The 56,377-nt window shown below is 72.4% G+C and carries 49 protein-coding genes, 1 tRNA gene and 1 pseudogene (1 of these 51 only partly in view); 25 read left to right on the top strand and 26 right to left on the bottom strand.

Annotated features, from left to right (window positions below):
- Positions 1–189 precede the first annotated feature (189 nt).
- The 4 genes from JAO84_RS31765 to JAO84_RS31750 form a co-directional block, all read right to left on the bottom strand.
- Positions 190–603: a CBS domain-containing protein gene (locus JAO84_RS31765; protein ID WP_370415919.1), complete on the bottom strand. Its 414-nt coding sequence runs from the start codon at positions 601–603 to the stop codon at positions 190–192.
- A 240-nt stretch (positions 604–843) separates the two neighbouring features.
- Positions 844–3,246, bottom strand: coding sequence for a phosphoenolpyruvate synthase (gene ppsA, locus JAO84_RS31760; RefSeq protein ID WP_370415918.1), 2,403 nt, complete (start codon positions 3,244–3,246; stop codon positions 844–846).
- Positions 3,247–3,374: 128 nt separating this feature from the next.
- Entirely contained in the window at positions 3,375–4,385 is a 1,011-nt protein-coding gene (locus JAO84_RS31755; protein WP_370415917.1) for a universal stress protein, read from the bottom strand.
- Positions 4,382–5,287 (bottom strand): universal stress protein, encoded by a 906-nt coding sequence (locus JAO84_RS31750; RefSeq protein ID WP_370415916.1) that lies wholly within the window; start codon positions 5,285–5,287, stop codon positions 4,382–4,384. The genes JAO84_RS31755 and JAO84_RS31750 overlap by 4 nt, the downstream gene beginning before the upstream one ends.
- Positions 5,288–5,510: 223 nt before the next feature.
- Between JAO84_RS31750 and JAO84_RS31745 the strand changes: the two genes are divergently transcribed.
- Entirely contained in the window at positions 5,511–6,368 is an 858-nt protein-coding gene (locus JAO84_RS31745; protein ID WP_370415915.1) for a universal stress protein, read from the top strand.
- Positions 6,369–6,428: 60 nt separating this feature from the next.
- Here JAO84_RS31745 and JAO84_RS31740 read toward each other — a convergent pair whose 3' ends face one another.
- The 4 genes from JAO84_RS31740 to JAO84_RS31725 all read right to left on the bottom strand — a co-directional run bounded on the left by JAO84_RS31740 (position 6,429) and on the right by JAO84_RS31725 (position 11,857).
- Positions 6,429–9,152 (bottom strand): heavy metal translocating P-type ATPase, encoded by a 2,724-nt coding sequence (locus JAO84_RS31740; protein ID WP_370415914.1) that lies wholly within the window; start codon positions 9,150–9,152, stop codon positions 6,429–6,431.
- Between the two features lie 363 nt (positions 9,153–9,515).
- On the bottom strand, positions 9,516–10,241 hold the full coding sequence (locus tag JAO84_RS31735) for a hypothetical protein (RefSeq protein ID WP_370415913.1): 726 nt from the start codon (positions 10,239–10,241) through the stop codon (positions 9,516–9,518).
- A 27-nt stretch (positions 10,242–10,268) separates the two neighbouring features.
- Positions 10,269–10,958: a helix-turn-helix domain-containing protein gene (locus JAO84_RS31730; protein ID WP_370415912.1), complete on the bottom strand. Its 690-nt coding sequence runs from the start codon at positions 10,956–10,958 to the stop codon at positions 10,269–10,271.
- A complete protein-coding gene (locus tag JAO84_RS31725) occupies positions 10,958–11,857 on the bottom strand; it encodes a universal stress protein (RefSeq protein ID WP_370416924.1) in 900 nt (299 codons plus the stop codon). Before JAO84_RS31725 ends, JAO84_RS31730 begins: the two co-directional genes overlap by 1 nt.
- A 408-nt stretch (positions 11,858–12,265) precedes the next feature.
- Between JAO84_RS31725 and JAO84_RS31720 the strand changes: the two genes are divergently transcribed.
- The gene (locus JAO84_RS31720; protein ID WP_370415911.1) at positions 12,266–12,865 is read left to right on the top strand and encodes a CBS domain-containing protein; all 600 of its coding nucleotides are present in this window, start codon (positions 12,266–12,268) and stop codon (positions 12,863–12,865) included.
- Positions 12,866–12,890: 25 nt separating this feature from the next.
- Here the strand turns inward: JAO84_RS31720 and JAO84_RS31715 are convergent.
- A pseudogene (locus JAO84_RS31715) lies at positions 12,891–13,070 on the bottom strand (DUF1918 domain-containing protein); the annotation flags it as partial.
- Positions 13,071–13,318: 248 nt separating this feature from the next.
- On the opposite strand from JAO84_RS31715, the gene JAO84_RS31710 reads away from it, so the two are divergent.
- Genes JAO84_RS31710 through JAO84_RS31675 form a run of 8 tightly spaced genes read left to right on the top strand, consistent with a single transcriptional unit; the run spans position 13,319 to position 20,365 of the window.
- Positions 13,319–13,996: a CBS domain-containing protein gene (locus tag JAO84_RS31710; protein ID WP_370415910.1), complete on the top strand. Its 678-nt coding sequence runs from the start codon at positions 13,319–13,321 to the stop codon at positions 13,994–13,996.
- Positions 13,993–15,792 carry an acetate--CoA ligase gene (gene acsA, locus JAO84_RS31705; RefSeq protein WP_370415909.1) on the top strand — a complete coding sequence of 600 codons (1,800 nt, stop codon included), beginning with the start codon at positions 13,993–13,995 and terminating at the stop codon, positions 15,790–15,792. The genes JAO84_RS31710 and acsA overlap by 4 nt, the downstream gene beginning before the upstream one ends.
- Positions 15,792–16,856, top strand: a complete 1,065-nt coding sequence (pdhA, locus tag JAO84_RS31700) for a pyruvate dehydrogenase (acetyl-transferring) E1 component subunit alpha (RefSeq protein ID WP_370415908.1) — start codon at positions 15,792–15,794, stop codon at positions 16,854–16,856. The genes acsA and pdhA overlap by 1 nt, the downstream gene beginning before the upstream one ends.
- Complete coding sequence (locus JAO84_RS31695; protein ID WP_370415907.1) at positions 16,853–17,863, top strand: alpha-ketoacid dehydrogenase subunit beta; 1,011 nt, start codon at positions 16,853–16,855, stop codon at positions 17,861–17,863. The genes pdhA and JAO84_RS31695 overlap by 4 nt, the downstream gene beginning before the upstream one ends.
- 1 nt (position 17,864) lies before the next feature.
- Positions 17,865–19,205 carry a 2-oxo acid dehydrogenase subunit E2 gene (locus tag JAO84_RS31690; protein WP_370415906.1) on the top strand — a complete coding sequence of 447 codons (1,341 nt, stop codon included), beginning with the start codon at positions 17,865–17,867 and terminating at the stop codon, positions 19,203–19,205.
- Positions 19,202–19,471: a phosphopantetheine-binding protein gene (locus tag JAO84_RS31685; RefSeq protein WP_370415905.1), complete on the top strand. Its 270-nt coding sequence runs from the start codon at positions 19,202–19,204 to the stop codon at positions 19,469–19,471. The genes JAO84_RS31690 and JAO84_RS31685 overlap by 4 nt, the downstream gene beginning before the upstream one ends.
- The gene (locus JAO84_RS31680; protein ID WP_370415904.1) at positions 19,471–20,151 is read left to right on the top strand and encodes a CBS domain-containing protein; all 681 of its coding nucleotides are present in this window, start codon (positions 19,471–19,473) and stop codon (positions 20,149–20,151) included. Before JAO84_RS31685 ends, JAO84_RS31680 begins: the two co-directional genes overlap by 1 nt.
- Complete coding sequence (locus JAO84_RS31675; protein WP_370415903.1) at positions 20,138–20,365, top strand: hypothetical protein; 228 nt, start codon at positions 20,138–20,140, stop codon at positions 20,363–20,365. The genes JAO84_RS31680 and JAO84_RS31675 overlap by 14 nt, the downstream gene beginning before the upstream one ends.
- Here the strand turns inward: JAO84_RS31675 and fdhF are convergent.
- Genes fdhF through JAO84_RS31660 form a run of 3 tightly spaced genes read right to left on the bottom strand, consistent with a single transcriptional unit; the run spans position 20,336 to position 25,064 of the window.
- Complete coding sequence (gene fdhF / locus JAO84_RS31670) at positions 20,336–23,071, bottom strand: formate dehydrogenase subunit alpha (protein ID WP_370415902.1); 2,736 nt, start codon at positions 23,069–23,071, stop codon at positions 20,336–20,338. The genes JAO84_RS31675 and fdhF overlap by 30 nt on opposite strands.
- On the bottom strand, positions 23,068–24,762 hold the full coding sequence (locus JAO84_RS31665; RefSeq protein ID WP_370415901.1) for an NAD(P)H-dependent oxidoreductase subunit E: 1,695 nt from the start codon (positions 24,760–24,762) through the stop codon (positions 23,068–23,070). Before JAO84_RS31665 ends, fdhF begins: the two co-directional genes overlap by 4 nt.
- A gap of 44 nt (positions 24,763–24,806) precedes the next feature.
- Positions 24,807–25,064: an SHOCT domain-containing protein gene (locus JAO84_RS31660; protein WP_370416923.1), complete on the bottom strand. Its 258-nt coding sequence runs from the start codon at positions 25,062–25,064 to the stop codon at positions 24,807–24,809.
- Positions 25,065–25,356: 292 nt separating this feature from the next.
- On the opposite strand from JAO84_RS31660, the gene JAO84_RS31655 reads away from it, so the two are divergent.
- The 3 genes from JAO84_RS31655 to JAO84_RS31645 all read left to right on the top strand — a co-directional run bounded on the left by JAO84_RS31655 (position 25,357) and on the right by JAO84_RS31645 (position 30,291).
- The gene (locus tag JAO84_RS31655; protein WP_370415900.1) at positions 25,357–26,517 is read left to right on the top strand and encodes a nitrate/nitrite transporter; all 1,161 of its coding nucleotides are present in this window, start codon (positions 25,357–25,359) and stop codon (positions 26,515–26,517) included.
- Between the two features lie 88 nt (positions 26,518–26,605).
- Positions 26,606–27,352 carry an ABC transporter ATP-binding protein gene (locus JAO84_RS31650; RefSeq protein ID WP_370415899.1) on the top strand — a complete coding sequence of 249 codons (747 nt, stop codon included), beginning with the start codon at positions 26,606–26,608 and terminating at the stop codon, positions 27,350–27,352.
- Positions 27,353–27,354: 2 nt separating this feature from the next.
- A complete protein-coding gene (locus tag JAO84_RS31645) occupies positions 27,355–30,291 on the top strand; it encodes an ABC transporter permease (protein ID WP_370415898.1) in 2,937 nt (978 codons plus the stop codon).
- A gap of 86 nt (positions 30,292–30,377) precedes the next feature.
- On the opposite strand, the gene JAO84_RS31640 is transcribed toward JAO84_RS31645, so the two are convergent.
- The 4 genes from JAO84_RS31640 to JAO84_RS31625 form a co-directional block, all read right to left on the bottom strand.
- A complete protein-coding gene (locus JAO84_RS31640; protein ID WP_132916188.1) occupies positions 30,378–30,896 on the bottom strand; it encodes a flavodoxin domain-containing protein in 519 nt (172 codons plus the stop codon).
- Positions 30,897–30,902: 6 nt separating this feature from the next.
- Entirely contained in the window at positions 30,903–31,235 is a 333-nt protein-coding gene (locus JAO84_RS31635) for a GYD domain-containing protein (protein WP_370415897.1), read from the bottom strand.
- Positions 31,236–31,356: 121 nt separating this feature from the next.
- Positions 31,357–32,859: a sensor histidine kinase gene (locus tag JAO84_RS31630; RefSeq protein ID WP_370415896.1), complete on the bottom strand. Its 1,503-nt coding sequence runs from the start codon at positions 32,857–32,859 to the stop codon at positions 31,357–31,359.
- A complete protein-coding gene (locus tag JAO84_RS31625; RefSeq protein WP_370415895.1) occupies positions 32,856–33,593 on the bottom strand; it encodes a response regulator transcription factor in 738 nt (245 codons plus the stop codon). Before JAO84_RS31625 ends, JAO84_RS31630 begins: the two co-directional genes overlap by 4 nt.
- A gap of 230 nt (positions 33,594–33,823) precedes the next feature.
- On the opposite strand from JAO84_RS31625, the gene JAO84_RS31620 reads away from it, so the two are divergent.
- From JAO84_RS31620 to JAO84_RS31605, 4 genes are all read left to right on the top strand, one after another.
- The gene (locus JAO84_RS31620; RefSeq protein ID WP_370415894.1) at positions 33,824–35,194 is read left to right on the top strand and encodes a ferric reductase-like transmembrane domain-containing protein; all 1,371 of its coding nucleotides are present in this window, start codon (positions 33,824–33,826) and stop codon (positions 35,192–35,194) included.
- 55 nt (positions 35,195–35,249) lie between these two features.
- The gene (locus JAO84_RS31615; protein WP_370415893.1) at positions 35,250–35,672 is read left to right on the top strand and encodes an FMN-binding protein; all 423 of its coding nucleotides are present in this window, start codon (positions 35,250–35,252) and stop codon (positions 35,670–35,672) included.
- Positions 35,665–36,447: an FAD:protein FMN transferase gene (locus JAO84_RS31610; protein WP_370415892.1), complete on the top strand. Its 783-nt coding sequence runs from the start codon at positions 35,665–35,667 to the stop codon at positions 36,445–36,447. The genes JAO84_RS31615 and JAO84_RS31610 overlap by 8 nt, the downstream gene beginning before the upstream one ends.
- Positions 36,448–37,659: 1,212 nt before the next feature.
- Positions 37,660–38,850, top strand: a complete 1,191-nt coding sequence (locus JAO84_RS31605) for a tyrosine-type recombinase/integrase (RefSeq protein WP_370415891.1) — start codon at positions 37,660–37,662, stop codon at positions 38,848–38,850.
- Positions 38,851–38,882: 32 nt separating this feature from the next.
- Here the strand turns inward: JAO84_RS31605 and JAO84_RS31600 are convergent.
- A tRNA-Pro gene (locus JAO84_RS31600) sits at positions 38,883–38,956 on the bottom strand.
- 161 nt (positions 38,957–39,117) lie between these two features.
- Between JAO84_RS31600 and JAO84_RS31595 the strand changes: the two genes are divergently transcribed.
- The 3 genes from JAO84_RS31595 (at position 39,118) to JAO84_RS31585 (ending at position 42,514) form a co-directional block, all read left to right on the top strand.
- Entirely contained in the window at positions 39,118–39,843 is a 726-nt protein-coding gene (locus JAO84_RS31595) for a transketolase (RefSeq protein ID WP_370415890.1), read from the top strand.
- Positions 39,844–39,896: 53 nt separating this feature from the next.
- A complete protein-coding gene (locus tag JAO84_RS31590) occupies positions 39,897–40,793 on the top strand; it encodes a transketolase family protein (protein WP_370415889.1) in 897 nt (298 codons plus the stop codon).
- Positions 40,794–41,305: 512 nt separating this feature from the next.
- Positions 41,306–42,514, top strand: a complete 1,209-nt coding sequence (locus tag JAO84_RS31585) for an acyl-CoA dehydrogenase family protein (RefSeq protein WP_370415888.1) — start codon at positions 41,306–41,308, stop codon at positions 42,512–42,514.
- A gap of 167 nt (positions 42,515–42,681) precedes the next feature.
- On the opposite strand, the gene JAO84_RS31580 is transcribed toward JAO84_RS31585, so the two are convergent.
- The 8 genes from JAO84_RS31580 to JAO84_RS31545 form a co-directional block, all read right to left on the bottom strand.
- Positions 42,682–43,254, bottom strand: a complete 573-nt coding sequence (locus JAO84_RS31580) for a GAF domain-containing protein (protein ID WP_370415887.1) — start codon at positions 43,252–43,254, stop codon at positions 42,682–42,684.
- Positions 43,251–43,910, bottom strand: a complete 660-nt coding sequence (locus JAO84_RS31575) for an ATP/GTP-binding protein (protein ID WP_370415886.1) — start codon at positions 43,908–43,910, stop codon at positions 43,251–43,253. Before JAO84_RS31575 ends, JAO84_RS31580 begins: the two co-directional genes overlap by 4 nt.
- On the bottom strand, positions 43,888–44,259 hold the full coding sequence (locus JAO84_RS31570; protein WP_265863298.1) for a DUF742 domain-containing protein: 372 nt from the start codon (positions 44,257–44,259) through the stop codon (positions 43,888–43,890). Before JAO84_RS31570 ends, JAO84_RS31575 begins: the two co-directional genes overlap by 23 nt.
- Positions 44,260–44,261: 2 nt before the next feature.
- Positions 44,262–44,696 (bottom strand): roadblock/LC7 domain-containing protein, encoded by a 435-nt coding sequence (locus tag JAO84_RS31565; RefSeq protein ID WP_265863088.1) that lies wholly within the window; start codon positions 44,694–44,696, stop codon positions 44,262–44,264.
- 6 nt (positions 44,697–44,702) lie between these two features.
- Positions 44,703–46,640 carry a sensor histidine kinase gene (locus JAO84_RS31560; protein ID WP_370415885.1) on the bottom strand — a complete coding sequence of 646 codons (1,938 nt, stop codon included), beginning with the start codon at positions 46,638–46,640 and terminating at the stop codon, positions 44,703–44,705.
- Between the two features lie 531 nt (positions 46,641–47,171).
- Entirely contained in the window at positions 47,172–48,374 is a 1,203-nt protein-coding gene (locus tag JAO84_RS31555; RefSeq protein WP_370415884.1) for an MBL fold metallo-hydrolase, read from the bottom strand.
- Positions 48,375–48,560: 186 nt separating this feature from the next.
- A complete protein-coding gene (locus JAO84_RS31550) occupies positions 48,561–49,352 on the bottom strand; it encodes an SIMPL domain-containing protein (protein ID WP_370415883.1) in 792 nt (263 codons plus the stop codon).
- A gap of 133 nt (positions 49,353–49,485) precedes the next feature.
- Entirely contained in the window at positions 49,486–50,616 is a 1,131-nt protein-coding gene (locus JAO84_RS31545; RefSeq protein ID WP_370415882.1) for a hypothetical protein, read from the bottom strand.
- Positions 50,617–50,851: 235 nt separating this feature from the next.
- On the opposite strand from JAO84_RS31545, the gene JAO84_RS31540 reads away from it, so the two are divergent.
- The 5 genes from JAO84_RS31540 to JAO84_RS31520 are packed head-to-tail and all read left to right on the top strand — an operon-like array spanning position 50,852 to position 56,073.
- A complete protein-coding gene (locus JAO84_RS31540) occupies positions 50,852–51,817 on the top strand; it encodes an STM4015 family protein (RefSeq protein ID WP_370415881.1) in 966 nt (321 codons plus the stop codon).
- The gene (locus JAO84_RS31535) at positions 51,814–52,980 is read left to right on the top strand and encodes an STM4014 family protein (protein ID WP_370415880.1); all 1,167 of its coding nucleotides are present in this window, start codon (positions 51,814–51,816) and stop codon (positions 52,978–52,980) included. Before JAO84_RS31540 ends, JAO84_RS31535 begins: the two co-directional genes overlap by 4 nt.
- A 35-nt stretch (positions 52,981–53,015) precedes the next feature.
- Entirely contained in the window at positions 53,016–53,846 is an 831-nt protein-coding gene (locus tag JAO84_RS31530) for an STM4013/SEN3800 family hydrolase (protein WP_370416922.1), read from the top strand.
- The gene (locus tag JAO84_RS31525) at positions 53,843–55,183 is read left to right on the top strand and encodes an STM4012 family radical SAM protein (RefSeq protein ID WP_370415879.1); all 1,341 of its coding nucleotides are present in this window, start codon (positions 53,843–53,845) and stop codon (positions 55,181–55,183) included. Before JAO84_RS31530 ends, JAO84_RS31525 begins: the two co-directional genes overlap by 4 nt.
- A gap of 11 nt (positions 55,184–55,194) precedes the next feature.
- Positions 55,195–56,073 carry an STM4011 family radical SAM protein gene (locus JAO84_RS31520; RefSeq protein ID WP_370415878.1) on the top strand — a complete coding sequence of 293 codons (879 nt, stop codon included), beginning with the start codon at positions 55,195–55,197 and terminating at the stop codon, positions 56,071–56,073.
- Here JAO84_RS31520 and JAO84_RS31515 read toward each other — a convergent pair.
- A protein-coding gene (locus JAO84_RS31515) for an SGNH/GDSL hydrolase family protein (protein WP_265863105.1) crosses the window boundary here: on the bottom strand, positions 56,070–56,377 show its 3' end. It continues 487 nt past the right edge of the window; the window shows 308 of its 795 coding nt (coding positions 488–795); its start codon lies off the right edge, out of view — the gene reads right to left on this strand; the stop codon is at positions 56,070–56,072. The genes JAO84_RS31520 and JAO84_RS31515 overlap by 4 nt on opposite strands.

Raw genomic sequence — 56,377 nt, 5'->3', positions numbered from 1 at the left:
CAGGACGGTCGCCGAGGACCCGAGTCGGTGCGGACGGGCGGTGGACCGGGTTACGGGGGCCGGTCCGTCTCCGTAACCCCATCGTCCGCCCGTGAGGTCATGTGGCGCAGCGTCCAAGGGGGCTGTCCGACGGGGCCGAACGGGCCGCACCTGGACCGACCGGCCCACGGCGCCACGGCTCTGGTGCAGTCAGCGGCAGATCTCCTCGACGAAATGGCCGACCCGTTCCTCCGGCAGGTGCTTCGCCAGGTCTGCCTCGCTGATCATGCCGACCAGGCGGTGGTCGTCGATCACGGGTACGCGGCGGATGCGGTGCTCCTGCATGGTGCGGAGCACCTTCTCGCTGTCGGCGTCCGCGTCGACCGTGACCGGCTTGCCCTGGGCGAGGAGTCCGGCCGTCATGTGGTGGGGATCCTTGCCTTTGGCGAGGCACTTCACCACGATGTCCCGGTCGGTGATGATGCCGTGGAGCCGGTTGTCCGGCCCGCAGATCGGCAGTGCGCCGACGTCGAGTTCGCTCATGCGGCGTGCCGCGTCCATCACGGTCTCGTTCTCCTGCACGCAGCTCGCGCCGGCGTGCATCATCTCCCTTGCGGTCGTCATGGCCGCGTCCTCCTTTCAGGCCCCCTGCTCGCGATCCGGCCGCTTCACCGTCGGTTCAGAGGAAGAGCGTCGACACGCTGACGGTGTGCACCGGGCGCTTGGGACGCCCGCTCGCCCCCTCTGCGGGCGGCTGGTGATTCCTGGGGCGCCCACGCCGCGTGTCCGCGGCCACCTGTCGACCGAGTTCGGCCGACGGCCCGTTGTCCCGGGTGCCTCGGTTCCGTGTCTTCCTGGGCACGGTCACTCCTTCCTTCGACCAGCGCCGTCTCCGAGCGCCGCCTCCGCGCGCGCCACGTGCCGTTTGACAGCAGCGAAGCTGTCCGGTGCCACGGAGATGGAGTCGAGACCCGCGTCGACCAGGATCGCGGTGAAAGCCGGATCGTCGCTGGGCCGCTGCCCGCACAGTCCGACAGGGCGGCCGGCGGCGTGGGCGCGGGCAGCGAGGGTCTGGATACTGCGGACGACGGCGGGGTCACGCTCATCGAAGACGTGGGCGAGAGCCTCCGAGTCGCGGTCGACGCCGAGGGTGAGCTGGGTGAGGTCGTTGCTGCCGATCGAGAATCCGTCGAAGCGTTCCGCGAAGTCCTGGGCGAGGATGATGTTGGCCGGTATTTCGGCCATGACGTAGACGCGCAAGCCGTTCTCACCTCGTACGAGTCCCTCCTCCGCCATCACCGCGAGCACGTGGTCCGCCTCGCCGAGGGTCCGGCAGAACGGGATCATGACGACCACGTTCGTCAGCCCCATCCCTTCACGGACCCGGCGCAGCGCACGGCATTCGAGGGCGAACCCCTCACGGTAGCCGTCGCTGTAGTACCGGCTCGCGCCGCGCCAGCCGATCATGGGGTTGGCCTCGCCGGGTTCGAAGGGCCGGCCGCCGAGGAGCTTGGCGTACTCGTTGGTCTTGAAGTCGCTGGTCCGTACGACGACGGGTGCGGGCCAGCGGGAGGCTGCGATCCGAGCGATGCCATGGGCAAGGTGCTCGACGAAGTACTGCCCGCGGTCGAGGTACCCCTCCGTGAGCCGGTCGATCACATGTCGGTCCTGTGGATCGAGTCGCTCCGGGTGCAGCAGGGCCATCGGGTGGACCTTCACCTGGTGAGCGACGATGAACTCGAGACGCGCGAGGCCCACTCCATCGGCAGGTAGCCGCCACCAGCGGAACGCGGCCGACGGGTCGGCCAGGTTGAGCATCACTCTGGTGCGCGTGGGGGGCAGCTCCGCGAGGTCGGTCATGATCTCCTCGTACGCGAGCAGGCCATCGTGGACCCGTCCGCGCTCGCCCTCGGCACACGAGACGGTCACCGGCCTGCCGTCCTGCAGAATCCGGGTGCCGTTGCCGGTTCCGACGACAGCGGGGACGCCGAGTTCGCGGCTGACGATGGCCGCGTGCGAGGTGCGTCCGCCGTGGTCGGTGACGATCGCCGAAGCCCTCTTCATGACCGGTTCCCAGTCGGGGTCGGTGACTCGGGTGACGAGAACCCCGCCCTGCGGGAAGCGGTCGAGGTCGACGGGGGCGTCGAGGGCGACGACGGGCCCCTGGCCGATCGCCTCGCCCACCGCGATGCCCTCCACCAGAGGTTCACCGGGAACGACGGTCAGCCGGCAGCGGCGCAGGGTCGTGGACCGCCGGCGAGACTGCACGGTCTCAGGGCGCGCCTGGACGATCCAGAGTTCGCCGGTGAGGCCGTCCTTGGCCCATTCGAGATCCATGGGGCAGCCGTAGTGCTCTTCGACGGCCGCCGCCCACGTGGCGAGCTCGCGGATCTCCGCGTCGGCGAGGACCCGCTGGTTCCGCTCGGTGTCGGGGGTGTCGAGCGTGCGAGTCAGCCCGGTGTCCGCGTACACGGTCTTCAGCCGCTTGCTGCCGATCCGCACATCGATCACGGGGTTCAGGGCGGTGTCCTTCATGCTCGGTTTGAACACCGTGTACTCGTCGGGGTCGACCTGGCCGCTGACGACGGTCTCGCCCAGACCCCAGGCTGCGCTCACCACGATCACCTCGGGGAAGCCGCTCTCCGGGTCGAGAGTGAAGGCGACCCCGGCCCCGGCGAGGTCGGAGCGGACCATGAGCTGGACGCCGACAGAGAGGGCGACGGCCAGGTGGTCGAAGCCCATTCGCTCGCGGTAGTCGATCGCCCGGTCGGTGAACAGGGAGGCGTAGCAGCGCCGGCACGCCTCCAGGAGCGCCTGGGGTCCGCGTACGTTCAGGTATGTCTCCTGCTGCCCGGCGAAGCTGGCCTCGGGCAGATCCTCGGCCGTCGCACTGCTGCGTACGGCCACTTCGGGCGTCTCCCGGCCGCTCACCTCGGCAAGCCGCTCGTACGTGGTCAGGATGGCGTCCCGCAGCGGCGCAGGCAGTGGCTGTGCAAGGAAGAACGAACGGATGGCCGCCCCGACCTCGTCGAGCGGGGCCCCTTGGTGCAGGCGGCCGATCTCCTCCTCGACGGAGTCGCGCAGTCCGTGGCTCGCGAGAAGTTCCTCGTACGCCTCGGCGGTGGTGGCGAAGCCCGGTGGTACGCGTATGCCGGCGGCGCCGAGCCGGTTGGTCATCTCTCCCAGTGAGGCGTTCTTGCCCCCCACCCGGCCGACGTCCGAGCGGTCCAGCTCCGTGAACGGTACGACGCGACGCGTCGGTGCCATGACATCCTCCGTGGCTCTCGGGCCCCCTCAGTACGGGAGCGGTCTGCCGGACGGGGTGCGCAGATCGAGGGGGCTCGGCCTGCGCGGCTCTCGGGGCCGGGGGCTGATCCGGATGCGCTGCATCGTGCTCACCTCTCCGGGGAACCGGCGGACGGACCGGGGTCGTCCTCTCGCCCCACCGTCCCGCGGGGAGGCCGTGGCGGCCCAGTGCCGAGCGGGTCAACGGGCCAGGGCCGGTCGGTCGTACGGGAACGGGACCGGTCGGCCCATGCCGGGTCGCCCGGCCGGTCTCCGCGCCGCGGGAAGGGGACGGTGATCACCGGGCACATGGCACGGTGCAGCAAGCCGTGGACCGTCGACCCCAGCCGCATGCCGGAGTACCCGCCACGACCTCTTCGGCCGACGATCAGGGCGAGGGACTCCTGGGACGCCAGGGCGAGTTGCTCGACCGGGTGTCCCCGAAGGACCTCTTGGGAGACGGCGACGTCCGGGTACTTCTCCGCCCACCCCGCCACCGACTCGGCCAGCAGCCGACGGCGCTCGGCCAGACCCTCGTCCACATCGTCATGAGCGAGGAGGGAAGGGGGCCAGACCCAGACGGCGCGCAGTCGTGCCTCGCGGAGGCTCGCCTCCGCGGCGGCGAAGGCGACCGCGGCCTGTGAGGACGGGCTGCCGTCCACGCCGACGACGAGGGTCGGTGGGTGCACGGCAGCATGCTCGGGTACGCGGACCACAACAACGGGGCAGGCGGCCCGCGCGGTGAGGGGGACGACCACGGAGCTCTCGCTGAACACCTCGGCCGCCCTGCCGAGACGGCGCGAGCCGACGACGACGAGTGCGGCGTGAGCCGCCAGATCGCGGAGCACGGTCGCCGGCACACCGTTCACGCGTTCCGTGGCGATCCGCAGACCGCCGTGGAGCTCCCGTACAAGGGCCTCCACGTTGGCGATCGCCGACTCCGCGCGGAGCCGCAGGGCGCTCTGGTGGGCGAGCGCGTCGTACCGGAGCCCGTAGTGGGCGGGCGGTACGGCGACGACCAGGCGGAGCGCCAGTCCTCTTCGTACGGCCTCATCGGCCGCCCAGACGAGAGCGGGGATCGATTGCTCCCGGGGGTCGACTCCGAGCAGTATCTCGTTCACGTCTCCTCGACCCGGGTGGCGAAGGCGGGTGGGACGATCTCCACCGGGCAATGGGCGTGGTGGAGCAGGACATGGGCGACGCGCCCCAGGGACGGGGCTGCGCCCAGAACACGGTGTTCTCTGCCCATCACGAGCAGGTCGGTGTGGGCGGTCGCCTCGACCAGGTTCCCGGGCGTGCTCGTCCCCGTCTCGACGTGATGGCTGACGTCGAGCCCGGGATAGAAGTCACTTACGCGATCGGCAAGCGCCTTGATCTCGTGCACGCGCTGCCGCGCGATCTCGTCGAGGTCGTCCAGCATGGTCGCGACGCTGCCGACGTGGGTGAGCACGTTCCAGACGCTCACCAGTCGCAACACCGCCTTGCGGGCGTCCGCCTCGGCAGCCGCGACGAGCAGCCAGCTGACATCCGAGGCACCGTGCACGGCCGCCGTCACCGATCCCGACTCGGGGCGGTCACCGTCACCACGGACGACGATCACGGGCACCTCGGCGCGGGCCGCCACCCCCATACCGACGGAGCCGAGCAGGAGAGTCGAGAAGCCGCCGAGCCCCCGGTTGCCCACCACGATCGTGCCCCGGTGGCCGGCAGCCGCCCAGAGACCGGCGACCGGCTCCTGGCGGCTCAGTTCCTTCGTGACGGCAAGGTCCGGAAAGCGCTCGTGGACCGTGCTCACGGTCTCGGTCAGCAGGTCTCGGCCCGCTTCGCGTACCGCCTGGATCGTCTCGGCATCGGCGAAGAGGGCCCGCCGGTCGGTATCGGCGGCGTGGACGAGGTGCAGGGTCCGACCGCGTCGGTCCGCCTCGGCTGCGGCCCAGAGCACGGCCATGCGCGCGGAGGGGGAACCGTCGACTCCCACGACGACGTTGCCGAGCTCCGGTCGAGCGGGGATCTCGCTGATCATGGTTCCACCTCCGTACGTCCTCCGCTCGGGAGCACGTCCCGAGGGGCGATACCCCCCACGCTGACACCGTGGCCGGCCTCCCGGGGATGGGCCGTTCGGCCCCGATCGAGACCTGCCCGGCCCTGCCCCCGGGAGGCCGGCACCCACCAGCCTGAAGTTCAGGACGTCCTCTTCCGTCCGGACCACGTACGGAACAGAGCGGACACGGCTGAGGAGGCACACCATGACGGCCCTGGTCACCGTCGGATTGGACGGTTCGAAGGAAAGCCTCGCCGCCGTGGGTTGGGCGGCGACGGCAGCGGTGTTGCGCGAGGTGCCCCTCCGGCTGGTGCATGTGGAGGAGTGGCCGAACACCCCTGAGGTGCCCCTGCCGTACGCCCGGAACTTGGCCAAGCGGGCCGAGAGTCTCCTTCGGGACGAGGCGGACCGCGTGCGGAAGGACCATCCCGGCCTCGAGGTGCTCACGGAGCGTGCGCGAGGCCGGGCGGCCGAGGAACTGACGGCCGCCGCGAGCGAGGCGGATCTGACGGTGCTCGGATCGCGTGGGCTCGGTGGCGTCCGGGGCTTCATCGTCGGCTCGGTCTCCCTTGCCGTCGTCGGCTCTGCGCGCCGGCCGGTCGTCCTCGTGCGCGCGGAGGGCGCCTCATTGGCTCCCGAAGGCGGGATCGTGGTGGGCGTCGACATCTACCATCCGTGCGAAGCCCTGCTCGCGTTCTCTTTCAATGAAGCCGCCCGCAGAGGCGTGCCGCTGCGGTTCCTGCACAGCTGGACGCTTCCCGCCTCGTACGGCTACGCGGCCGTCATGGACCCGGGGATCGGCGAGGAACTGGGCGGCCACCTCCTCGGGGGTCTGGAGGACCTGGTGGAACCGTGGCGGAAGCGGTATGCGGGTGTGGACGTGGCGGCCGCGGCGGTGGTGGGCTCGCCTGCGTACCAGCTGGTCGAGGCGTCGCAAAGCGCGCAACTCGTCATCGTGGGACGACGGAGCCGGAAGGTGCCCCTCGGCGCGCATCTCGGCCATGTCGCCCACGCGGTCATCCACCACAGCCCCGCGCCGGTCGCCGTCGTCCCTCTGACGTGAGCGGACGGCGGCGTTTCTGCTGTCGGCCGCCCCCGGATCAACGTCGTCCCGCTCGGCGCGCTACGGACGTCGGCGGCCGGCGGACGGCACGTAGCGATCGGGAGCGGCATCGTAGGCAGCGGCGCACTCGGTGGAGCAGAAGTGCAGTGGGCCTGCGGAAGTGTCTCGGTGTTCGGGTGCGGTCGTGGGGTCGACTTCCATGCCGCACACGGGGTCGAGGGCCGTCTGGTGCCCGTCCGGGCCGTCCTCTCGCCGCGTGCTGTCGGTCGCGGTCTCGACTTCCGCCAGTGTCTGTGTGTCGGCCGCATCGGGCAGCGGTGCGGGATGCCAGCGGCGCAGGCGGGAGGCGTTGGTGACGACGGACAAGGAGGACAGGGCCATGGCGACCGCGGCGATGATCGGGCTGAGACGGATGCCCCAGAGGGGATACAGAGCGCCGGCCGCGAGCGGGATGCCGACGGCGTTGTAGACGAGGGCGAAGAACAGGTTCTGCTTGATGTTGCGCATGGTGGCCTTCGAGAGGCGGATGGCGGTCACGACCCCGGAGAGGGAGCCGGAGATGAGAGTGATGTCGGCGGATTCGATGGCGACGTCCGTGCCGGTGCCGATGGCCAGTCCGACGTCGGACTGAGCGAGGGCGGGGGCGTCGTTGATTCCGTCGCCGACCATCGCGACGGTCCGACCCTCGGCCTGGAGGCGGCGGATCTCGTCGGTCTTGTGCTCGGGCAGCACCTCGGCCAGGACCCGGGGGATGCCGACGGAGGCGGCGATGGCCGTGGCGGTACGGGCGTTGTCACCGGTGAGCATGACGACCTCGGTGTCCAGCTGTCGCAGGGCCGCGATCGCCTGGGCCGAGTCGTCCTTGACGGTGTCGGCGACGGCGAGCACCCCGGCGGGGCGGCCGTCGACCGCGGCGAGGACGGGTGTCTTCCCCTCGGCCGCGAGGCCCGCGGCGACGGCGTCGAGCGGGGTGGTGTCGATGCCCGTGTCGTGGAGGAGGCGCGCGGTGCCGACCATGACGGTGTGGCCGTCGGCCGTGGCATGGACACCCTTGCCCGTGACGGAGTCGAAGCCGGTCGCGGTCGGGGGCAGAAGACCGCGGTCGCGGGCGCCGGAGGCGACGGCCTGGGCGAGGGGGTGTTCGCTGTCGGTCTCGACAGCGGCGACGAGCCGCAGGAGTTCGGCTCCGTCCACTCCGTCGACTCCGTCGACGGGGCGGACGTCGGTGAGGACCGGCTTGCCGACGGTCACCGTGCCGGTCTTGTCGAGGACGACGGTGTCGAGCTTGTGGGCGGTCTCCAGCGCTTCGGCGGAGCGGATGAGGATGCCTGCCTGCGCGCCTTTGCCGGTGCCGACCATGACCGAGAGCGGGGTGGCCAGGCCGAGGGCACAGGGGCAGGCGATGATCAGGACGGCGACGGCCGAGACGAGGGCGAGGGTGAGCGCCGGCGCGGGTCCGACCGTGTACCAGAGAGCGAAGGTCGCGATCGCGATGCCGATGACCGCCGGGACGAAATAGGCGGAGATCACGTCGGCGAGGCGTTGAATCGGGGCCTTGGACGCCTGTGCCCGCTGCACCAGCCGGATGATCTGGGCGAGCATGGTGTCCGCGCCGACCTTGGCCGCGCGCACCCGCAAGGAACCGGTGGTGTTGACGGTGGCACCGATGACGACGTCGCCCGCGTGCTTCGTTACCGGCATCGGCTCGCCCGTCACCATGGACTCGTCCACGGCGGAGGAGCCCGAGAGGACCTCGGCGTCGACGGGGATCTTCTCCCCGGGGCGGATGACGACCTCGTCCCCGACGACCACCTCGTCGACGGGTATCTCGGTCTCGGCGCCGTCACGCAGGACGCGTGCGGTGCGGGCCTGCAGGCCGATCAGGGCGCGGATGGCCTCGCCCGTGCCTGCCTTGGCGCGTGCCTCCAGAAGACGGCCCAGCAGAATCAGGGTCAGGATGACGCCGACCGCTTCGAAGTACACCTCCCGTACGTCCTCGGGGAGTAGCCCCGGGGCGAGGGTGACGAGCAGACTGAATCCGTAGGCGGCGCTGGTGCCCAGGGTGATCAGGGAGTTCATGTCCGCCGACCGGTGACGCAGGGCGAGCCAGCCGATGAGGTGCACGGGCCAGCCCGTGTACAGCATCACCGGCGTGATCAGTGCGAGCTGGAACCAGTGGTTCAGCATCCAACCGGGAACCCAGTCGGCGCCGAACAGCTCGTGCGCCATCACGGCGAACAGCACCGGCGCGGTGAACACCGCGCCCACGACGACGCGGCGGGTCAGATCCTTGATCTCCGCCTGGCGCTCGGCGATGTCGGCCGCCTCCGCGTCCTCGGCCGACGGCTCCCCCGCGCTCGGCGCCGCCTCTCCGCCCCGTACCGTGCCCGGTTCCGGTGCTCCGCCTTCGGCGGGCTCGACGACGAGGGTCCCGTGGATCATGTTCATGCCGCAGGCGAACCCGTAGGTGCCGGGCCGGTCAGGGCTCAGCCGGACGGTCGTACGGGTGTGGGCGGGGAGGCCGGCCCCGACTTTGAGATCGGGGAACACGACGCGGGAGGTACATTCGCCTGCCTCCTGCCGATCGAAGACGAGGTCGACCGGCATGCCCTGGCGGACCTTGACCAGGTTCGGGCTGTAGCCGCCCCGCACCGTCACGTCTACGCGCTGTACGCCTTCCTCCACGCGGACCGTGCCGAACTTGCGCGGCCCGAAGAAGTACCAGCCCAGCAAGGCTATGAGGCCGGCGGCAGCCACGACGACGATCACGTCCGCGAGAGACATGGCACTCGCCTCCTCGTGCGCCTGCTCCTCCAGCCTCCCGCGCGGCATCCACGTCGGCCACCTCTCGCCGGGCAGGGCCTGACCAGCCCCGCAGAAGGGGCCGTCCGGCCCCATCCCAGGCCGGCGGCGGGGTGTCCCTGTCGGGATCCTGGCGATCCTGGGCGTGGCCATGGCCTGCCCGCTGATGATGTTCTTCAGGATGCGCGGCATGACCTCATCTGCCGGTTGCTCATCATGCCGGGCATGGTGCTGTTCGTGTCGCCCGGGCCGGGGTTGGGACCTCGACCGCGCTTCCCGGACGCAGACCGCCGAGATCACCCAGATGCGCGCGATGCTCCACGGCGTGTCCCTCCGAGGCTCGGCCTAGGCGGACCGCAACTCCCGCACCCGGGCGCGGAAGACGCGCCAGCGTCGTTCGTTGTCGTGCACCAGGGTCGCCGATTCCAGCATCAGATCCGCCGCCCGGTCGAGCAGTTCCGAAGCCGAATAGAGGTAGGTGGGGGCCGTCCGCTCGCCCCGCAGATCGGCCCGCAACGCCGCCGGAGCGAAGTCGACGCGGGCAAGCAGGTCAAGGGCGCGTCGCAGCAGCCGCGCGATCAGTGTCTGCAGGCCCGCCGACTGCCAGTCGTCGGCGATGATCCGGTGCCGCTCCCCGAGCAGGTCGGCCAGCGCGGGATAGGCAGCCAGGCCCCCCGCCATCTCCCACGCCTGCTCCATCGCCTCGGCCAGCCAGACGCCCGTCTGCTCCAGGTCGTGCGCCAGCAGCCCGATCTCACGCTTCAACCTCTGCAGTTCGGCCGGCTCGCCCTCCCCCTCCATGAAGAGAATCCCCGACTCCGCGACGAGCCCGGGGGCATTCAGGTCCTCCGTTCCGGCGAACGCGATCTCCGACGCCTGCTCCCCCACGCCGATCAGGCTCCACCGGTCGGCCAACGCCTTCAGTGCACGAGACCGCGCCTGCAGGTCGCCGGCCTGACGCAACGGCGCCTGTGCGTAGTACTCCTCATGCTCGCGATGGAACCGCGCGAGATTGTCGATCAACTGCAGCAGCGAGTCAGGTGGGCTGACCTGCGCCTCGTCCTCAGCCATGTCGGCAGTCTGCACCAGGTCTGACGCCTACGGGCCTCCGGGCGCGCCCGGCACCCGGATACGGCGGCCGGTCACCCGGCGCGGCGAGAGCGCCACCACGGTGTCCCGCCCGTCCCCGGCCCACGGCCCCGAGTGGACGGCGTCCTTGATCCTCCGTACCGCGGTCTCGTCCGACAGCGTTCGCACCGGACCGACGAGGAGCACGCTCCAGCCCTGGCTGAAGGCTTCGTCCAGGTGGTCCTCCTCGAAGGCGACTTCCGCACCGGACGCCGCGGTGCGCGCGAGGGACGAGTCCGCCGCGGTCATGAAGACGATCTGCCCGTCGACGACCTGGTAGTTCACGGGGATCACCATGAGCCCATCCCGTCCTTCGACGGCGATCCTGCCGACGCCGTGGTCGTCGAGCAGCTCCCAGCACTCGTCCTCGTCGATCTCCTCCATCCGCGGCCGATACCCGGCGCGGCCTCCTCCGGGCGCGCGGTCCGCCGTGGACCCGGTGAGATCCTGGACCGTGGTCTCCAGGGCGTTCGCGAGCCGAACCAGGAACTCGATCCCCGGAATGGGAACCCGCTCCTCCACGTAGGCGATGAAGCCGGGCGTGGAGCCGGCCCGGTCTGCCACGTCCTCCCGGGACAGACCGAGTTGGGCGCGCCTTGCCGCGACGCGGCGGCCGAGGTCGCTCGTGGCGTGCGGGGCGTTCCGGTCGGCTGTGTTCATCACCGCTCTCCTTCCGTGCTCCCGAGACGCCGCTGGGGTACGACGGCGACGGGACACATGGCGTGGTGCAGGGCGCGGTGGGCGACCCTGCCGAGCTCCAGACCGACGAGCCCGTCTCGGCGCCGGGCCCCGACGACCAGCAGGTCGGCGGCGGCGGAGCGCTCGGTCAGCACCCTGTGGGCGGGACCCTCGAGCGTGGCCCTGCGCAAGCGCACCCGGGGATGTTCGGTCACCGCGGCCTCCAGGGCCTTGTCGAGCAATTCGGCGGACTGTTCCGCGAGGTAGATCGCGCGGTTGCCGCTCAGCAGCGGGTGATCGATCGGTTCGTGGGCCGGGCGTCGCCAGGTGCGGACGACGTCCAGCTCCGCGTCCCGGGCTGCAGCCTCACGGAAGGCGAAACGCACGGCGGGCGAGTCCACGTCGTGTTCTCCGACGCCGAGCAGCACGCGTCCATGGCGCGCCTCCAGGGCGTGCCGGTCCCCTCTGACGACGACGACCGGGCAGTGAGCCCGGGCGGCCACGATGAGGCCGACGGAGCCGAGCAGCAGGTCGGCGAACTCGCCGCGCCCGCGGGACCCGACGACGACAATCGCTCCCTCCTGCCCTTCCCTCAGCAGCGCGGTGGACGCGTCCTCGGCCAGGACAGCCGTGGTGAGGGGCAGATCGGGTGCACGGCGCCGGGCGCGTTCGGCCGCAGTGCCGACGATGTTCTCGGCGAGCACCTGGCCCGACGGCCGGTCCGTGGCCCAGGTCGGCACGACTCCCTCGTACCGCTCCCAGAGCGAGGCATGGACGATTCGCAGGGGAAGCCCGTGCCGTACGGCTTCTTCGACTGCCCAGTCCAGCGCCGTGAGGCTGGGGTCGGACCCGTCGACTCCTACCACCAGGGGCGTTTCCATCACGCCCACCGCCTTTCCGGGTCGTGAGGTGGCCTGCTGCCACGCTCGCACCGGGCCGGGGGAGCCGGGTAGGGCCGGTCGGTCCCGGGCTCGGCCCGCCCAGACCACTTCCCGCCCAGACCACTTGGGGAGGCGGCGCGATGACACGACAGGAGGAGATGACACGACAGGAGGAGGGGCCCGCCCATCCGCTTCTCGCGGATCCTGATCGCGCGGTGCACGGCTCGAGCCGCTTCCCCGCGTCCCTTGGGCGGGCCCCTCCTCACTTTCAGGAAAGCACCGGCCGACCGACCGGGCCAGGGCCGGCCGGGTCACGCCGTGCCCCCTTTCGGCCCTTGTCGCCCGCCGCCCGGCGGCGACACCCTCGCAGCAACAGGATTCGGGGCGCGGACGTACCGGAGGCCGGTCATGAAGCACCCACGTACCGTCGACGACGTGATGACCCACGCGGTGGTCTCCGCCAGGCTCGACGCACCGGTCAAAGAAATCGTCCAGTCCATGCGGCGCTGGGGTGTGAGCGCGGTTCCCGTGCTGTCGGCCGAGGGGAGGGTGGTCGGCGTGGTGTCCGAGGCGGACGTACTCGGCAAGGGGCCGGGAGAGGACGGCGACGGGGCGGGCCCGGTGACGGCGGGCAGTCTGATGTCGGCGCCGGCCGTCACCGTGCCGCGCGGCGCCACGATCGCCGGGGCGGCGCGGCTGATGGGGCGTGGGCGTCTCAAGCGGCTTCCCGTGGTGGACGAGGAAGGCCGCCCGGTCGGTGTCGTCAGCAGGGGCGACCTGCTCAAGGTCTACCTACGCTCCGACGCCGAGCTCGCCGAGGACGTGAGGCACGAGCTCCTCACGCGCCTGATCGCTGAAGGCGACGCCGCACTCACCGTACGGGTCACGGACGGGGTGGTGACGCTGGCCGGACGCCTGCCACCATCCGTGTCCCCGGATCTGGCCCTGCGGCTCACCCGGGCGGTGCCCGGCGTGGTGGACGCGGCGGCGGAGTTCACGACCGCGTAGTGGCCTTCGTGTCATGCGGCGGAAAGTGCTGGACCCGCGCGTCCGGGCCCGGGAACACCAGGGTGACCCTGCCCGTGTCCGACCAGCGGACGTCGAAGGGGGGAGTGCCGTCCGCGTGGTGGAGCCCGACGATCTCACCGTCACGCCCCTCGTCCCCGACCGTGGAACCGCCCACGATCAGCCGGTCGCCGGCACGAGCCCACAACCCGGCGCGGGGCGTCTCCCGGCCTTGCCGTGTTCCAGTCTCAGTCATGGTCCTCGCCTCCCGGCCCGAGCGACCGGCCACGGCCCTCCCGAATCCGGTGCTCATGCCTTCCACCATGCGTCCCGATCGGCCGCTCGTCATGGGGCCGACCGTCCCGGAAGGGGACCATTCGGCACTGCCCTCGGGCCGGCTCCGCGCAGCAGGGTGAGATCTACCGGGGCCGCCTCGTCCCGTGAAGGAGGACCGTCATGCAGCACCGTACGGTTTTCGAGGTGATGACCCACAACGTGGTCACCGCCGCCCCCCAGACCCCGTTCAAGCAGATCGCCCGGCTCTTCGCCGAACACGACGTCTCCGCGGTCCCGGTCGTCGACCCCGACCGACGCCTGCTCGGCGTGGTCTCGGAGGCCGACCTGCTGCGGGCCACCACCGAGCTCCCCGACCTGGAGGGCCGTGCGACGGGCGTCCGACTCCTGTCCCAGGAGCGAGGGCTGCCCGATGCGGAGACGGCCGTCCAGCTGATGACCTCGCCGGCCATCACCGCACAGCCGAACTGGAATCTCGTCGAGACGGCCCGGACGATGCACCGCAAGGGAGTGAAGCGGCTTCCCGTCGTGGACGAGACCGGGCGGCTCGTCGGAATCATCAGCCGCAGCGACCTGCTGCGGCCCTTCCTGCGCAGCGACACCGCGATCCGTGACGAGATCGAGCACGACGTCCTGGCGGATACCCTGCGCCTCGCTCCCGACACGATCCGCGTGACCGTCGACGACGGAGTCGTCAGGCTCACGGGTCGAGTCGACGAACGCGCCGACGTCCGCGTGATCGTGCGGCTCTGCCGCTCGGTCGACGGAGTGGTCGCCCTGCACGAATCGATCGAGTACGCCTACGACAATCTCGCGCTCGACGTGGAGCCACCGCGATGAACGCTCTGTGGGTGGCGCCGGTCATGCCCGACTACGAAAGCGCCCGGGCCACGTTCTCCTGGCGACGTGAGCGGTCCCGGCTCGCCGGGCTTCCGGACGGCGGCATCAACATCGGATACGAGGCGGTCGACCGGCACCTGCGTGAGGGGCACGGCGATCGCGTCGCGTTGCGCTGCGTCGGCCGCGACGGCTCCGTGGCGGCGATGACCTTCGCCCGGCTCGCGGCCGGGAGCTCCCGCTTCGCGCACGTGCTGGAGACGCTCGGCCTGGAACGCGGCGAGCGGGTGTTCACCCTGCTCGGCCGCCGCTTCGAGCTGTACAGCACCGTCCTCGGAACGCTGCGTGCCGGGCGAGTCCTGTGCCCCCTGTTCACCGCCTTCGGTCCCGAACCCGTCGCACTGCGCATGGAGCTGGGCAACGCCCGGGCGCTGGTCACGACCCGGGAGCTGTACGAGCGCAAGGTGGCCCCGGTACGGCCCCGGCTTCCGCACCTGCGGCACGTCCTGCTCCTCGACCCCGGAGCCGACCCGCCCCCGGGCACCCTCTCGTTCCCCGCGCTCACGGACGCCGCGCCGGACGAGTACACGGTGCAACCGACCGATCCGGCGGAGCCGGCGCTGCTGCACTTCACCAGCGGCACGACAGGCACCCCCAAAGGCGCGGTACACGTGCACGAGGCGGTCCTCGCCCATCACGTGACCGCCGCCTACGCCCTGGACCTGCACGAAGGCGACGTCTTCTGGTGCACCGCCGACCCCGGCTGGGTCACCGGCATGTCGTACGGCATCATCGCCCCGCTCACCCACGGCGTGACGACCGTCGTCGACGAAGGAGACTTCGCCCCCGCCCGCTGGTACGGGATCCTCGCCGACCAGCACGTCACCGTCTGGTACACGGCTCCCACCGCGCTCCGCATGCTCATGCGGGCCGCACCGCGCGACGGCAGCGCGCCGACCGCGCGTCACGACCTCTCGTCGCTCCGGTTCGTCGCGAGCGTCGGCGAGCCCCTCAATCCCGAGGCCGTGCACTGGGGGCGGGAAGCACTCGGGCTTCCGGTCCACGACACCTGGTGGCAGACCGAGACCGGTGCCATCATGATCGCCAATTTCGCGGCCGATCCGGTGCGGCCGGGGTCGATGGGCCGACCGCTTCCGGGTGTCGAGGCAGCCGTTCTGGCGTGCGGCGAGGACGGACGGGCGGCGGTCACCAGCGGGCACGTCCAGATCCTTCAGGAGCCGGGCGCTCAGGGCGAGCTCGCCCTCCGGTCCGGCTGGCCGTCGATGTTCCGCGGCTACCTCCACGAACCGCAGCGTTACGAGGCGTGCTTCGCTGACGGGTGGTACCTGACCGGCGACCTGGTCAGCCGCGACGCCGACGGCTGGTACTGGTTCGTGGGCCGCGCCGACGACGTCATCAAGTCCGCGGGGCACCTCATCGGGCCGTTCGAGGTGGAGAGCGCCCTCATGGAGCATCCGGCCGTCGCCGAGGCCGGTGTCATCGGCCGCCCTGACGAGCTGGCGGGCACGATCGTCAAGGCGTTCGTGCTGCCGCGCCCCGAGTATCCGCCCGACCCCCAACTGCGGCGGGACGTCCTGGCGTTCGCCCGTCGGCGCCTCGGGCCGGCTGTCGCCCCTCGCGAGATCGAGTTCGTCGAGGACCTGCCCCACACCCGTAGCGGAAAGGTAATGCGCCGCCTGCTGCGGGCCCGCGAACTGGGCCTGCCCGAGGGCGATGTGTCGACGCTGGAGGCACCCGAACCGGCCGGAACGGCCAGGCCCTCGGGGAAGGAGCCGTGATGGCCACCGCACATGGCGGCACGTCCGCCAGGACATCGCAGAAGAAGCGGCCCCGTCGCGCTCGGGGACCCGCGACGCCCGCCCTCTCCCCTGCGGCGGCCCACGACCTGGACCTGCTGCGGCAGATGCTGCTCATCCGGCGCTTCGAGGAGCGGTGTGTCGAGCTGTACAGCGCGGCGGCGATCCGCGGCTTCGTCCACCTCTACATCGGTGAGGAGGCGGTCGCCGTCGGTGTCCACCAGGCGCTCTCCGAGCAGGATGCGGTCGTCTCCACGTACCGCGAACACGGCCACGCGCTTGCCCGTGGGGTACCGCCCGAGGCCGTGATGGCGGAGATGTACGGGAAGACCACCGGCTGCAGCCACGGCCGCGGCGGCTCCATGCACCTCTTCGACGCCGCGCGCCGCTTCTACGGCGGCAACGCGATCGTCGCCGGCGGCCTGCCGCTCGCCGCCGGCCTCGCCCTCGCCGACCGGATGCGCGGCGATTCCCGGGTGACCTGCTGCTTCTTCGGCGACGGGGCCTTCGCCGAGGGCGAGTTCCACGAGACCGCCAACCTCGCCGCCCTGTGGGGACTGCCCGTGCTCTTCGTCTGCGAGAACAACCTGTACGCGATGGGGACGGCCCTCGCCCGCGAACACGCCCAGACGGACCTGGCGATGAGGGCGGCGTCGTACGGCATGGCGGCCTGGGCCGTCGACGGCATGGACGTACATGCCGTCGAGAAGGCGGCGCGCGGAGCGGTCGAGTCGATTCGGGCCGGCAACGGACCGCACTTCCTGGAGATGCGGACGTATCGGTTCCGCGCGCACTCCATGTACGACCCGGACCGGTACCGGCCGAAGGGCGAGGTCGAGGAGTGGAGGAAGCACGACCCCGTCACGGGACTCGCCGAAGGCATGCGCAAGGCCGGCCTCCTCGACCCGGACGCCCAAGAGGCCCTGGACCACGAGGTCATGGAGGCGATCGACCGAGCTGTCCGCGCGGCCGAACATGCTCCCGAGGAGCCGGCCGAAGACCTGCTGCTCCATGTCACGGGCCGACACGAGGAGGTTCCGTCATGAGCACGCGTACGCGACCGCGGGCGCATCCCGAAGACGGCACCACCACCTTCAGGGAGGCCCTCCGGGAGGGCCTGCGCGAGGCGTTGGCATCGGACGACCGGGTCTTCCTGATGGGCGAGGACGTGGGCCGCTACGGCGGATGCTTCGGCGTGAGCCTCGGCCTCCTGGAGGAGTTCGGCCCCGATCGAGTCCGCGACACCCCCCTCTCGGAGTCCGCGTTCGTCGGAGCAGGGATCGGCGCCGCACTGGCAGGGATGAGGCCGGTCGTGGAGATCATGACGGTCAACTTCAGCCTGCTGGCACTCGACCAGATCCTCAACAACGCCGCCACCCTGCGGCACATGTCCGGCGGGCAGCTCGGCGTGCCGCTGGTGATCCGCATGACGACCGGCGCGGGACGGCAACTGGCCGCTCAGCACTCCCACAGCCTCGAGGGCTGGTACGCCCACATCCCCGGCCTCCGTGTCCTGGCGCCGGCCACGATCGACGACGCCCGCCATCTGCTGTCCGCCGCACTGGCCGACCCGGATCCGGTGCTGCTCTTCGAACACGGCAGCCTCTACAACGCGGCCGGCACGCTCGACCCGGCCGTCCACGAGGTCGACCTCGACCGAGCGGCCGTCCGCCGCGCGGGCGACGACGTCACCGTCGTCGCGTACGGCGGTTGCGTGCCCAAGGCCCTCGAAGCCGCGGAAGAACTGGCGGGCGCGGGGATCAGCGCGGAAGTCGTCGACCTGCGGTCGCTGCGGCCGCTGGACGACGCCACGATCGTCGGCTCGGTCCGGCGGACCCACCGGGCCGTCGTGGTCGACGAGGGCTGGCGCAGCGGCAGTCTGTCCGCCGAGGTCGAGTCGCGCATCTGCGAGCAGGCGTTCTTCGAACTCGACGCACCCGTGGAACGGGTCTGCAGCGCGGAGGTCCCCATCCCCTACGCCCGCCGGCTGGAGCAGGCGGCGCTCCCCCAGCCGGCAGGAATCGTGGCGGCGGCCCGCCGGGCGGTGAGCTGAGATGGCCGAGTTCACGATGCCCGCGCTCGGCGCCGACATGGACGAGGGCATGCTTTCCGAGTGGCTGGTGCACCCGGGTGACCGCGTGACGCGCGGCGACGTCGTCGCGGTGGTCGAGACCGCCAAGTCCGCGATCGAGGTGGAGTGCTTCCACAGCGGTACGGTCGAGGCCCTCCTCGTGGACGAGGGCACCACCGTGCCGGTGGGCGCCCCGCTGGCACGCATCGGCACGACCTCCGAAAGCCCGTCGGCCGAAAACAGTCCGGCTGAGAGCCGACCGCCCGAAAGTCCACCTGCCGAAAGCCCGCCGCCATCGACGCCCCTGGTCCGCCGACTCGCCCAGGACCGGCACGTCGACCTCTCCGTCGTCCATGGTTCGGGCCCGGGAGGCAGGATCACCCGCGCGGACGTGGAGCACGCGGAACCCGCACCGGCACCGGCACCAGAGCGCGACAAGACCGCCCCCACGGCACGGCCGGTGAAGCCGGTGCGCGACGACGACTCGGCCAAGGAGCGTCCCGCCCCGCTACGTGTGAAGTCTTCTCCGCTCGCACGACGGCTGGCCACCGAGCTCGGCGTCGACCTCGCCGATGTGACCGGCACGGGTCGGGATGGCACCGTCCGCGCGGATGACGTCCGTTCCGCCGCGGCCGCCGAGGGCGCGCAGCGGCCGGCCGCGGCGGACATGGCGCGGGCGGCCACGGCCCGGCTCATGAGCCGATCCAAGCGGGAGATCCCGCACTTCTACCTCGCCACTACCGTGGACATGGCAGCGGCCCTGGAATGGATGCACGCCCGCAACCGCGAACTGCCGCTCTCCGCACGGCTGGTGCCCGCAGCACTCACGTTCAAGGCCGTCGCGCTGGCGGCACGGAAAGTGCCCGAGCTCAACGGGCACTGGGGTGACGACGGCTTCGTCCCCTCAGAAGAGGTCCGGCTGGGCGTCGCGGTCTCCCTGCGGGGCGGCGGCCTCGTCGCACCCGCCCTCGCCCACGCCGACACACTCTCCGTGACCGAGGTGATGGCCGCGCTCAAGGACCTGGTGGCACGGGCACGGGGCGGCCGACTCCGGGCGTCCGAGACCGTCGACCCCAGCCTCACCGTCACCAACCTCGGCGACCAGGGCGTCGAGGCCGTGTTCGGCGTCGTCTACCCGCCGCAAGTCGCACTCGTCGGCCTCGGCAGGATCGTCGAGCGGCCCGTGGCCGTGAACGGCCTGCTGGGAGTACGTCCCGTGCTGACGGCGACGCTGTCCGCCGATCACCGAGCCGCCGACGGCGCCACCGGCGCGCGTCTCCTGACCGCCCTGGACCGGCTCCTGCAACACCCGGAGGAACTGTGAACCACGACCAGGCGAAGGCGTTCGTTCGGCAGGCCGTGCAGCGCGTCGTCCCCGGCGCCGACTTCACAGGGCTCGATCCCGGCGTGTCCCTGCGGGACACCTTCGAGATGGATTCGCTGGACTTCCTCGAGTTCGTGGAAGCGCTCGCCGAACTCAGTGGGAGGGAACTCACCGAGGACGACTACCCAGCCCTCGTCACCTGGGACGGCTGCGCCGCTCGCCTGGTGGCCGGAGCGGGTGAGTCCGAGCAGGAAAGGAGCGGGTGATGCGACACCGCAGGATCGACAAGCTGATGACCCGTGAGGTGGTGAGCATCCGCGGCGACGCGCCGTTCAAGGAGATCGTGCGGGTGCTGTCGCAGCACCGAGTCACCGCGCTGCCGGTGGTGGACGGAGAGAACCGGGTGATCGGAGTCGTGTCGGAGGGCGATCTCATGAGGAAGACGGCCGACCAGGCCACCACCCCGGGAGACATGCCGGGCGTGCCGGGTCTCGAGGCGTGGGAGCGGGCGAAGGCCGAGGGAACGCGCGCGGAGGACCTGATGTCCGCACCCGCTGTGTGCGCCCGCCCCGACTGGACCGTGGCGGAGGCGGCCCGGCTCATGGAGGTCCAAGGGATCAAGCGGCTCGTCGTCGTCGACGACGATGACCGCCTGGCGGGCATCGTGAGCCGCCGCGACCTCCTGAGCATCTTCCTCCGCCAGGACGACGACATCCGCCGGGAGATCGTCGAGGACGTGCTCGGTGCCACTCTGCGTCTCGACCCGACCTCGCTCACGGTCGACGTGCGTGACGGGCGGGTCGGCCTCACCGGGAAGCTCCGCTTCCGCGGCATGATCCCGGCCGTCGAGCGCATGTGCGCGACGGTCGACGGAGTGGTCTCGGTCTCCTCGACCCGTCTCACCTACGACATCGACGACACCGCACGAGGAGGTGGACGATCATGACGCACAGCATCGTGGTCGGCGGGACGGCAAGGATCAGGCGAACGCCGCCGCGCAGGGGGCGGCGGAGGAGGCGGTGCTGCGCGACACCGGAGCGCACCTGGTCCATGTGAAGGAAACGTCGCCGGATGTCCTACTGCCGTTCGAGGCGCGAGAGCCCGACGGTTCGGCAATCGGCCACAGTCAGTCACCGGTCGCTCTCGTCCCCCACGGCTGACCTCAGGGCCGAAGGGTCGTGGGATGAAGCGGGCCGCAGCCGTACCGCCGTGACCTTGTACTCCGGACACGAGGTCACGGTGTCGGCGTGCCCCGAGGTGAGGGAGTTGACCCCGCTGGCCGGGAAATGGAAGGCGCAGAAGACCTGCCCCGGAGCGAGTTCCGTCCCGACACGGGCGACAAGTCGCGCCTGTCCGTGGCGGCTCTCGACGGTGACGGGGATGCCGTCCCGCAGTCCGTAGCGTGCGGCGTCCTCGGGATGCAGGTCCAGGCGGTCCTGCGCGTCGAGGAGGAGGTTGCCGCCGCGCCGGGTCATGCTTCCGGAGTTGTAGTGGACCCAGCGGCGCCCCGTGACGAGCACCAGCGGATAGTCCTGGTCCGGCTCCTCGCCAGGCGGCAGGTAGGGGGCCGCCGACAGGTGCGCGCGCCCATCGGGAGTAGCGAACTCCGTGCTGTACAAGGTGCGTTCGCCCGGCTGGTCCGGTGCGGGGCAGGGCCAGGGCACGGCCCCCTCCCGGTCGATCCGCTCGTGCGAGAGACCGGCGAAGAGAGGCGTCACACGTCCGCACTCGGCGAGAGCCGCCGCCGGGGTGGGGCACCCCAGGTCGGCACCGAGGGCCTCGGCGACGGCGTGCACGACCTGGAAGTCGGAGCGCGCTGTTCCAGGCGGGTTCACCGCCTGCCGTACGCGCTGGAAGCGGCGGTCGAAGTTGACGAAGGTCCCGTCCTTCTCCAGCCACGAGGCCACGGGCAGGACGACATCGGCGTGTCGGGCGGTCTCCGAGAGAAAGAGCTCGTTGACGACGACGAGCGGGCAGGCGTCGAGGGCCTCCGCGACCCGCCGGCTGTCGGGATCGGTCGCGCACACGTCCTCACCGATCACCCACAGCGCCCGCAGCCTGCCGTCCCGGGCCGCCGCGAACATCTCGGGGATGCGCATCCCCGGCCGCTCGGGGACCCGTCGCCCCCACACCGCCTCTGCGCGAGCACGGGCCTCCGGGTCGGTGACACGGCCGTAGCCCGGCAGCAGATCGGGCAGGGCGCCCATGTCGGAGGCGCCTTGGACGTTGTTCTGACCGCGCAGGGGGCTGATGCCGAACCCGCGGCCGGTGCCTCCCACGGCGCCGCGCAGGATGGGCAGGTTCGCCAGGGTCCGGACGCCGTCGGTGCCGTGCAGGTGCTCGGTGACCCCGAGCCCGTACACGACGGCCGGCCGCTCCGCGCGACCGTAGAGCCGGGCGGCCTTCCTGATGTCGTCGGCGGGGACTCCGGTGGTCTCTGCGACCCGCTCGGGCGGGTAGTCGGCCAGCAGGTCGGTGAGTTCGTCCAGTCCGGTGGCGCGTTCGCGGAGGAAGCCCCCGTCGGTCATGTTCTCGTCGACGAGGACGTGGGCGAGGCCGTGGAAGAGGGCGACGTTCGTACCGGGGCGCGGACGCAGGTGTACGTCGGCATGGCGGGCGAGACCCACGTCACGGGGGTCGGCCACGATCAGGGGGGCACCTGAGAGCGCCCGCTGCAGGAGGCGGGCGCCGACGACGGGGTGGGCTTCGACGGGGTTGGCACCGACGACCAGGAGGCAGTCGGCGGTCTCGACGTCGTCGAAGGCATCGGTGCCGCCGGCGCGTCCGAAAGACGCGGTGAGTCCTGCGGCGGAAGGGGCGTGGCAGAGGCGGGAGCAGTTGTCGACGTTGTTGGTGCCGATGACGGTCCGCAGGAACTTCTGGACGAGGTAGTTCTCCTCGTTGGTGGCACGGGCGGAGGAGATCGCGGCGACCGCGTCGGGCCCGCCGTCACGGACGGCCGCGCGCAGGCCGTCGGCGATCCGGTCCACGGCCTCCGCCCAGCTCGCGGGCCGCAGGACCCCGTTCTCACGGAGCAGGGGCTCGGTGAGGCGCTCGGCGGAGCCGAGGTATCCGTACGCGAAACGGCCCTTGACGCAGGCGTGGCCCCGGTTGACGGGGCCGTCCCGGGCGGGAAGCACGGCGGCGACCCGGTCCTCGCGGACGACGACGTCGAGGGTGCAGCCGACTCCGCAGTAGCCGCAGGTGGTGCGCACGCGGTCTGCCGGTGTCTGCCGGGAGGTGAGGCCCTGGCCGGGTCCGGGCTGGGTGATCGCCCCCGTGGGGCAGGTGTCGACGCAGCCGCCGCAGGACACGCAGTCGGATTCGGCCCAGGCGCCGCCGGTTCCCGGGGCGACGACCGTGTCGGCGCCGCGCCCGGTCAGGGTGAGCGCGAACGTGCCCTGGACGTCGGAGCACATCCGTACGCAGCGGCCGCACGCGATGCACAGGTCGCGGTCGAGGTGGACGTACGGGTGGCTCTCGTCCCGCCCGCGCGTGGAGCCGTCGGCGGCCGTTTCCGCCGTGATCCCCAAGGCCCGGCACGTCTCGGCCAGTTCGCTGTGCGCGCTGTCGGCGAGTGCGTGCGGCGGGAGCGCCGAGGCGATCAGGGCGACCGCGTCCCGGCGCAGGTTCCGCAGACCCTCGTCGGCGGTGTCGACGGTGAGGTCCGCAGTCGCGGGTGTGACGCAGGCGGCGACGGTCCGGCCGTCGGCGCGGACCAGGCAGGTCCGGCAGGAGCCGGCGGGCCGGAGGCGGTCGTCGTGGCAGAGGGTGGGCACGTCGGCTCCGGCTGCATGTACCGCGTCGAGCAGTGAGGCCCCGGCGGGCAGTTCGACCGGAACGCCGTCGACCTGGAGCCGGGTCATCGGTCCCATCCTTCCAGGGCCGGCCCGTAGGCGCGGGCGAGGCTGCGGACGGCGGCGGGGACACGGCGGCCGAAGGCGCAGAGGCTCGCCTCGCCCATCAGCCGTGCCAGTCGCTCGTAGGTCTCCCCCGGACCGCCCCGGTCCCGCGCGAGTCCGAGCCCTCGCCGGGTGCCGACCCGGCAGGGCGAGCAGGCTCCGCAGCTCTCGTCGGCGGCGAACTCCCAGATGTGGCTCATGAGTTCGCGCGGATCGGTGTCGGCGTCGAAGGCGACCATGCCGCCGTGGCCGAGGGCGGCGCCGTGCTCGGCGAGCGCCGCCGTGGTGAGCGGGACGTCGAGGGCGGTCCCGGCGAGGAAGCCGCCGAGGGGTCCGCCGATCTGGAGGACGACGAGCTCGCGCCCGTCCTTGAGACCACCGCCGAACCGGGTGACGACCTCGCCCATGGGAGTGCCGAGTTCGACCTCGTACGCCCCGGGCCGGGCGAAGCGTTCAGACAGGCAGACCAGTTTGGTGCCGGTCTCGTCCGGCACGCCGCGTCGGGCGTAGGACGTTCCGCCGTGGGCGACGATCCAGGGCACGGCTGCCAGGGTCTCCACGTTGTTGACCACGGTCGGCCTGTCCCACAGGCCGTGGTCCGTGGGGTAGGGCGGCCGGGGGCGCGCACAGCCGCGGGCGCCTTCGAGGCGGGCGATGAGGGCGGTCTCCTCGCCGGAGACGTAGGAACCCGCTCCTTCGACGACCTCGACGAACGGCCGCGGACCGGCCGCCCCGGCCGAAGGAGCCAGGTCGCCCGCCTCCGTCGCGCGTTCCACCGCCCGGCGCAGCCGGGCCATGGCCCTCGGGTACTCGGAGCGCACCAGGACGGTCCCGCGCCCGGCGCCGCAGGCGAAGCAGGCCAGGGCGAGTCCCGCGAGGACGCGCTCGGGGTCCTCCTCCATGAGCAGCCGGTCGGCGTACGAGCCCGGGTCGCCCTCGTCCCCGTTGGCGACGACGACCGCTCCCGGCTTCCCCGCCGCCGCGGCCCACTTGTCGGCCACCGGGAAACCGGCGCCGCCCCGCCCACGGAGTCCGGAGGCGGCGGTCTCCCGCCGTACGTCGTCGGGCCGCAGTCCGGCCACCGCCCGGCGCCACACGTCCCAGGCGTCCTGCCCTCCCACGATCCCGGCGAGCAGGACGGGCGCCCCGGTGGTGTCGGCCGCGGGGATGCCCGGCGTGCGCGGTTCCGTCCGCCCGCGGAGCTGGTCGGCCAGGTCCGGGCCCGTACGGGGCAGGGTGCCGTCGAGGGCGGCGGGGCCCGCGTAGCAGTAGCCGAGACAGTGCACGGTCTGCAGCGAGGTCGAACCCGCCTCGTCGACCGTGCCCGCCACCACGCCGAGAGCGCGTTCCACCTCCGCCAGATGCTCCCCGCCCCGCGCGGCGAAGCACGCCGTGGCCGTGCACACCCGCACATGCCGCTCGCCGCGCGGGGCGGCGAGATCGGCGAAGAAGGTGGCGGGGCCGAGTCCCGCGGCGGCCGGGAGTCCGGCTGCCGCCGCGACCTGGGGCGCCCACTCCTCGGGTTCTTCGGCGGTGCCCGCCCTGACACGCTCCAGCGCGGCCGGCAACAGCCCTCCGCGCCCTCCGTGCCGAGCGGTCAGCTCACGGAGCGCGTCGGGGCGTCGGCCCGGCTCCCCGGGCATCCGACCGGCCATGGTCCCAGGGTGAGCGGCCGCGCCCGCGCCCGCATCCCGACCGGTCACGGTCCCGCGCTGCGCAAGGCGGTCAGGCGCCGGCGGTACTCCTCCTCGTCGATCTCACCGCGCGCCAGTCGTTCGCCCAGGATCTGCTCGGCCGACGCCGCCGGGCCGGAATCCCGAGGCCGTTCCGCGGCGCGGTCCAGTGAGCGGAAGAGCATCACCGCGACGGTGATGAGCAGCCCCCAGAACAGCACCATCCCGGCCGACATGGCGAACCAGCCCCATCCGTTCATGCCGTTGCCGTACCAGAACATCATCGCCACTCACACTCCCGACGGCGGACGGGCAGGAGCCGGACACTCCTGCCCGCGTCCTGTCCGTCACTCCCACCGTGCCCTGCTCGGGGCGCCCCGCACAGGGCCGACCGGCCCATGCCGCAGGGCCGCACGGTCACGGAAGGGAACGAGTGGCCCCTGGGACCGAGATCCTGGCGGCCGGAGTGTGGGAAGCGGCAGGGCACACGCTGCCCACGCGGATCACTGCCGGGAGGTCACGATGGTCCGGAACACGGGAAGCCGACCGGTTGCGGACGCGCCGCGACCGTGGCAGATGCTTGTCCTCGCCACCACCGGGTTCGCGCTCTGCTTCTGGGCCTGGGCCCTGCTGGCCCCGCTCGGCCCGCGGCTCCGGGACGACCTCGCCCTCAGTTCCTTCGAGCAGTCGCTGGTGGTCGCCGTGCCCGTGGTGGTCGGCGCGCTCGGCCGGATCCCGGCCGGAGCGCTGACAGACCGCTGGGGTGCACGCCGGGTCTTCCCCCTCGTCGCGGCCCTGACGATCCTGCCCGTGCTGTATCTGGGCCACCTGGCCGACTCGCTGGCCGAGGTGCTCGTAGGCGGCTTCCTCCTCGGGCTCGGGGGTACGGCCTTCGCCGTCGGCGTACCGTTCGTCAACGCCTGGTACCCACCCGCACGGCGGGGTGTCGCCCTCGGAATCTTCGGCATCGGCACTGGTGGTACGGCCCTGTCGGCGTTCACCACCGTCCAGCTCGCCGACGCCGTCGGGCGCGCCTTCCCCTTCGATCTCGTGGCCGGCTGCCTCGCCGTGTACGCCGCGGTGGCCCGGTTCCTGCTCCGCGACCGTCCGGGACGCGCGACGGCGACGGGCTCGATGGTGTCGCGCACGGCGCTGGCCATGCGGACGCCGGCCACCTGGCAGCTGGCGTTCCTGTACGCCGTGTCCTTCGGAGGGTTCGTCGCGTTCAGCGTCTACCTCCCGACCTACCTCACCCGGGCCTACGAGCTCGGCCGCTCCGACGCGGCACTGCGGACGGCGGGATTCGTCGTCCTCGCCGTGGCGATGCGGCCGGTGGGCGGCTGGCTCTCGGACCGTACTCACCCCGTCCCCGTACTGACTGTTTCGTACGGTGTCGTTTCGGCGTGCGCCTTGGTCGCGGCGTTCGAGGCGGGCCTGGTCCCGGTGGGAACGGCGGCCTTCTTCGGCATGGCCGCCGGCCTGGGAGCCGGGTCCGGGGCCGTCTTCGCGCTCGTCGCACGTCTGGTTCCGGCCGAGCGGGTCGGCTCGGTGACGGGAGTTGTCGGGGCGGCGGGCGGTCTCGGAGGCTTCTTCCCACCCCTCGTGATGGGAGCGGTCGACAGCATCGCCCACGACTACACGTGGGGGTTCGTCCTCCTCGCTGTCACCGCGACGGCCGCGGGCACCCTGGCCGCCACCGCTGTCCGCAGACGCGCCCGAGCGACCGCTGACGCCTGATCGCAGCGGCGAAGTCACGGCGATTGGGCCCTTCGGCCCCTTGTCGGGCCTGGGTGGCCGTAGCGCAGCGCTTCCTCCGGAGGTTGGGATGGAGACCATGAACACCGACCGGGCACTCCTCGTCGCCACCGGGGTACGCAAGATCTACCGGACGGGCTCCGTCGCGGTCACCGCCCTGCTCGACCTGGACCTCCTCGTACGCCGCGGCGAGATGGTCGGGGTCATGGGTCCGTCCGGTTCCGGAAAGACCACGCTGCTGAACTGTCTCTCGGGACTCGACGACATCGACGGCGGTCGGGTGGAGGTCGACGGTCACGACCTGTTCGCCATGTCGGACGCCGCGCGCACGGAGCACCGGGCCCACACCATGGGCTTCGTCTTCCAGGCGTTCAACCTCATCCCCGTCTTCTCCGCCGTGGAGAACGTCGAACTGCCCCTGCTGCTCGTGGGCACCCGGCCGCGCGAGGCGCGCCGCAGAGCCCTGGAGATGCTCGACCGGGTGGGCCTCGGCCACCGGGTCGAGCACCGGCCGAGCGAGATGTCCGGCGGTGAACAGCAGCGGGTGACCATCGCCCGCGCCCTCGCCGGACGTCCGGCCATCGTCTGGGCGGACGAACCGACGGGCAACCTGGACAGCGCGATGGCAGACCAGGTCATGGACCTGCTGTGCGAGCTCAACCAGGACGAGGGCCAGACGATCGTCCTGGTCACGCACGACAGCGCCATCGGCGCGCGTGTCCCCCGGCTGATCCGGATGCGCGACGGGCAACTGGTCGACGACGTCCGCCAGGCCGTCACCGCTCCGGCCGCGATCCGTGACTTCCCCATGGGCTGACCATGTACCCGAACCTCCTCGTCCCATTGCTCAGCGCCCTCGCGCTCGCCCTCGCGGCCCTGGTGCTGGTGGCCGTACGGCAGCCGGTGTCACGACGGCTGGCCTTCCGGCAGGTCGCCCGCCGGCGCACCGAGGCAGCGCTGGTGATCGGCGGATCGATGCTCGGCACGGCCATCGTCATCGGCGCCCTGGTCGTCGGTGACACCTTGAACTTCTCCGTACGCCAGGAGGCGTACCGCACTCTGGGGCCGGTGGACGAGCGCGTCGTCGCACCCCCTGGACCGACCGGGCGCGTCGTCACGGAACGCCTGGCCGGCCTGGTCGGCGATCCCGATGTCGACGGTGTTCTGAATGCCGGGGCCGCGCAGGCATCCGCCGTCAGCGGTGCCGGCGGCCGCAAGGTCGCCGAGCCGCGCGTCCTGGCCTGGCAGATGGACTTCGACAAGGCATCGCGGTTCGGCGCGCCAGGTGGCGACTCCGGTCTCGACGGACCGAACCCGAAGCCCGGTCAGGTCGTGGTCAACGAGCCGCTGGCCCGGTCCCTGAGTGTGGGAGCCGGTGACCCGATCACGGTGTACCTGTTCGGCGCACCCCAGACGTACCGGGTCGAGCGTGTGGTCCCGGAGCAGGGCCTCGCCGGTGTGGGCCTCGGCGGCAGGCTGAACCGCGACATCTTCCTCCCGCCGCAGGCTCTGGACGCCGCCGCCCGGGCCTCGGGCACGGAGCCGCGCTCGGTCACCTTCGTGTCCAACCGGGGCGGCGTCGAGAGCGGCGAAGCCCTGACCGAACACGTGACCACCGACATCCGGCAGGCTCTGGGCCCGCTCGCCGGCCAGACGGCGATCGACACTCCGAAGCACACCGTGTTGCGGGACGCCAAGCAGGCCGGGGACTCCCTCGGAGCCCTGTTCCTCATGATCGGCAGTTTCAGCATCATCGCGGGCGCCCTGCTGCTAGTGAACATCTTCGTGATGCTCGGCGAGGAGCGGAAGTCCCAGATGGGCATGGTGCGGGCCGTGGGGATGAAGCGCTCGCGGCTGGTCGGGTCCTTCACCCTCGAAGGGGCGACGTACGCGTTGCTGTCCGCGCTGCCGGGCGTGGCCATCGGGGTCGCGGTCGGCTGGGGTGTCGCCGTGGTGGCGGCGCAGATCTTCCAGGGCTGGTCGGTCGGCGGCAGCAGCATCCGCATTGCCTTCGCCATCACACCCACCAGCGTCCTCAACGGACTGGCCATGGGCCTGCTCATCGCCTTCGCCGCGATCCTCACGACCAGCATGCGCATCAGCAGGTTCAACATCATCGCCGCCATCCGCGACCTCCCCGCCACGCCCGGACAGGGTCCACGCCGCCGTCTGCTCGCGGTCTCCACCACCCTGGCCGTCCTGTGCGGGTTCACGGCCGTCCCGGCCGTGGCACGCAGCCAGCCCGACGCGACGTACCTCTTGCCGGCGCTCGCCCTCGCCTTCGCCGCGCCGGCGCTGCTGCGCGTCCTTCCCCGTCACACGGTCACCACCCTGGTCGCCGGGACCGTGCTGGCCTGGACGCTCCTGGCGCCCGTCATACGTCCCCGGATCTTCGACACGCCGTCGATGTCCGTGTACGTCATCCAGGGCGCCCTGGCCGCCTTCTCCGCCGTGGTGCTCGTCAGCGACAACCAGAAGACCCTGCTCCGCCCCGTACGGCGGCTCCTCCGGCGGCCGACGGAGGGTGGCCTCGCGGCGCGGCTCGCGGTCGCGTACCCCTTGGCCAAGCGCTTCAGGACCGGCGCGACGCTGGTGATGTACACGCTGATCGTGTTCGTCCTGGTGCTCCTGACGGAGATCTCGGGCATTCTCCGTGCCGGCGTCGACGGCGTCGTCGCCGATGCCACCGCCGGATACTCCCTTCGGCTGGACTACAACCCCGAGGTCGCGGGCGATCGGCTCGTCTCCGATCTGCGCGGCGGCCCGTCGGCCGCCGGGATCTCCGCCGTGACACCGTTGCTCAACGCCACGGGACGGGCCACCGATCCGGGTGGTCGCAGCCCTCAGCCCCTGGACACCGCTGTCGTCGGCGTACCCGACGGGGCGATCACCGGCATCACGTTCCGCGAGCGGCTGCCCGGCCTGGCCGACGACCCCGCTGTATGGCGGGCCCTGGCTTCCGACCCCCGCTACGTCGTGCTCGACGGCTTCTTCGGCAGCACCGGCGGCCCGGCCGGCGACTACTACGACCCCGGGGACACCCTCACGCTGACGGATCCCCGGACGGGCCGCAGCGAACAGAAGGTCATCGCCGGCGTGCTCAGCAACGGCATGGTCTTCTACCCGGGCACCGGCGCGAGTTCGACCACCTACCCCGTGGTGATGAGCGTGCGGGCCACGCACGAACTCTTCGGCAACCAGGCACAGAACGCCTCCGCACTGGTGAGAACCAGCCCTGGCACCGCACCCGACGCGTTGGCGACCCGCCTGCAGGGCGAGCAGCTGTCGTCCAGCCTGGTCGCCACGCCCATCGAGTCGGACATCCGCCGCCAGTTCGACTCCAGCACCGCCTTCTTCCGCCTCATGCAGGGCTTCCTCGTCCTCGGCCTCGGCGTGGGCATCACCGGCCTCGGTGTCGTCATGGTCCGAGCCGTACGCGAACGCCGCCGCACCATCGGAATCCTCCGGGCCCTCGGCTTCCGGGCGCGGACCGTCCAGCGGTCCTTCCTGGGGGAGAGTGCCTTCGTCGCGGTGGAGGGAATCGTGCTCGGATCGCTGCTGGGCGTGCTGACGACCTGGCTGATGTACCGGAACAGCGCCGCATTCGAGGGCCTCGAAGGAGGGTTCCCCGTCGAATGGGCCAGCGTCGGCGGCCTGGCGGCAGCCACCTTCGTCGCGTCGCTCCTGGCCACGATCGGACCAGCACGGCGCGCGGCCGCCATCCGCCCGGCCCTCGCGGTCCGCGTCACCGAATGACGGGCAACCCGGGACAGCTCATCTGGCCAACCCACTGGTGAGGCGCCGCCGTCACGAAATCCACTTCCCAGCGCACCGCCGCCTCGTCACGCGACGAGCTCCCGGGCGATGTCGTCCGCCCAGGCGTCGATCGCCGCCCAATCCCTGTGGTCCCCGTAACGGCAGCCAAGCAGCCGGAACAACAAGGCACCCTTCCGGTCGAGGTGCTCGCGCCGGATCACGCCCGAGAAGCGCCTATGGTCCCGAGGACGGACGACCTCGACGAGAGCAGAGATACGCGGCTGCACCTTGCGTTCGGCAAGTCGGCGCAACGGCCCGGGCAAAGCCGCGGCCATTCCGACGCTGAACATCCACGTCGGCTGATCGCCCATGCGATCAGCATTGCTCCTGACGAAGCCTTCCGCCGCCGGCAGCCAAGCGCCGTCATGGACCGCGCTGCCCAGCACAAGCGCTTCGCCCGGCGAAGGCCCCTGCCTATCGGAGGGCGCGGGCAGCGCCTGGATCTCCACATGGTGTCCGTTCAGGCGCAATCGCTCACCAATCCGGTCGGCGATCTCCTCCGTGGAGTGATGCTCGGACGCATAGAGCACCCGAACGGAGGCCACTGCAGCTCACCGCTCCGCGCCGGGAGCCCGGTACCGGACTTGCCCGGCTCTGCCCAGGGCGTCCAGTGTCTCATCGACGGTCAGGAGAACGGTCGTCTCGAACGAGCTGAGCGCGCCGCCCCCACTGATCGCCGGCCCGACCGCAGCCATGGAAACGTTGTCCGGTGCCTCCCACAGGTTGTAGCCGTCATGCGTGCCGAAGGCGTACCAGAAGCCGTGGAGCTTCCCACCGACAGACTCGATGTACGACCGAGCGGCTTCTGCGCGGTCCTCGGGGTGCCCGATCAACCTCGCCCAGGTCTCCGGCGTGTAGCTGAACCTGGATAGATAAAGCGGCATCGGGTCTCTCCTTCGTTTCCCCCACCGATGCCCGCGCTGGGGTGGAGAGACGTCGGATGTGGCCCGCGGATCCCCCGAACAGCCGGGCACGATGACCGGCACAGCCCACCCGAGGCACGCCCTAGGCTTCGCCACCGGAGGTGCCGTCGCCGTCACGCCGCGCCGGCAGCCTCAGAGTGAAGCGGGTGTGGCCGGGTCGACTGGTGACCGTCGCCCGGCCGTCGTGGGCGCGGGTCACGGCGTCCACGATGGCGAGTCCAAGCCCGGTCGAGCCGGTCGCACGGGAGCGCGAGGAGTCGCCCCGGGTGAACCGGTGGAAGACGCCGGGCAGCAGCTCGGCGGGGATGCCGGGACCGTCGTCCGTGACGGTGAGGGTCACCCCCTCCGCGTCGGCGGTGAGGCCGACGACGACTCGGGTACCGGCCGGTGTGTGGCCACCGGCGTTCGCAAGGAGGTTGCCGAGGACCTGGTGGAGGCGGTCGGCGTCGCCAGTGACATGGACGGGCTCCTCGGGAAGGTCCAGCTCCCACAGGTGTCCGGGGTGCCGGGCCCTCGCGTCCGCCACGGTATCGAGAACCACTCGGGTCAGGTCCACGACGTCCCGGCGCAGGGTGCGTCCCGCGTCGAGCCGGGCCAGCAGCAGCAGTTCGTCCACCAGGAGGCTCATGCGGCGGGACTCTGCATCGATGCGTTCGAACGCGTGCCGGGCCTCGTCGGGCAGGGTGTCCCCGTGATGGCGCAGGGCAAGTTCGGCGCGGGCCCGCACCGTGGCGACGGGAGTGCGCAGCTCGTGTCCGGCGTCGGCGGCGAAGGTGCGCAGCCGTTCCTCGACGACGTGGCGGCGGTCCAGGGCGTCGCCGACATGGCCGAGCATCCGGTTGAACGCACCGGTGAGCCGGCCCGCCTCGGAGTCCGGCCGGGTACCGGGCAGCGGTGGGGGCATGGCGACCTGCCCCGCGGCGAGCGGAAGTCGGGTCACCTCGTCGGCGGTCGCGGCCAGGCGTTCGAGGGGGCGCAGGGAGAACCGGGTCCAGGCCGCGGTGATCACCCCGGCCGCGGTGAGGACGATCGCGAACACGACCGTCTCCACGGCCGCGAGCCGCTCCACCGTCTCCTCGACGGGGTGCAGGGGCAGTCCCGACAGCAGGACGTCGCCGTCGTCGCCGCTCCAGGCGGCGACACGGTACGTCCCGAGGGACGCGAGGCGCAGGGTGCGGGGCCGGGCGTCCGCGGGCACGGCGGCGAGCGCCCGCGCGTCGTCGGCGGTCAATGGCACCGTGACATCGCTGGTGCCGCGTACCACAGCGGCCTGTGCGATCCGGCCCCGCAGCAGCCGGGCCCCGAGAGTCCCGTCGGCCTGCCCCCGGGTGTCACCCCAGCCGTCGGCGTCGGGCCGGTCCTCGTGTTCGAGGCTGACGGCGAACCGACCGCCGCTCGCCACGATCTGCTGGTCGAGACGGTTGACCAGGAAGCTGCGCAGGGCGAGTACGGTGACCAGGCCGACGATGCCGCAGGCGAGGGCGAGAAGCACGACGAGCCCGGTGGTCAGCCGGGCTCGAAGGGAGTGCGGCAGGGTGGGGCGTACGCGCCATCCACGGGCGCGTGACGGGCGCTGCGGGATCATCGGCGCTCGGGGCGCAGCACGTAGCCGACGCCGCGCACGGTGTGGATGAGCGGCGGCCGGCCGGCGTCGATCTTCTTGCGGAGATAACTGATGTAGAGCTCGACGACATGGGCGCGGCCGCCGAAGTCGTACCGCCAGACGTGGTCCAGGATCTGCCGCTTGGACAGCACGCGGTGCGGATTGCGCAGGAGGTAGCGCAGCAGCTCGAACTCGGTGCGGGAGAGGTCGACGGGGACGCCGCCGCGGGCGACCTCGTAGCCCTCCTCGTCCATGACGAGGTCGGCGAGGACCAGCCGAGGTCCACCGCCCTGTGCGGCCTCCGCGAGCCCGGCCCGGCGCAGCAGTCCCCGGAGCCGGGCCAGTACCTCCTCGAGGCTGAACGGCTTGGTGACGTAGTCGTCGGCGCCGGCCGTGATCCCGGCGATCCGGTCCTCGACGGCGTCGCGCGCGGTGAGAAAGAGGACGCACAAGGTGGGACGGGCGGCGCGCAGTCGGGCCAGCACGTGCGGGCCGTCGTGGTCCGGCAGCATCCAGTCCAGGACCACCGCGTCCGGGCCGAAGTCCTCGGCGGCCGCGGTCGCCTCGGCGGCCGTTCCCGCGGTGCGCACCTCCCAGCCTTCGGCGCGCAGGGCTGCGGCCAGCACCTCGGTGAGATCCTGCTCGTCGTCGACGACCAGCACCCTGGGCCGGGTGCCGTCGGGGCGGCGCACCTCGGTACGCGGCGATGGGTTCATGGTCCTTCCAGGATGCCGGACGGCGCGGGGCCGGAGGCCCACCCTCACCTCTGAGTTTCCTCTGAACAGATTCTCACCGTCCGCCCGTGCCCCGTCGGGTCCGGCGCTGGTCCGGGGCCGGCGGACCGCTCCGTACGGGGTCCGGTTCAGAGGCTTCTCACAGGATCACGGACCACAGTGGGCGAGGCCCTGGCGCCCTGCCGGGCCACGGGATCGAAGGCGAGGGAGCGATGAGCACGGAAGTCGCAGGGACGGTGCGGCCGGGAGGCCGGCGTCGCGCCGGCCGGGCCGCCCCCGGGTCCGCGACCGTCGCGGTGATTGCGGTCCAGGCGGCGATCTGGGCCGGTGCCACGGCGGTGCTCGCCCTGTGGTGGGTGGACACCGCCTCGGTGGTGGGGCCTGCGGGCTGGTTCACCGGCGCGGGCCGGATCACCGGCCTGCTCGCGGGATACGCCTGCGCGGTGCTGGTCGTCCTCATGGCACGGGTGCCGGTCCTGGACCGCACGCTGGGCACCGACCGGATGACGCGCTGGCACGCGGCGGCGGGCCGCTACACCATCGGGCTGACGCTGGCCCACGCGGTGCTGATCGTCGAGGGCTACGCGCTCACCGGCCGGACGGATCCGGTCACCGAGGGAGTCCGGGTGGTCCTGCACTACCCGGACATGCTCAAGACGACGGCCGCGTTGCTGCTCCTGCTGCTCACCGCGGTGGTCTCGGCGCGTGCCGCACGCCGCCGGTTGAGCCACGAGACCTGGTACTACCTGCACCTCCTCACGTACGCGGCGGTCTTCCTCGCCTTCGGGCACCAGATCACGAACGGTGCGGACTTCGACCGGCCGGCCGTGCGAGCCGCCTGGTACGTGCTGTACACGGGGGCCGCCGCGCTGATCGTCTGGTTCCGGATGCTCACGCCGGTGCGGCTTTCGCGGCGACACGGACTGCGGGTCGCGGGCATCCGGCGGGAAGCCCCCGACGTGGTGTCGGTGCTGGTCACCGGCGATCGCATGGATGAACTCACCGTCCGGCCCGGGCAGTTCTTCCGCTGGCGGTTCCTGGCACCGGGGCTGTGGTGGACCGCGTCGCCGTACTCGGTGTCCGCCGTCCCCGACGGACGCGGCCTGCGCATCACCGTGAAGGCACTGGGCGGCCACAGCGCGGCGCTCGCCACTGTCCGTCCCGGCACCCGGGTGTGGGCCGAGGGCCCGTACGGCGCCCTCACCCCGGACCGCGCGGCGGGACGGCCCGCGCTGCTGCTCGCGGCCGGGGTGGGCATCACCCCGCTGCGGGTGCTGTTCGAGACGCTGCCGAGGGACCCGGTGCTGATCCACTGGGCACGACGGCCCGAGGATCTGGTGCTCCGCCACGAGATCGACGCGATCGCGGCCCACCGAGGCGCGCGCGCCCACTACTCCGTGAGCCACCCGACGGGCTACCGCCTGCCGCTGGACGCCGCCACGCTGCGCGGCCTCGTCCCGGACGTGGCGGGGCGCGCCTGCTTCCTGTGCGGGCCGCCCAGCTGGTCCGCGGCGGCGGAGGCGGCGCTGCGCGAGGCGGGGGTGCCCGCCCACCGGATCCACCACGAATCGTTCACGTGGTGAACCTGCCGGGGTCGACCCGAAACGCACCCCTCCCACCGGCCCTGAGGAGGCCCCCATGCGCCGTCTTCTGCTCTCCACCGCGGTCACCGTGGCCGGAGTGTGCTCGCTGCTCGCCCTGAAACCGCACCAGCCGGCCGGCGCCTCGGCGGTCGCCGTTCCGACACAGCCCGGTTCCGTCGGCACGACACCGGGCACCCCGGCGTCCGGCACGTACACCGGGGACGTCGTCGACACCCGGTACGGACCGGTGCAGGTACGCGTCACGATCGCCGACGGACGGCTCACCGACGTCACCGCGGTCCGGACGCCGTCGGAGAACGAACGCGACCGGGAGATCGCCGGCTACGCAGTGCCGACGCTCACCGGCGAAGCCCTGACCGCGCAGAGCGCCCACATCGACACGGTGTCGGGTGCCACGTACACGAGCGAGGGCTATATCCAATCGCTGCAGAGCGCGCTGGACCGAGCCCATGGATGACCGGACCGCGCCCGGGACGGCCCCTTGGCGGCACGCCGAACCGGTGATGGGCACCGTGGTCTCCTTCGCCCTGCGCCACCGGCCGACGCCGGAGCTGCGGACCGCGCTGGGCAAGGCCGTGGCACTGCTGCACGAGGTCGACCGGGAGTTCTCCCCGTTCCGGCCGGACAGTGCCGTGAGCCGACTGCGACGGGGCGAGTCGGGCCGGGCGGACACCGCTCCCGCCGTACGGCGCGTGCTGGAGCTGTGCGACCTCGCGCACAGCCGTACCCGGGGCGCCTTCGACGCCTGGGCGGACGGCCGGCCCGATCCGTGCGGTCTGGTGAAGGGCTGGGCCGCCGAGCGGGCCTGGCGGATGCTGCGGGAGGCGGGCGCCACCGACGCGTGTGTGAACGCGGGTGGTGACGTGCGGGTCGGCGGCGCCCCGGGCCCCGCGGGCGCCTGGCGCATCGGGATCGCCGACCCCCGGGTTCCGGGGCGGCTGCTGGCGGTGGTGGCGGGGCGAGACCTCGCGGTCGCCACCTCGGGCACGACCGAACGCGGCGCGCACATCATCGACCCGCGCACCCGGACCCCGGCCACAGGGCTGCTGGGGGCGACCGTGACGGGCCCGGAACTGCTGTGGGCCGACGTCTACGCGACGGCGGCGATGGTCCTGGGGGCTCGTGAGGCCCATCGGTGGATCACCGCTCTGCCGGGGTACGCCCTCCTCACCGTCGCTGCGGACGGTGAAGTGCGGGCGTCCTCGGACTTCCCCTTCGCCCTACCCGGGTAGGCCGTTCTCTTGCGCCGACGACCCGGCACCCGCGCTCTGGGCATGCCGCCGCTGCCGGTGCTGGGGTCAAAAGGTGGCCTGCTCGCTGGAACGACGGGCGCATGAACTGGGGAAGGTCGGACCGGCCCGGATCCGGTCCGGCGACACGGACGACGTCCACCGACAGGCGGCCACCCGCACGGCCGAGCGGAACTGACGCCAAGAGCGTCACCACGAGACCGAACCGAAGGACTTCCAAACGGCCCCTCAACGCCTCTCGTCCGCCCCCGGACGGATGCGTCAGGACATCATGCTGTCCTCGGCCCACGCTGCGCCGAGCGTCAGCAGCACGACGACCGGGTCGACCGCATGCCGAGGGCGGTCACCTTCCGAACCGTGAGGCGAGGACCACGCCCTACGACCGCACCATCAAGGTCACCGAAACCTTCGACGAGACAGTGGAGGGCCGTCCGCCGCGCCCTCGTCGACCAGGGCTTCGGCATCCACTCGGAGCGTGCAACCCCCGTGCAGGGCGCGGCCATTTCTGGCCGCCGCTGCCGGCGTGCGCCAGACTTCGGGTGCTTCGCAGCGGCGGCCACACTCTAGAGACACGTGGCGGCGTGGTCACGGAGGCCTGATCGTTCGCGCGCGAAGGCCACCAGGGCATCATCCTCAACGTTGGACCGAGGCACGCTCCGTGGAGATCTGTCGGCACGCCCCTCGTTTGTGTGCCGGCTCACCCCCTCCGGGCCGTCGGTCAGGGGTCCACTCCGTGCCGACCAAGATCCGGGCCATACGCGGACCAGCCGCCTGCAGCTTGGCCGAATCGTGGCCGTTTCCGCTGGTCAGCGGCCATACGAGGCGTGTATCACCAGCACACCAAGAATCTGCTGGGCGCTACGGGTCCCTTGGCACGCAGACAAGGGAAACCTGCTGGTCACGGCCTCTCCGACGGGCGTGGTGGTCGCGTGTGGTCGCAGGATGAGGGTGTCGGACCTTCCCCGCCTCGTGGAGGCGATCGCCATGCGTACCAGCACCGGCCGAGGCCGTGTCTACCGCCGCTGTGGTTGCAGGGACACCCAGCGTCACCAGATCGGTGCCCGCTGTCCTCATCTGCTTACCGACAGCACCCACGGGACCTGGGGTTTCGCCGTCGATGTCCCCGCCCCGGGCCACCGTCGGTCGACGGTGCGCCGGGGTGGCTTCGCCGGTCAGGATGCGGCCGAAGAGGCCTTGCGGCGGTTTCTCGAGGGTGAGGCCGGCGGGTTCGACGCGGACCCGAACCAGACCGTCGCCGCCTACCTGAACGGATGGCTTGCGGCGAAGGCGCTGGTGCTGAAGCCGACCACGATGGCCCGATACCGCGACTATGTGCGCAACGACCTCGTCCCGGCGTTCGGCACCCTGAAGATCGACCAGCTCGCCCACCGGCACATCTCCGCCTTCGCCACCACCCAACTCGCCTCGGGCCGCGGCCGGACCACCCTCTACCGGTGTCTGGCCACCCTCTCCAGCGCGCTCGGCGACGCCGTCCGCCAGCACCGCCTCCCCCACAACCCGGCCTCTCCCCCGGTCCTGCGCCGACCGCCCTCGCCGGAGCGACGGATCTGGACGGCAGAGGAGGCGGCCCGCTTCCTCACCCACTGCCACCGGGCCGACCCGAAGATGGCCGACCTGTTCGAGGTCCTCATCGGCACCGGCATGCGCAAGGGCGAGGCCCTCGGCCTGCATTGGGACGACGTCCACCTCAACGAGGGCGTGCTCTACGTGCGCTGCACGCTCTCCGCCATCGACAACAACCGCCTGGTCCTCACGACACCGAAGACCCGGTCGAGCAGAGGCTGGGTCGCCATCTCACCCCGCGTCGCCACCGCCCTCCGCCGCCGGGCACGCTCAGCACCCCGGACCCGCGGCGACCCCAACGACCCGTTCGCGGGGCTGGTCTTCTGCCGACCCGACGGCCGCCCCCTCGGGCCGCATCTGGTGCTCGACCGGCTCCACCGACTGTCCGAGGAAGCCGGCGTCCCTAGGGTCACCGTCCACGACCTACGCCATCTCGCCGCCACCATCACCATTACCGCCGGCGTCCCGCTCACCGTGGTCTCCAAGACGCTGCGGCACTCCACCCTCTCGACCACCGCGAACCTCTACAGCCACCTCACCCAACAAGCCGCGCACCAGGCCGTCGACACCATCGACCACGTCCTCAGCGGAGCCCAACAGACGGCTGTCCGTACGGACCGGCCCGCGTGGCTGCGACCACCGCGCGACCACCTCCACCGTCTCCGCGAAGCCCTCGGCCGGCTCCGCTCCCCCGCACCGTCCGCCTCCAGCCGCCTGGCGAACCAGCCCCGGCTCAGGCGTGCGACCACACTGCGACCACCACGCCCCCGAACGCACGAAAGGCCGCTCTCTCATGGATGAGAGAACGGCCTCCGACCTGCGTTTCCGCACAGTCGGGACGACAGGATTTGAACCTGCGACCCCTTGACCCCCAGTCAAGTGCGCTACCAAGCTGCGCCACGTCCCGTTGCCCGTCTGACCTGGGGTTTCCCCGGCCGAGCGCGCATGAGAACAATACCGCACTTCCGCACGTGCTCACGAACCGGTTTACGGGCCGGTTTACGGGCCGGGGCGAGGGTGGAGGCGCGGGTTGACCTCAAGTGGACTTGAGGTAGCACGGTGTGGTGCATGACGAACACGACGTATGCGACGGGCATCACGGATCCGGCGGCCACGGCCGCGACGAGGGACCGGTTGCAGCGGCTCATGGGGCTGATGACCGGGGACGAGAAGCACTCGACGGCCGCCACCTCGACGCTCGACGCGCTGTGGGTGCTGTACGACCGGGTGCTGCGGGTGACGCCGGAGACGGCCGGGGACCCGGGCCGCGACCGGTTCCTGCTGTCGAAGGGGCACGGGCCCATGGCGTACTACGCGGTCCTCGCCGACAAGGGGTTCGTCGACGAGGACGCCCTGAGCGGGTTCGGCGGGTACACGTCGATCCTCGGGCACCACCCGGACCGGACCCTGGTGCCGGGGGTGGAGATCGGCAGCGGCTCGCTGGGGCACGGACTGCCGCTGGCCGTGGGGACCGTGCTCGGGCTGCGGGCGCAGGGTCTTGCCGAGCCGAAGGTGTGGGTGCTGATCGGGGACGCCGAGCTGGACGAGGGGAGCAACCACGAGGCGCTCGCGTATGCCGGACCCGCCGGTCTGGAGCAGCTGCACACTCTGGTGATCGACAACGGTTCCGCCACCTACGGCTGGCCCGGCGGGATCGCCTCGCGGTTCGCGGCGGCCGGCTGGTCCGCCGAGACCGTCGACGGGCGGGACCACGAGGCGCTGCACGCCGCCTTCACCGCCCCGCACCCCGGGCGGCCGCGCGCGGTCGTCGCCCGTGTCGAGCCCAAGCACTGACCTCCCCCACCACCAGCCCCGGCCGGACCGGGCCACACCAGGAGAAAACCGTCATGGACACCATGCGCGACCGCTTCATCGCCACCACCACCCGCCTGCTCGACGAGGATCCCCGGCTCGCCCTCGTCCTCGCCGAGATCAGCAGGGACGGCTTCGGGCCGGCCCTGGCGCGGCACCCCGAGCGCGCGATCAACGTCGGGATCCGGGAGCAGCTGCTGATCGGCGTCGGCGGCGGGATCGCCCTGACCGGGCTGCGGCCGATCATGCACACCTTCGCGTCGTTCCTGGTGGAGCGGCCCTTCGAGCAGCTGAAGCTGGACTTCGGGCACCAGGGCACGCACGGGGTGCTGGTCAGCGCCGGCGGCTCGTACGACTGGCCGGCCGGCGGCTTCACCCATATGTCGCCGGGTGACGTGGCGCTGATGGACACCCTGGACGGCTGGAGCGTGCAGGTGCCGGGGCACCCGGACGAGGCGGAGACGCTGCTGCGGCGGGCGGCCGCGAGCGACGAGTCCGTGTACGTACGTCTGTCGGTGCACGCGAACGCCTCGGCACACCCGCTCGCCGGGGGCGGCGGCTTCGGCGTGCTGCGCGAGGGCTCCCGTGGGGTGGTCGTGGCGGTGGGGCCGATGCTGGACGCGGTGCTCGCCGCGACCGAGGGGCTGGATGTGACGGTGCTGTACGCGACGACCGTGCGGCCCTTCGACGGCGCCGCGCTGCGCCGGGCGGTCGCCGGGGCGCGGCCTGACGTGGTGCTCGTGGAGCCGTATCTCGCGGGGACGTCGACGGGCGCCGCGAACGACGCGCTCGCCGAGGTGCCGCACCGGGTGCTCGGGCTCGGCATCGGGCGGCGCGAGCTGCGGCGTTACGGGACGGTGGACGAGCACCTGGCCGGGCAGGGCCTGGACCCGGCGGGCCTGCGGGCCCGGATCGGCGCCTTCCTGCGCTGAGCCCCGTCCGGCACCCGGCACATACGCCCGCGCACGTTCCGTGACGAAATCCGGCCACTCTCCGTCACGTCCCCTCGCACCGCGCGACGCCCCCGCGCGCTCCCCGGGAGGCCCCTCGGGACGGTTCGGCGCGCCGCGGGCACGACGGCCCCGGCGCCGCCGACCGGACCGGACGGGTCCGGAATGCCGCCTCTCGGGTGATCAAGCGTGCTAAGGAATGATCGGTTCCGAGTCACCCGCATATGCCCCTGAAACGCATGCCGTTGGCATGTGGCAGAAAGTCGACCTTGGCGAATACCGCCCTGATCGGACCGAGCAGGCCAAGGCCACACGAAACACAGTCAGAAACAAACGTCAACCGTTCCGGTTTCGGACAAACTTGGTGTCGATATTGATCCACCCCGTAAAGATCAACACCATGAAGTGGTCGGCCTGTTCGGGACGGGATCACTGCCGATGTTCCACCTGTTCGGACCACTCGACGAGCAGGCGATTCGCAGGGAGGGACTCGTATGGACGGCTACTTCAGCAGCCGACTGCATCATCAGCTCCGGGAGACGGTGCGGGACTTCGCAGAGCGTGAGGTCCGGCCACGGATACCGGAGATGGAGGCGTCCCGCACGGTGCACCACGAGCTGTCCAGGATGATCGCCGAACAGGGCTGGCTGGGCGCGACTATCGGCCATGAGTACGGCGGCATGAACGCCGGCCATCTGGCCAAGACGATCATCATCGAGGAGCTCGCCCGGGTCAGCGGCGCGATGGGTGCCATGGTCCAGGCCTCGCAGCTGGGCACCGCCAAGATCGTGCACTTCGGCAGCGACGAACAGCGCAAGACCTGGCTTCCGGCCATCGCGGCCGGCGACTGCCTGCCGACCATCGCGGTCACCGAGTACGAGTCCGGCGGCCATGTCCTCGGCATGGAGGCGAACGCGGTCCGTGACGGGGACGACTACATCCTCAACGGCCGCAAGGTCTATGTCGGCAACAGCCACGTCGGCGACCTGCACGGCGTGGTCGTCCGGACCGGCCCCGGCTCCAAGGGGCTCACCGCCTTCCTGGTGGAGTCCGACCGCCCCGGCTTCCGCACCGGCCCGCAGCAGCCCGCCATGGGTCTGCACGGCTTCAGCTTCGGCGAGCTCATCTTCGAGAACTGCCGGGTGCCGGCCGCGAACCGGCTCGGCGACGAGGGCGACGGCCTCTCCGTCGCGTACTCCTCCAGCGTGCTCTACGGCCGCGCCAACCTCACCGCCGTCTCGCTCGGCATCCACCAGGCGATCCTGGAGGAGACCACCCGCTTCGCCACCGAGCGCATCCGCTACGGCAAGCCGCTCGCCGAACTCCCCACGGTGAAGCTGAAGCTGGGCCAGATGCAGTCGCGGCTCATGACCGCCCGGCTCGCCGCGTACCACGCGGTGCACCTGCTCGACCAGGGCATGTCCTGCGACACCGAGCTGATGAACGCCAAGCTGGTCAACGTCGAGTCGGCGATCGACTCCGGGCGCACCGCCATGGAGGTCCACGCGGCCGCCGGCCTCTACACCGACCGGCCGATCGAGCGCTACCTCCGCGACGCGCACCACATCTTCGCGCCCGCGGGCACCTCCGACATCCAGCTCCTCCGGCTGGCCGAGGTCGCCCTCGGCCAGGACAAGGGCAGTTGGTCGGAGCGGCTCTCCGAGGTGGTCCGCATGCAGCCCATGGAGCCGGCGCACGCCTGAGCCGCGCCTGAACCACGGCCTTGGGGAAAGCCCGTCGAACGAGCAGTGCCCCGGGGGACGGCGAAGCAGCCGGACCTCGGGGCACCCCCGCGCGCGGGCCTGAAGGAGCCGCCCGTCAGAACAGGCCGTCAGAACAGGCCGTCAGAACAGGCCGTCAGAGCCGCCCGTCAGAGCAGGCCGTCCTCACGCCGGTGGATCTGCTCCACCAGCTCCGCCGCCATCGCCTTGATCGTCTCCAGGCCGGCCCGGCCCCACGGCCGGACGTCCGTGTCCACGACGCAGATGGTGCCGAGCGCGACGCCGCTGCGGTCGATCAGCGGCGCGCCCATGTACGAGCGGATGCCGATCTCGTCCACGACCGGGTTGCCCGCGAACCGCGGGTAGTCGCAGACGTCTTCGAGGACGAGGGCCTTGCGGCGCACCACCACGTGCGGGCAGTAGCCGTGGTCGCGGGCCATGAAGCGGCCGACGCCGCCACCGCCCGCGGCGGTCGCGCCCAGGTCGCTGCCCGAGTGGGTGCCGGCCGGGGTGTGCAGGCCCGCGAAGAACTGCCGGTTCTCGTCGATGAAGTTGACCATCGAGTACGGGGCGCCGGTCACCTCCGCGAGCCGGTGGGCGAATTCGTCGAAGGCCGGGTCGGGCTGCTCGCCGAGCCCCAGCTCGCGCAGGCGGCGCACCCGGGCGGGGGCCTCCTGGTCGATCGGGGTGAGCAGCAGATGACCGGTCGGGTCGTAGGTCATGTCGTGGCTCCGTAGGTCGGCGCGGCGGCCGGGATGTTGGTGAGCAGATGCTGGACGAGGGTCAGCAGGGTGCGGATGGCGGAGCTGGAGATCCGGGCGTCGCAGAGCACGACCGGCACCTCGGGCTTGAGGTCGAGGGCCGCCCGCACCTCGTCGGGCTCGTAGCGGTAGGAGCCGTCGAACTCGTTGACCGCGACGACGAATCCGATGCCGCGCCGCTCGAAGAAGTCGACGGCCGAGAAGCAGTCCTCGAGCCGGCGGGTGTCGGCCAGGATGACCGCGCCGAGGGCGCCCTCGGAGAGCTCGTCCCACATGAACCAGAAGCGCTCCTGGCCGGGCGTGCCGAACAGGTAGAGCACGTTGCGCCCGTCGAGGGTGATCCGGCCGAAGTCCATGGCGACCGTGGTGGTCGTCTTGGACTCCACGCCCTCCAGGCTGTCGGTGGCCGCGCTGACCGAGGTGAGCAGCTCCTCCGTGCTGAGCGGTTCGATCTCGCTGACCGCGCCCACGAAGGTGGTCTTGCCGACCCCGAAACCGCCCGCCACCAGGATCTTCAGGGCGGTGGGGAAGGGGTCGCTCGCGAAGCCTTCGTGACCTCGGTCTTGGCCTCGGTCGTGGCCTCGGTCGTGGCGCTCAGAGCCGTTGTCGTAGGCCATCGAGCACTGCCTCCAGCAAGGAACGGTCGGTTGGATTGGCGTGGAAGCGGGGCGCGCGGGCGGTGAGCGCCCCGCAGTCCACGAGATCGGAGAGGAGGACCTTGGTCACGACGGCCGGGAGCCGTAAGTGCGCCGCGATCTCCGCCACCGAGGTGGGCCCCTCGCACAGCCCGAGGGCCAGGCTGTGCTCGGGACCCATGTGGGTCTGCGGCAGGGCGCCGGTCGCCATCACCATCGAGAGCAGGTCGAGCGCGGCGGTCGGCTGGGTCCGGCCGCCGCTGACGGTGTACGGACGTATCAGCCGGCCGGCCGCGTCGTCGAGCCAGGGCCCTTCCTGGTGGGACCCGATGGTCACTGGACCGCACTGCCCGCCGTGCCGGCGGCCTGTCTGGCCGGGGTGACCAGATACGGCCGCACGCTCTTGACGAGCATCGCCATCTCGTAACCGAGGACGGCGGCGTCGGCCTCGCGGCCGGCGAGCACCGCGAGACAGGTGCCGGAGCCGGCGGTGGAGACGAAGAGCAGGGTGGAATCCAGCTCGACGACGACCTGGCGGACCTCGCCGCCGTCGCCGAACCGGGCGCCGGCGCTGCGGCCGAGCGAGTAGAGGCCGGAGGCCAGCGCGGCCATGTGGTCGGCCGCGTCGGGGTCGAGGCCGTGCACGGACTTCACGAGGCCGTCGGAGGAGAGCAGTACGGCGTTGCGGGTGTAGGGGACCCGCTGGACCAGGCCGCTCAGCAGCCAGTCGAGATCCGAGGAATGGCCGTGCGGCACATTGCTCGCCATGTACATCTACTCCTTGTGCGCGTCGCCGGGGGGACGCAGCGATTCACGGGGGGCGGGCTGGGATTCGGCGAGTCCGATGCCGCGCTGGAAGGCGGCCATCAGACCCGGGTCGTGCAGGGCGGGCTCCTCGTTGGGGCGGGCCGTGGGCTCCTCGCGCAGCTGCGGTACGAGGTGTTCCTGGGCGCGCCGCTTGGGAAGGTCGGGCCTGCCCGTCGCTCCGGAGCGCGGGGCCGGGGGGACCACGGCCGCCGGAGCGGGGTGAGCGGGGCCGGCCGCCATGGGGGCGGGGGCGGCGTGGGTGGCCGGGACGGCCGGGGCGGGATGCGGAGCCGGGAGGTGAGACTGCGCGTGCGCCGTTACGGGGACGGGCGCGGGCGCCGCGGGGGACTGCGGCGCCGGGGTCGGGGCAGGGGTGGTGAGGGCGCCGCGGTCCATGACCAGCGGGGCCGTCGGGTGGTCCCCGGGGGCGCCGGCGCCGGCGTGGACCGGAGCGGGGGCCGCCGGGACGTGGGGCCGGGGCTGGACCGGAGGCTGGGGCTGGGCGTGGGGCTGAGCCTGCGGCTGCGGCCGGCTCTGGTGCTGCGGGGCCGGGATCGGGGCCTGGGCGGACTGCGCGGCCTGGACCTGAGCGGCCTGCGCCTGCGCGACCTGGGCCTGGGCGGCCTCGCCGCGGGCCAGGCCCTCGGGGTCGGCGCCGAGCAGGCCCTGGGGCAGGACGAGCACGGCCTGGACGCCGCCGTAGATGTTGGACTGCAGCCGCACGGCGATGCCGTGCCGCCGGGCGAGCGCGGAGACCACGAAGAGTCCGATGCGCCCGTCCTGGAGCAGATGCGCCACGTTGACCTGGTCGGGGTCGGAGAGCAGCGCGTTCATCTTGTTCTGCTCGGCCACGGGCATGCCGAGGCCGCGGTCCTCGACCTCGATGGCGAGGCCGGCGGTGACGTACTGGGCGCGCATCAGCACGGTGGTGTGCGGTGCGGAGAACAGCGTGGCGTTCTCGACCAGTTCGGCGAGCAGGTGGATGACGTCGGCCACGGCGTGGCCGCGCAGGGTGCCGTCGATCGGCGGGACCAGCTTCACCCGGGGGTACTGCTCGACCTCGGCGATGGAGGAGCGCAGCACCTCGGTCATGGTGACCGGGTTCGACCACTGGCGGCGGGCGATGGCGCCGCCGAGGACGGCGAGGTTCTCGGCGTGGCGGCGGATGCGGGTGGCGAGGTGGTCGACGTGGAAGAGGCCCTTGAGCAGCTCGGGGTCCTCGACCTCGTTCTCCAGCTCGTCGAGCAGCTGGATCTCGCGGTGGACGAGGGACTGGAGGCGTCGGGCGAGGTTCACGAAGACCTCGACCTTCTGCTCGTTGCCGACGCTGCTGGAGAGCTGCGAGGCCTGCACCACGGCGGCCACGGCGGCTTCGTGAGAGCGCGTCAGTTCGTCGGAGAGGCGGTCGAACTCGTCGCCGGAGGGGGTGCCGGCGGGGAGCGCGGGCCGCGCCGCGGGGGTCTCGCCCCTGCGCAACTGTTCGACGACCGTGCGGAGTTCGCCCTGGCCGCGGAGGGCGGTCTGGCGCAGGGTGCCGGCCCGGTCGAGGATCGACTTGGCGGCCCGGTCGGCGCCGATGGCGGCGGCGCTCACGGAGGCGACGGTGATGGCCGCGGCTCCGGTGAGCGCGGCCCACAGGCCGGGGCCGGCCTCGGCGCCGGTGGTGCGGATGGTGAACAGCTCGGCCGCGGCGCCGCCGAGGGCGACGGCAACCGCCGGAAGCACGGACGTACGCAGGAGTTGGGAGCGTATGCGTGCCTCGGTCGGGAGCGGCGCGGGGGACGGCGCCGGGGTCGGATCGGTGCCGGCGCCGGTCGGCCCGGCGGGCGTGCGGGCGCCTGACCGGCCGTGCCGCCCGCCCTCGCGGCGTTCGGAACGCGCGGCGGGTGCGCGAAGTTGAGACATGAGTGTCCTTGGTACGTGCCCAGGAATCGGCGTACGACGGGGGTGCACTACGGGGGGAGGTGTGACGTGAGTGAGTTGAGCCTACCGATGATCACCAAGCTGCCACGATAGTCGTCAACCGTTCACGTGCGGTGCGCAGTTGGCAAACTTACCCGTAGACCGCCCCGCTCTGGTATCGCCCCCGCACCATCGGCCGGGAATGATTGGCCGAAACTCGCCGTTCGAGGCTCCGTGAAAACGGACCGGAACCGGACCGGAAGCAGACCCGGGGTCAGGCGGGGCCACCGCTGGGCCCGCCCCGAAGGCCCGGAGAGGCCCGAGGGACCACGCCCTCCCCGTACCATCCACCGGACCGGAATCCGCCACGTGAGCGCGCGACCCCTCTGCGTGACCACCTCGGAGCGCACCCCTACCGGCCGGTTCTCGCCGCCGCCGGGCACGGACCGGGCCGGACGGGCCCGGTCCGTATTCGCTATCGCATCCTTCGCTTTCTACGCGATCTTCGCGTCCCGCCCCACGGGCGCGGCCGAGTCAGCGCTCGGCCGCGAGGTCCAGTTCTCCGCTGCGGCCCTCGGCAGCCGGGGTCTGCGGGGCGGAGCCGCGGCTCCAATGGCGGGGCACCGGGTGGGCGATGCCGCCCCACCAGCGGTCGGCGGGCACCTTGCCGGACGGCTCGAAGGGCTGGCCCGGGCGGGGCAGGGCGACGCTCTGGCCCGCCTCATCGGCGGCGTCCTTGGTCCACTCCCCCGGCTCGGCCCACGGGTGCGGGGCCAGGTTGAAGGTGCCCCAGTGGATGGGCAGCAGCACGCCGTGCGGGCTGCCGCCCTGGAGGTCGAGGTGGGCCCGCAGGCCCTCGGCCGGGGTCATGTGGATGTCGGGCCAGTACTCGGAGTAGGCACCGATCTGGATCATGGTGGCGTCGAAGGGCCCGTGGGCGGCGCCGATCTCCTGGAAGCCGGAGAAGTAGCCGGTGTCGCCGCTGTGGTAGATCCGGTGCTCCGGGCCCTCGGCGACCCACGAGGCCCACAGGGTGTGCTGCTGGTTGCGCAGGCCGCGGCCGCAGAAGTGGCGGGCCGGGGTGGCGGTCAGCCGCAGGTCGCCGACCTCGGTCGACTCGTTCCAGTCCAGCTCGCGCAGCCGGGAGGGGCGCACGCCCCAGTGCTCCAGGTGGGCGCCGACGCCGAGCGGCGCCGCGAAGAGAGTGTCGGTGGTCGCCAGGGCCTTGATCGTCGGCAGGTCGAGGTGGTCGTAGTGGTCGTGGGAGATCACCACGACGTCGACCGGGCCGAGCGCGGCCAGCGGCGCGGGCACCGGGTGCAGCCGCTTGGGTCCGACGAAGGCGAAGGGCGAGCAGCGCTCGCCCCAGACCGGGTCGAAGAGCACCCGGCGCCCGTCGATCTCGGCGAGGACGCTGGAGTGGCCCATCCAGGTGAGCCGGAGCCCGCTCGCCGGCGGCTTGGCCAGGTCGGCGACGGTGGTCGGGTGCACGGGGATGTGGCCGGTGGGGGCCCGGCGCGCCCGCGCCTCCTTCTCGAAGTAGACCTTGGCGAACTCGATCGTCGAGCCGGACGGCCGGTGCCGGGCCTGCTCCGGGTTCCGGAAGACCCCGTCGGCGAAGTTCGGGGAGCGGCGGATGCGCTCCAGCCGCTCTCCGCTCGGGTCGGCGCCGAAGGCCGCGGGGCGCAGCGCGCGCAGCCGTGCCCGCAGCGAGGGGTCGGAGCCAGTGCCGGTCACAGAGCCTCCTGAGGTCGGTGTGGTCCCTTCATTATGGGCGGCCCACCGGGTCCGGCGCCGTGGCGATCTTGTCTTTGTCCGGTGGCGGCGCCGTGGGGGTGCCGTGGCGGGGGTACGCCGGGGGTGCGGCGCCCGCCCCGCGCCCCGCCCGTCCGGCCCGGGTCCCGGTCCGGGTCCAGGTCCGGCCTAGATCAGCTCGTACACCGCCGTCACCGTCACGTGCTCCTCGATCTCGCCGGGGGCGAGCGGCACGGCCTCGCCGCCGTCGGCCACGGCGCTGGGCACGGCGGCGGGGCCGGGGCGGACGCTCTCGCCCTCGGTGAGCGAGACCAGCCGGCCGAGCCGGTGGCCGCTGAGCCTGGCGTGCTGGGCGGCCTTGTCGTGGGCGTCGCGGTGGGCGGCCTCGCGGGCGGTGGCGCGCAGCGCGGTGGGGTCGGACACGTCGAAGACGACTCCGTTGATCCGGCCCGCGTCGCCGGTGGCGTCGTTGACGGCGCCGATGACCTGGCCTGCCCGGTCGATGTCGCGGACCTTCACGGCGAAGGTCTGACCGGCCTGGTAGCCGGTGACCTTGCTCTCGCCCTCGGTGCTCTGGGCGTAGACGGGCGACAGGGACAGGCTCTCGGTGCGGATGTCGCGGTCGGCGACGCCCTGTGCGTGCAGCGCGTCGACCAGCGCCTTCGCCGCCGTGTTCTGGGCGGCGAGGGCCTCCTTCGCGGTCTTGCGGGTGGCCTCGACGCCGACCGAGAGCACGGCCAGATCGGGCGCTGCGGCGGCCCGGCCGCTGCCGGTGACGGTCACGGTGGCCGGTGCGGGCGCCCGTACGGCCGCCGCCGGGGCCGTGACGCCCGGCGCGGCGGCGCTCGCGGGGGCGGCGGCACCGAGCAGCACCCCGCCGAGGGCGGCGCCGACGGCGAGGGTGCGGAGCGGTCCGGCGAGGCGGGCGCCGGGCAGGTCGTGGGAATGACGCGGTGTCATGGGCGGTCCCTTCGGGGGTGGTTGCCGGTGCTCCGGCCGCGCACATCCCACCAGCCGCCGACCGCCCGGCCCCGCCGCCACGACCGTACGGCGCCGTCCTTCACCTCTCCGTACCAGGGGCGGGCCGGCCGGCTCAGCAGTTCAGCGAGAGCGGCGGCCGCCACAGGAGTCCGTCGCCGGCCGTGCCCGGCGTGGGCGTGTAGGAGAGCGGTACGAGATGGGTGGCGGCGGCGGCCTCGTTGCGGGTGCCGAGCCACAGGTCGATGATCTGCCAGGGCTGCCCGTCGAGGACGGAGACGGTGCGCGGGGCACCGCCGCAGCTGTTGCCGTTGAAGACGCGGCGGCCGTACACGGGCGCGCTCCAGCCGAGGTTCTCCGGCGCGGCCCAGCCGGAGTAGAGCGAGGGCGCGGTGGCGTAGCCGATGGGCGTGCCGGTGCAGTAGCCGCAGGCCGGGTCGGCGTAGGTGAGGACGTAACGCTGCTGCACCGGGTCCCACCAGCCGCCGGGGCCCTCGACCTTCTTCAGCCCGGCGACCTTGCGGACGCCGACGCCGGTGCCGCCGGTCCCCCGGCTGTCGAGCTGTTCGATGTTGAGCTGTGCGGTGCCGGGGAGGGTGCAGACCATGGCCGGGGGCTCGCCGGGGGTGCCGGACTCGATGATGCCGAAGTCGCCGTTGCCGGCGCAGATCGTGAGGTCGGGCTTGCGGTACGCGCCTTCGACGGCGGGTCCGGAGCCGGGTCCGCAGGGTCCGGCGGCGGAGGCGCACTCCATGGCGTTGTAGGCGTTGGCCTGGCTGAGGGTGTAGTGGCGGGGGCTGTTGAACCAGAGGACGAAGCCGCCGTCGTCGAGGCCCCAGCCGGAGCGGCGGATCATCCGGGGGTTGAAGCAGCCCTGTCCGGTGGCTCCGCAGGTGTCCTGCCAGGTGCCGTCGGTCCAGGGGTCGGCGGCGGTGGGGTCGAAGAGCGGCCGCGGTGCGGTCCACGGGCCCTGCGGGGTGGGCGCGGTGGAGACGCCGAAGCCGCACCAGGGGGTGGGCTTGACGTACCACTCGAAGCCGCAGCCGTACATCGAGCCGTACAGGTAGTAGACGTCGTCGAACTTGGCGATCTGGGCGTCGTGGAGGTCGAGTCCCCGGATGGTGAAGGCGGCCGGGAGGGGGAGGCGGGTGCCGCCTCCCTTGCCCGTGTCGGCGGCGGCCGGGATCGCGGTGCAGAGCGCGGCGGCGGCGAACAGCAGGGCCGTGAGAATACGTCGGACGGACACGGATGATGATTATCAGACGAATCATCACATTGGCGGTGTGACACGCACGAAACGCCTACACGACGCACGCGGGGCACACACAGGACCCGCACAGGACGCGGGCGGTGCACCGGCGTTGCGGCGGCGGCCGCGGAGCTCCCGGCCCGGGTACGGGCGTTGTCAGTGCCGCTTGGTAGAACTTCTCGCATCGGCCGATCCACGCCGTCCGGCGGCCCCTCTGGTGTCTGGAGCCTTCATGACCATCGGGAATTACCTGCGGGAGTTCCACGACCTGCCCGTGTTCGAGTTCCCCGCCCCCGGCGGGAAGGCGGCGGCCGCCGAGCTGCCCGACCCCGCCGCGGTGGCCTGGCGACTCTCCGCGGCCACCTACGCCGAGCCCGGGGACGAGCACTGGGAAGATCTCTTCCCCCGCTTCGTCGACGCCGTGGACACCGCGAAGGTCCGGGCCGTGGTCGTCGGCGGCTGGGACGAGGCGTTCGAGAACTCCTCGGCCGCCATCGTCGAGGCGCTGGTCGCCGCGAAGGACCGGCTGCCCGCCCTGGAGGCGGTGTTCCTCGGCGACATGCTGTCCGAGGACTGCGAGATCTCCTGGATCATGCAGTCCGACGTCACCCCGCTGCTCGCCGCCTACCCCGGGCTGCGCACGCTCGCCGTCCGCGGCGCCAGCGGTCTGGAATTCCCGCCGGTGCGGCACGAGGGCCTGCGCCGGCTCGTCGTGCAGACCGGCGGTCTGCCGGCCGACGTGGTCCGCTCCATCGGCGCCTGCGACTTCCCGGCCCTGGAGCACCTGGAGCTGTGGCTCGGCCGGGACGACTACGGCAACGACACCACGCCCGCCGACCTGGAGCCGATCCTGTCCGGCACCCGGCTGCCCGCGCTGCGGTATCTGGGACTGCGGAACAGCGACGCCCAGGACGAGGTCGTCGCCGCCGTCGCGAGCGCCCCCGTCGTCGCCCGCCTGGAGACGCTGGACCTGTCCATGGGCGAGCTCACCGACCAGGGCGCCGAGGCGCTGCTCGCCGGGCAGCCGCTCACCCACCTGAAGCGGCTCGACCTGTCGCACCACTTCCTCTCCGACGAGACGGCCGAGCGCGTCACCGCCGCGCTCGCCCCGCACGGCGTCGCCGTGGACGTGAGCGACCGCCAGGTCCCCCACGAGTACAACGGCGAGCGCTACCGCTACACCGCGGTCGGCGAGTGACCTCCGCCGCGAGCCCCCGCCCGGATCGGCCCGGCCTGGCCGTCGTCGGCAACCCCGGAAGCCGCCGGGTCCGGTTCTTCCTGGACGCGGTGGCGGCCGCCGGGCTGCCCGCGGCGCGGGTGGTGCCGTGGCTCGACGTGCTGCGCGGGACCGCGGAGTTCCGCTCCGGCGAGACCGTGCGGGTCGACAGCCCCGGGGAGGACCCGGAGGTGGACCGGCTGCTGCGCGGCACGGACGACCCGACCCGGGCGGAGGGCTCGCGGCGCTGGTACGAGGCGTTCACCGGCGCCCTGCCGGAGCTCGCCGCGCGGGTGGCGGCGGCCGGGGCGGCCCTGGTGGACGACCCGGCCGAGACCGCCGTCCTGTTCGACAAGCGGCTGACCCACGGGCGGCTGCGGGCGGCCGGGGTGCCCGTGCCGGACTCCCCCACCTCCGGCCCGGGCGGGCCGCCGGTGCGCGGCTGGGCGGACCTGCGGGCCCTGATGGCCGGCGCCGGTCTGGCCCGGGTGTTCGTGAAGCCCGCCCACGGCTCCTCCGCCTCGGGCGTCCTCGCCCTGGAGACCGCGGGCGGCGGCCGGGTCCAGGCCACCACCTCGGTGGAACGGGCCCCGGACGGACGCCTGTTCAACTCGCTGCGGGTGCGCCGTTACGGCACCGAGGCCGAGGTCGCCGCCCTGGTGGACGCCCTCGCGCCGGACGGCCTGCACATCGAGCGCTGGATACCGAAGGCCGCCCTGCAGGGCCGGGCCGCCGATCTGCGGGTCGTGGTGGTCGACGGCCGGGCCACCCATGCCGTGGTGCGCACCAGCCGCTCCCCCCTGACCAATCTGCATCTGGGCGGCGCCCGCGGCGACCTGGCCGCCGTCCGGGCCGCGACCGCCACGGCCGGCGGCCGGTTCGCCGACGCGCTCGCCGTGTGCGAGCGGGCCGCTGCCGCCTTCCCCGGCACCCACTGCGTGGGGGTCGACCTGCTGCCGGCCGCCGGCTGGCGCCGCTTCTCGGTCGGCGAGGTCAACGCCTTCGGCGACCTGCTGCCCGGGCTCACCGGACTGCCGGGCAGCGGGGCCGAGGACCAGGACACCTACGCCGCCCAGGTCGCCGCCCTGCTCCGTACCCGAACCTCCCTCAGGACCCCGAGCACCACAGGAACCAGCACGCCGTGAACCCCCCGAACACCCCCGACACCCCGAACGTCGACATGAACGCGATCGTGGGCAGCCACGATCTGCTCCTGGTCACGCTCGACACCCTGCGCTTCGACGTGGCCGCCGAACTCGCCGCCGAGGGCCGCATACCGAACCTGGCCCGGCATCTGCCGGGCGGGTCCTGGGAGCGGCGGCACGCGCCCGGCAGCTTCACCTACGCCTCCCACCAGGCGATGTTCGCGGGCTTCCTGCCGACCCCGGCGACGCCCGGTCCGCACCCGCGGCTCTTCGCGGCCCGGTTCGCGGGCAGCGAGACCACCGCCGACGGCACCTTCGTCTTCCACGACACGCCCGATCTGGTGTCGGCGCTCGCGCACGAGGGCTACCGCACGGTGTGTGTCGGCGGGGTGGGCTTCTTCAACGAGCAGCCGCCGCTCGGCACGGTGCTGCCCGGTCTGTTCCAGGAGAGCCACTGGGAGCCGTCCTTCGGGGTGGCCTCGCCGACCTCCTTCGAGTCCCAGGTCGCCCGCGCCGAGGAGGTCGTCGCAGCGCTGCCGCGGGCCCGCCGGCTGTTCCTCTTCGTCAACGTCTCGGCGCTTCACCAGCCCAACTGGTTCCATCTGGAAGGCGCGAGCCGCGAGGCCGGCGACTCCCGCGCCACCCACGCCGCCGCCCTCGAGTACGTGGACCGGCACATCGGGCGCCTGTTCGCCGCGATGAGCAGCCGCCGCGACTGCTTCGCCATCGTCTGCTCCGACCACGGCACGGCCTACGGCGACGACGGCTTCACCGGACACCGGCTCGGCCACGAGAGCGTGTGGACGGTGCCGTACGCGCAGTTCGTCCTTCCCGGCCCGGACGCCCACGAGGACGGTGCCGCATGAGCGCCGTGACCGAGGCGGTCCGCCCGTACACCAGCTACGTCTACGCCTATCCGCACAAGACGGCCTACCGTCCGCTGCCCGACCGGCCCGCGCTCGCCGGGCTGTGGGCGGACGAGCCGAAGGACGCGCTGTCCCTCTACGCGCACATACCCTTCTGCGAGGTCCGCTGCGGCTTCTGCAACCTCTTCACCCGGATCGGCGCCCCGGACGAGCTGACCACCCGCTATCTCGACGCGCTCGACCGGCAGGCGACGGCGGTGCGCGAGGCGCTGGGCGACGCGGCACCGGTGCGGTTCGCCACGGCCGCGTTCGGCGGGGGCACACCCACCTTCCTCACCGCGGCCGAGCTGGAGCGGCTGTGCGACATCGCCGAGCGGCGGATGGGCGCCGACCTGCGGGCGGTGCCGCTGTCCGTGGAGACCTCGCCGTCGACGGCGACCGCCGACCGGCTCGCGGTGCTCGCGGAGCGCGGCGCGACCCGGCTGAGCATCGGAGTGCAGAGCTTCGTCGAGGCCGAGGCGCGGGCGGCGGTCCGCCCGCAGCGCCGGGCCGAGGTCGAGGCGGCCCTCGGCCGGATCCGCGACACCGGCGTCCCGGTCCTCAACATCGACCTGATCTACGGCATCGACGGCCAGACCGAGGCGAGCTGGCGCCGCTCGCTCGACGCCGCCCTCGTCTGGCGCCCAGAAGAGCTCTATCTGTATCCGCTGTACGTGCGGCCGCTCACCGGTCTGGGCCGCAAGGGCCCGGCCGAGAGCGACCGGGAGTGGGACGAGCGGCGGCTGCGGCTCTACCGGCACGGCCGCGACCACCTCCTGGCTCGGGGCTACGAGCAGGTGTCGATGCGCATGTTCCGGCGCGCGGACGCACCGGCCCTCGGCCCGGACGACCACGCCTGCCAGACCGACGGCATGATCGGCCTGGGCTGCGGCGCCCGCTCCTACACCTCGCGGCTGCACTACTCCTTCGACTACGCGGTCGGCATGCCCGAGATCCGCTCGATCATCGACACCTACACCGGCACGCGGGACTTCTCCCGGGCCGAGGTGGGCCGCCGGGTCGACGCGGGCGAGGCGCGCCGCCGGCACCTCCTCCAGTCGCTCCTCCAGGCCGCCGGGATGCCGCTCGCCGACTACGCGGCCCGGTTCGGCGGTTCGCCGTTCGACGACTTCGGGGCCGAGCTGGCCCGCTTCGAGGAGCGCGGCTGGCTGGACACCGGCGCCCCCGCCGGGCTGCTCCGGCTCTCCCCCGAGGGCCTGGCGCACTCCGACGGGCTCGGGCCCGAGCTGTTCTCCCCGGCGGTGCGGGCGGCCATGGCCGCGTACGAGGCCAAGTAGGGGGCGGCCGGATGGACCTGACCGTGCTCTACCGGGGGCCGCTCGCCTCCTGCGACTACGACTGCCCCTACTGCCCCTTCGCCAAGCGGCGCGACAGCCCGGAGCGGCTGCGGGCCGACCGGGCCGCCCTGGAGCGCTTCGCCGGCTGGGCGGCCGGGCAGAGCGGGGACCGGCTGCGGATCCTCTTCACCCCGTGGGGCGAGGGCCTGGTGCGGTCCTGGTACCGGCGCACGCTCGTCGAGCTCTCGCGCCTTCCGCAGGTGGAGCGGGTGGCGATCCAGACCAATCTGAGCTGCCGCACCGACTGGCTGGCGGAGGCCGACCTCGACACCGTGGCTCTGTGGTGCACCTACCACCCGGGCCAGACGCCGTACGAGCGCTTCCTCGGCAAGTGCCGGGAGCTGGCCGGGCGCGGGGTGCGCTTCAGCGTGGGGATCGTGGGGCTGCCCGAGCACCGGGAGCACGCCCGGCGGCTGCGCGCCGAGCTGCCGGAGCAGGTGTACCTGTGGGTGAACGCGGCCGAGGGGCACACGTACACCGACGCGGAGGCGGCCGGCTGGACGGAGCTCGACCCGCTCTTCCCGTACAGCCGGCATCCGCACGCCTCGGCGGGGCTGCCGTGCCGCACGGGCGAGTCGGTGATCTCGGTGGACGGCGACGGCACGGTGCGGCGCTGCCACTTCGTACGGGCCGAGCTCGGCAACCTCTACGACGGCTCGTACCGGGCGGCGCTGCGGCCCCGGCCGTGCCCGCTGGCGGTGTGCGACTGCCACATCGGCTATGTGCACCTGGAGACACTGCCGCTGTACGACGTGTTCGCCGGGGGCGTCCTGGAACGCGTCCCGGCGAACCTCGCCGCGCACACCGGACTGAAGCTGCTCCGGAGCTAGAGCGGCATCAGGTCGGGGCGCTTGGCCTCGACGTGGTCGCCGGAGCTCTCGCCCCGCAGCCGGCGCCCGATCCACGGCACCAGGTACTCCCTGGCCCAGTGGATGTCGTCCTTGCGGACCTCCAGGGTGCCGCGCGGCGGCTCCGGGGGCCACGGCTGCTCCGGGTCGGCGGGCACCGCCATGCCGAGGACCTGGGCGGCGCGCAGCGCGACCCGGGTGTGGCCCTCGGGCGAGAGGTGGAGCCGGTCCTCGTCCCAGGCCCGCCGGTCCTGGACGGACCGCAGCGACCACAGGTCGAGCACCG

Source organism: Streptomyces fradiae, assembly GCF_041270065.1.
Taxonomy (GTDB): domain Bacteria; phylum Actinomycetota; class Actinomycetes; order Streptomycetales; family Streptomycetaceae; genus Streptomyces.
Note: the sequence above shows the minus strand (reverse complement) of the source record. Positions and strands in the feature narration are given on the sequence as shown.

What these genes read in the sequence shown, in the direction of transcription:
- JAO84_RS31765 (WP_370415919.1), bottom strand. Translation starts at nt 603, where the DNA reads ATGACGACCGCAAGGGAGATGATGCACGCCGGCGCGAGCTGCGTGCAG.
- ppsA (WP_370415918.1), bottom strand. Translation starts at nt 3,246, where the DNA reads ATGGCACCGACGCGTCGCGTCGTACCGTTCACGGAGCTGGACCGCTCG.
- JAO84_RS31750 (WP_370415916.1), bottom strand. Translation starts at nt 5,287, where the DNA reads ATGATCAGCGAGATCCCCGCTCGACCGGAGCTCGGCAACGTCGTCGTG.
- JAO84_RS31745 (WP_370415915.1), top strand. Translation starts at nt 5,511, where the DNA reads ATGACGGCCCTGGTCACCGTCGGATTGGACGGTTCGAAGGAAAGCCTC.
- JAO84_RS31740 (WP_370415914.1), bottom strand. Translation starts at nt 9,152, where the DNA reads ATGTCTCTCGCGGACGTGATCGTCGTCGTGGCTGCCGCCGGCCTCATA.
- JAO84_RS31735 (WP_370415913.1), bottom strand. Translation starts at nt 10,241, where the DNA reads ATGGCTGAGGACGAGGCGCAGGTCAGCCCACCTGACTCGCTGCTGCAG.
- JAO84_RS31730 (WP_370415912.1), bottom strand. Translation starts at nt 10,958, where the DNA reads ATGAACACAGCCGACCGGAACGCCCCGCACGCCACGAGCGACCTCGGC.
- JAO84_RS31725 (WP_370416924.1), bottom strand. Translation starts at nt 11,857, where the DNA reads ATGGAAACGCCCCTGGTGGTAGGAGTCGACGGGTCCGACCCCAGCCTC.
- JAO84_RS31720 (WP_370415911.1), top strand. Translation starts at nt 12,266, where the DNA reads ATGAAGCACCCACGTACCGTCGACGACGTGATGACCCACGCGGTGGTC.
- JAO84_RS31710 (WP_370415910.1), top strand. Translation starts at nt 13,319, where the DNA reads ATGCAGCACCGTACGGTTTTCGAGGTGATGACCCACAACGTGGTCACC.
- acsA (WP_370415909.1), top strand. Translation starts at nt 13,993, where the DNA reads ATGAACGCTCTGTGGGTGGCGCCGGTCATGCCCGACTACGAAAGCGCC.
- pdhA (WP_370415908.1), top strand. Translation starts at nt 15,792, where the DNA reads ATGGCCACCGCACATGGCGGCACGTCCGCCAGGACATCGCAGAAGAAG.
- JAO84_RS31695 (WP_370415907.1), top strand. Translation starts at nt 16,853, where the DNA reads ATGAGCACGCGTACGCGACCGCGGGCGCATCCCGAAGACGGCACCACC.
- JAO84_RS31690 (WP_370415906.1), top strand. Translation starts at nt 17,865, where the DNA reads ATGGCCGAGTTCACGATGCCCGCGCTCGGCGCCGACATGGACGAGGGC.
- JAO84_RS31680 (WP_370415904.1), top strand. Translation starts at nt 19,471, where the DNA reads ATGCGACACCGCAGGATCGACAAGCTGATGACCCGTGAGGTGGTGAGC.
- fdhF (WP_370415902.1), bottom strand. Translation starts at nt 23,071, where the DNA reads ATGACCCGGCTCCAGGTCGACGGCGTTCCGGTCGAACTGCCCGCCGGG.
- JAO84_RS31665 (WP_370415901.1), bottom strand. Translation starts at nt 24,762, where the DNA reads ATGGCCGGTCGGATGCCCGGGGAGCCGGGCCGACGCCCCGACGCGCTC.
- JAO84_RS31660 (WP_370416923.1), bottom strand. Translation starts at nt 25,064, where the DNA reads ATGATGTTCTGGTACGGCAACGGCATGAACGGATGGGGCTGGTTCGCC.
- JAO84_RS31655 (WP_370415900.1), top strand. Translation starts at nt 25,357, where the DNA reads ATGCTTGTCCTCGCCACCACCGGGTTCGCGCTCTGCTTCTGGGCCTGG.
- JAO84_RS31650 (WP_370415899.1), top strand. Translation starts at nt 26,606, where the DNA reads ATGGAGACCATGAACACCGACCGGGCACTCCTCGTCGCCACCGGGGTA.
- JAO84_RS31645 (WP_370415898.1), top strand. Translation starts at nt 27,355, where the DNA reads ATGTACCCGAACCTCCTCGTCCCATTGCTCAGCGCCCTCGCGCTCGCC.
- JAO84_RS31635 (WP_370415897.1), bottom strand. Translation starts at nt 31,235, where the DNA reads ATGCCGCTTTATCTATCCAGGTTCAGCTACACGCCGGAGACCTGGGCG.
- JAO84_RS31630 (WP_370415896.1), bottom strand. Translation starts at nt 32,859, where the DNA reads ATGATCCCGCAGCGCCCGTCACGCGCCCGTGGATGGCGCGTACGCCCC.
- JAO84_RS31625 (WP_370415895.1), bottom strand. Translation starts at nt 33,593, where the DNA reads ATGAACCCATCGCCGCGTACCGAGGTGCGCCGCCCCGACGGCACCCGG.
- JAO84_RS31620 (WP_370415894.1), top strand. Translation starts at nt 33,824, where the DNA reads ATGAGCACGGAAGTCGCAGGGACGGTGCGGCCGGGAGGCCGGCGTCGC.
- JAO84_RS31615 (WP_370415893.1), top strand. Translation starts at nt 35,250, where the DNA reads ATGCGCCGTCTTCTGCTCTCCACCGCGGTCACCGTGGCCGGAGTGTGC.
- JAO84_RS31610 (WP_370415892.1), top strand. Translation starts at nt 35,665, where the DNA reads ATGGATGACCGGACCGCGCCCGGGACGGCCCCTTGGCGGCACGCCGAA.
- JAO84_RS31595 (WP_370415890.1), top strand. Translation starts at nt 39,118, where the DNA reads ATGACGAACACGACGTATGCGACGGGCATCACGGATCCGGCGGCCACG.
- JAO84_RS31590 (WP_370415889.1), top strand. Translation starts at nt 39,897, where the DNA reads ATGGACACCATGCGCGACCGCTTCATCGCCACCACCACCCGCCTGCTC.
- JAO84_RS31585 (WP_370415888.1), top strand. Translation starts at nt 41,306, where the DNA reads ATGGACGGCTACTTCAGCAGCCGACTGCATCATCAGCTCCGGGAGACG.
- JAO84_RS31580 (WP_370415887.1), bottom strand. Translation starts at nt 43,254, where the DNA reads ATGACCTACGACCCGACCGGTCATCTGCTGCTCACCCCGATCGACCAG.
- JAO84_RS31575 (WP_370415886.1), bottom strand. Translation starts at nt 43,910, where the DNA reads ATGGCCTACGACAACGGCTCTGAGCGCCACGACCGAGGCCACGACCGA.
- JAO84_RS31565 (WP_265863088.1), bottom strand. Translation starts at nt 44,696, where the DNA reads ATGGCGAGCAATGTGCCGCACGGCCATTCCTCGGATCTCGACTGGCTG.
- JAO84_RS31560 (WP_370415885.1), bottom strand. Translation starts at nt 46,640, where the DNA reads ATGTCTCAACTTCGCGCACCCGCCGCGCGTTCCGAACGCCGCGAGGGC.
- JAO84_RS31550 (WP_370415883.1), bottom strand. Translation starts at nt 49,352, where the DNA reads ATGACACCGCGTCATTCCCACGACCTGCCCGGCGCCCGCCTCGCCGGA.
- JAO84_RS31540 (WP_370415881.1), top strand. Translation starts at nt 50,852, where the DNA reads ATGACCATCGGGAATTACCTGCGGGAGTTCCACGACCTGCCCGTGTTC.
- JAO84_RS31530 (WP_370416922.1), top strand. Translation starts at nt 53,016, where the DNA reads ATGAACGCGATCGTGGGCAGCCACGATCTGCTCCTGGTCACGCTCGAC.
- JAO84_RS31525 (WP_370415879.1), top strand. Translation starts at nt 53,843, where the DNA reads ATGAGCGCCGTGACCGAGGCGGTCCGCCCGTACACCAGCTACGTCTAC.
- JAO84_RS31520 (WP_370415878.1), top strand. Translation starts at nt 55,195, where the DNA reads ATGGACCTGACCGTGCTCTACCGGGGGCCGCTCGCCTCCTGCGACTAC.